The 54,656-nt window shown below is 67.5% G+C and carries 51 protein-coding genes; 24 read left to right on the top strand and 27 right to left on the bottom strand.

Features of this window, described 5'->3' with window-relative positions; all coding sequences use genetic code 11:
- Positions 1-1,889 (top strand): aminodeoxychorismate synthase component I (pabB, locus tag AC3WON_RS04220; protein ID WP_492351203.1); only part of this gene is annotated, 1,889 nt, incomplete at its 5' end.
- 9 nt (positions 1,890-1,898) lie between these two features.
- On the opposite strand, the gene AC3WON_RS04215 is transcribed toward pabB, so the two are convergent.
- The 9 genes from AC3WON_RS04215 to AC3WON_RS04175 form a co-directional block, all read right to left on the bottom strand.
- Positions 1,899-2,597 carry an ATP-binding cassette domain-containing protein gene (locus AC3WON_RS04215; RefSeq protein WP_010815031.1) on the bottom strand — a complete coding sequence of 233 codons (699 nt, stop codon included), beginning with the start codon at positions 2,595-2,597 and terminating at the stop codon, positions 1,899-1,901.
- Complete coding sequence (locus AC3WON_RS04210; protein ID WP_492351202.1) at positions 2,594-3,292, bottom strand: ABC transporter permease; 699 nt, start codon at positions 3,290-3,292, stop codon at positions 2,594-2,596. Before AC3WON_RS04210 ends, AC3WON_RS04215 begins: the two co-directional genes overlap by 4 nt.
- Positions 3,293-3,296: 4 nt before the next feature.
- A complete protein-coding gene (panB, locus tag AC3WON_RS04205) occupies positions 3,297-4,118 on the bottom strand; it encodes a 3-methyl-2-oxobutanoate hydroxymethyltransferase (RefSeq protein ID WP_492319634.1) in 822 nt (273 codons plus the stop codon).
- A gap of 99 nt (positions 4,119-4,217) precedes the next feature.
- On the bottom strand, positions 4,218-4,859 hold the full coding sequence (locus AC3WON_RS04200) for a deoxynucleoside kinase (protein WP_010815028.1): 642 nt from the start codon (positions 4,857-4,859) through the stop codon (positions 4,218-4,220).
- Positions 4,860-4,915: 56 nt separating this feature from the next.
- A complete protein-coding gene (gene folK, locus AC3WON_RS04195; protein WP_010815027.1) occupies positions 4,916-5,455 on the bottom strand; it encodes a 2-amino-4-hydroxy-6-hydroxymethyldihydropteridine diphosphokinase in 540 nt (179 codons plus the stop codon).
- Entirely contained in the window at positions 5,456-6,997 is a 1,542-nt protein-coding gene (gene pcnB, locus AC3WON_RS04190; protein ID WP_010815026.1) for a polynucleotide adenylyltransferase PcnB, read from the bottom strand.
- 1 nt (position 6,998) lies between these two features.
- Positions 6,999-7,673 (bottom strand): histidinol-phosphatase, encoded by a 675-nt coding sequence (locus AC3WON_RS04185; protein ID WP_058697802.1) that lies wholly within the window; start codon positions 7,671-7,673, stop codon positions 6,999-7,001.
- A 92-nt stretch (positions 7,674-7,765) separates the two neighbouring features.
- A complete protein-coding gene (gene hda, locus AC3WON_RS04180; RefSeq protein ID WP_492319635.1) occupies positions 7,766-8,473 on the bottom strand; it encodes a DnaA regulatory inactivator Hda in 708 nt (235 codons plus the stop codon).
- Positions 8,474-8,517: 44 nt separating this feature from the next.
- Positions 8,518-9,588 (bottom strand): AI-2E family transporter, encoded by a 1,071-nt coding sequence (locus AC3WON_RS04175; protein WP_492319636.1) that lies wholly within the window; start codon positions 9,586-9,588, stop codon positions 8,518-8,520.
- A 193-nt stretch (positions 9,589-9,781) separates the two neighbouring features.
- Between AC3WON_RS04175 and purM the strand changes: the two genes are divergently transcribed.
- From purM to AC3WON_RS04150, 5 genes are all read left to right on the top strand, one after another.
- Positions 9,782-10,834, top strand: coding sequence for a phosphoribosylformylglycinamidine cyclo-ligase (gene purM, locus AC3WON_RS04170; RefSeq protein WP_492319637.1), 1,053 nt, complete (start codon positions 9,782-9,784; stop codon positions 10,832-10,834).
- Positions 10,835-11,171: 337 nt separating this feature from the next.
- Positions 11,172-12,500, top strand: coding sequence for an MFS transporter (locus AC3WON_RS04165; protein WP_010815021.1), 1,329 nt, complete (start codon positions 11,172-11,174; stop codon positions 12,498-12,500).
- Between the two features lie 48 nt (positions 12,501-12,548).
- A complete protein-coding gene (hydA, locus tag AC3WON_RS04160; RefSeq protein WP_492351201.1) occupies positions 12,549-13,985 on the top strand; it encodes a dihydropyrimidinase in 1,437 nt (478 codons plus the stop codon).
- 37 nt (positions 13,986-14,022) lie between these two features.
- Positions 14,023-15,417, top strand: a complete 1,395-nt coding sequence (locus tag AC3WON_RS04155; RefSeq protein ID WP_492351200.1) for an amidase — start codon at positions 14,023-14,025, stop codon at positions 15,415-15,417.
- A 4-nt stretch (positions 15,418-15,421) separates the two neighbouring features.
- Positions 15,422-16,165: an aspartate/glutamate racemase family protein gene (locus AC3WON_RS04150; RefSeq protein WP_492319640.1), complete on the top strand. Its 744-nt coding sequence runs from the start codon at positions 15,422-15,424 to the stop codon at positions 16,163-16,165.
- Between the two features lie 28 nt (positions 16,166-16,193).
- Here AC3WON_RS04150 and AC3WON_RS04145 read toward each other — a convergent pair whose 3' ends face one another.
- The 4 genes from AC3WON_RS04145 to mutL all read right to left on the bottom strand — a co-directional run bounded on the left by AC3WON_RS04145 (position 16,194) and on the right by mutL (position 20,600).
- Positions 16,194-16,931, bottom strand: a complete 738-nt coding sequence (locus tag AC3WON_RS04145; protein ID WP_492319641.1) for a GntR family transcriptional regulator — start codon at positions 16,929-16,931, stop codon at positions 16,194-16,196.
- Positions 16,932-17,032: 101 nt separating this feature from the next.
- Complete coding sequence (locus tag AC3WON_RS04140) at positions 17,033-17,533, bottom strand: GNAT family N-acetyltransferase (RefSeq protein WP_492319642.1); 501 nt, start codon at positions 17,531-17,533, stop codon at positions 17,033-17,035.
- 81 nt (positions 17,534-17,614) lie between these two features.
- Positions 17,615-18,583: a tRNA (adenosine(37)-N6)-dimethylallyltransferase MiaA gene (gene miaA / locus AC3WON_RS04135; RefSeq protein WP_439668232.1), complete on the bottom strand. Its 969-nt coding sequence runs from the start codon at positions 18,581-18,583 to the stop codon at positions 17,615-17,617.
- A gap of 34 nt (positions 18,584-18,617) precedes the next feature.
- Positions 18,618-20,600 carry a DNA mismatch repair endonuclease MutL gene (mutL, locus tag AC3WON_RS04130; protein WP_492351199.1) on the bottom strand — a complete coding sequence of 661 codons (1,983 nt, stop codon included), beginning with the start codon at positions 20,598-20,600 and terminating at the stop codon, positions 18,618-18,620.
- A 165-nt stretch (positions 20,601-20,765) separates the two neighbouring features.
- Between mutL and AC3WON_RS04125 the strand changes: the two genes are divergently transcribed.
- Entirely contained in the window at positions 20,766-21,419 is a 654-nt protein-coding gene (locus AC3WON_RS04125; RefSeq protein WP_035821236.1) for a VTT domain-containing protein, read from the top strand.
- A 54-nt stretch (positions 21,420-21,473) separates the two neighbouring features.
- Here AC3WON_RS04125 and AC3WON_RS04120 read toward each other — a convergent pair whose 3' ends face one another.
- On the bottom strand, positions 21,474-22,322 hold the full coding sequence (locus tag AC3WON_RS04120; RefSeq protein WP_340524264.1) for a SirB1 family protein: 849 nt from the start codon (positions 22,320-22,322) through the stop codon (positions 21,474-21,476).
- A 96-nt stretch (positions 22,323-22,418) separates the two neighbouring features.
- Positions 22,419-23,969, bottom strand: coding sequence for a murein biosynthesis integral membrane protein MurJ (gene murJ, locus AC3WON_RS04115; protein ID WP_492340364.1), 1,551 nt, complete (start codon positions 23,967-23,969; stop codon positions 22,419-22,421).
- A 327-nt stretch (positions 23,970-24,296) separates the two neighbouring features.
- Between murJ and rpsT the strand changes: the two genes are divergently transcribed.
- Positions 24,297-24,563, top strand: coding sequence for a 30S ribosomal protein S20 (gene rpsT, locus AC3WON_RS04110; protein WP_010815010.1), 267 nt, complete (start codon positions 24,297-24,299; stop codon positions 24,561-24,563).
- Between the two features lie 113 nt (positions 24,564-24,676).
- Here the strand turns inward: rpsT and AC3WON_RS04105 are convergent, their stop codons facing one another.
- Positions 24,677-24,976 carry a DUF3579 domain-containing protein gene (locus AC3WON_RS04105; protein WP_010815009.1) on the bottom strand — a complete coding sequence of 100 codons (300 nt, stop codon included), beginning with the start codon at positions 24,974-24,976 and terminating at the stop codon, positions 24,677-24,679.
- A gap of 437 nt (positions 24,977-25,413) precedes the next feature.
- On the opposite strand from AC3WON_RS04105, the gene argF reads away from it, so the two are divergent.
- Both argF and ppnP read left to right on the top strand, forming a co-directional pair.
- Positions 25,414-26,337, top strand: coding sequence for an ornithine carbamoyltransferase (gene argF / locus AC3WON_RS04100; protein ID WP_035821233.1), 924 nt, complete (start codon positions 25,414-25,416; stop codon positions 26,335-26,337).
- A gap of 85 nt (positions 26,338-26,422) precedes the next feature.
- On the top strand, positions 26,423-26,734 hold the full coding sequence (gene ppnP / locus AC3WON_RS04095) for a pyrimidine/purine nucleoside phosphorylase (protein ID WP_010815007.1): 312 nt from the start codon (positions 26,423-26,425) through the stop codon (positions 26,732-26,734).
- 33 nt (positions 26,735-26,767) lie between these two features.
- Here the strand turns inward: ppnP and murB are convergent, their stop codons facing one another.
- The gene (gene murB, locus AC3WON_RS04090) at positions 26,768-27,778 is read right to left on the bottom strand and encodes a UDP-N-acetylmuramate dehydrogenase (RefSeq protein WP_492351198.1); all 1,011 of its coding nucleotides are present in this window, start codon (positions 27,776-27,778) and stop codon (positions 26,768-26,770) included.
- A 125-nt stretch (positions 27,779-27,903) separates the two neighbouring features.
- Between murB and AC3WON_RS04085 the strand changes: the two genes are divergently transcribed.
- Positions 27,904-28,389, top strand: coding sequence for a YajQ family cyclic di-GMP-binding protein (locus AC3WON_RS04085; protein ID WP_018311553.1), 486 nt, complete (start codon positions 27,904-27,906; stop codon positions 28,387-28,389).
- Positions 28,390-28,441: 52 nt separating this feature from the next.
- On the opposite strand, the gene AC3WON_RS04080 is transcribed toward AC3WON_RS04085, so the two are convergent.
- The 3 genes from AC3WON_RS04080 to AC3WON_RS04070 form a co-directional block, all read right to left on the bottom strand.
- Complete coding sequence (locus AC3WON_RS04080) at positions 28,442-28,900, bottom strand: DUF192 domain-containing protein (RefSeq protein ID WP_492319648.1); 459 nt, start codon at positions 28,898-28,900, stop codon at positions 28,442-28,444.
- 187 nt (positions 28,901-29,087) lie between these two features.
- Positions 29,088-29,291, bottom strand: coding sequence for a hypothetical protein (locus AC3WON_RS04075; protein WP_340524285.1), 204 nt, complete (start codon positions 29,289-29,291; stop codon positions 29,088-29,090).
- 105 nt (positions 29,292-29,396) lie between these two features.
- The gene (locus tag AC3WON_RS04070; RefSeq protein WP_492319649.1) at positions 29,397-30,059 is read right to left on the bottom strand and encodes a pseudouridine synthase; all 663 of its coding nucleotides are present in this window, start codon (positions 30,057-30,059) and stop codon (positions 29,397-29,399) included.
- A gap of 273 nt (positions 30,060-30,332) precedes the next feature.
- On the opposite strand from AC3WON_RS04070, the gene icd reads away from it, so the two are divergent.
- Both icd and AC3WON_RS04060 read left to right on the top strand, forming a co-directional pair.
- Positions 30,333-31,583 (top strand): NADP-dependent isocitrate dehydrogenase, encoded by a 1,251-nt coding sequence (gene icd, locus AC3WON_RS04065; RefSeq protein ID WP_492319650.1) that lies wholly within the window; start codon positions 30,333-30,335, stop codon positions 31,581-31,583.
- A 148-nt stretch (positions 31,584-31,731) separates the two neighbouring features.
- A complete protein-coding gene (locus AC3WON_RS04060) occupies positions 31,732-32,193 on the top strand; it encodes a VOC family protein (RefSeq protein WP_010815000.1) in 462 nt (153 codons plus the stop codon).
- A gap of 211 nt (positions 32,194-32,404) precedes the next feature.
- On the opposite strand, the gene AC3WON_RS04055 is transcribed toward AC3WON_RS04060, so the two are convergent.
- Entirely contained in the window at positions 32,405-32,611 is a 207-nt protein-coding gene (locus tag AC3WON_RS04055) for a cold-shock protein (protein WP_010814999.1), read from the bottom strand.
- 513 nt (positions 32,612-33,124) lie between these two features.
- On the opposite strand from AC3WON_RS04055, the gene clpS reads away from it, so the two are divergent.
- The 4 genes from clpS (at position 33,125) to AC3WON_RS04035 (ending at position 37,817) form a co-directional block, all read left to right on the top strand.
- Complete coding sequence (gene clpS, locus AC3WON_RS04050; RefSeq protein WP_010814998.1) at positions 33,125-33,451, top strand: ATP-dependent Clp protease adapter ClpS; 327 nt, start codon at positions 33,125-33,127, stop codon at positions 33,449-33,451.
- Positions 33,448-35,742 (top strand): ATP-dependent Clp protease ATP-binding subunit ClpA, encoded by a 2,295-nt coding sequence (gene clpA, locus AC3WON_RS04045; protein WP_010814997.1) that lies wholly within the window; start codon positions 33,448-33,450, stop codon positions 35,740-35,742. Before clpS ends, clpA begins: the two co-directional genes overlap by 4 nt.
- A gap of 176 nt (positions 35,743-35,918) precedes the next feature.
- Positions 35,919-36,926, top strand: a complete 1,008-nt coding sequence (locus AC3WON_RS04040) for a tripartite tricarboxylate transporter substrate binding protein (RefSeq protein WP_492319651.1) — start codon at positions 35,919-35,921, stop codon at positions 36,924-36,926.
- A gap of 42 nt (positions 36,927-36,968) precedes the next feature.
- On the top strand, positions 36,969-37,817 hold the full coding sequence (locus AC3WON_RS04035; RefSeq protein WP_492351197.1) for a VOC family protein: 849 nt from the start codon (positions 36,969-36,971) through the stop codon (positions 37,815-37,817).
- A 54-nt stretch (positions 37,818-37,871) separates the two neighbouring features.
- Here AC3WON_RS04035 and dut read toward each other — a convergent pair whose 3' ends face one another.
- The 5 genes from dut to AC3WON_RS04010 all read right to left on the bottom strand — a co-directional run bounded on the left by dut (position 37,872) and on the right by AC3WON_RS04010 (position 44,379).
- A complete protein-coding gene (gene dut / locus AC3WON_RS04030) occupies positions 37,872-38,372 on the bottom strand; it encodes a dUTP diphosphatase (protein WP_492351196.1) in 501 nt (166 codons plus the stop codon).
- A 71-nt stretch (positions 38,373-38,443) separates the two neighbouring features.
- Positions 38,444-39,646: a bifunctional phosphopantothenoylcysteine decarboxylase/phosphopantothenate--cysteine ligase CoaBC gene (gene coaBC, locus AC3WON_RS04025; protein ID WP_492319654.1), complete on the bottom strand. Its 1,203-nt coding sequence runs from the start codon at positions 39,644-39,646 to the stop codon at positions 38,444-38,446.
- A 191-nt stretch (positions 39,647-39,837) separates the two neighbouring features.
- Positions 39,838-40,365 carry a signal peptidase II gene (gene lspA, locus AC3WON_RS04020; protein ID WP_492319655.1) on the bottom strand — a complete coding sequence of 176 codons (528 nt, stop codon included), beginning with the start codon at positions 40,363-40,365 and terminating at the stop codon, positions 39,838-39,840.
- A complete protein-coding gene (ileS, locus tag AC3WON_RS04015) occupies positions 40,365-43,259 on the bottom strand; it encodes an isoleucine--tRNA ligase (RefSeq protein WP_492319656.1) in 2,895 nt (964 codons plus the stop codon). Before ileS ends, lspA begins: the two co-directional genes overlap by 1 nt.
- Positions 43,260-43,383: 124 nt before the next feature.
- Entirely contained in the window at positions 43,384-44,379 is a 996-nt protein-coding gene (locus tag AC3WON_RS04010) for a bifunctional riboflavin kinase/FAD synthetase (protein ID WP_035821206.1), read from the bottom strand.
- Between the two features lie 227 nt (positions 44,380-44,606).
- Here AC3WON_RS04010 and AC3WON_RS04005 point away from each other — a divergent pair, with 227 nt between their 5' ends.
- A complete protein-coding gene (locus tag AC3WON_RS04005; RefSeq protein WP_492351195.1) occupies positions 44,607-46,421 on the top strand; it encodes a hybrid sensor histidine kinase/response regulator in 1,815 nt (604 codons plus the stop codon).
- 19 nt (positions 46,422-46,440) lie between these two features.
- Here AC3WON_RS04005 and AC3WON_RS04000 read toward each other — a convergent pair whose 3' ends face one another.
- Positions 46,441-47,100: a response regulator gene (locus AC3WON_RS04000; protein WP_011615962.1), complete on the bottom strand. Its 660-nt coding sequence runs from the start codon at positions 47,098-47,100 to the stop codon at positions 46,441-46,443.
- A gap of 257 nt (positions 47,101-47,357) precedes the next feature.
- Here AC3WON_RS04000 and purN point away from each other — a divergent pair, with 257 nt between their 5' ends.
- The 6 genes from purN (at position 47,358) to nadC (ending at position 54,608) form a co-directional block, all read left to right on the top strand.
- Positions 47,358-48,026 (top strand): phosphoribosylglycinamide formyltransferase, encoded by a 669-nt coding sequence (gene purN / locus AC3WON_RS03995; protein WP_492319658.1) that lies wholly within the window; start codon positions 47,358-47,360, stop codon positions 48,024-48,026.
- Positions 48,023-49,417, top strand: a complete 1,395-nt coding sequence (locus tag AC3WON_RS03990; protein WP_492319659.1) for an RsmB/NOP family class I SAM-dependent RNA methyltransferase — start codon at positions 48,023-48,025, stop codon at positions 49,415-49,417. The genes purN and AC3WON_RS03990 overlap by 4 nt, the downstream gene beginning before the upstream one ends.
- 65 nt (positions 49,418-49,482) lie before the next feature.
- Positions 49,483-50,889 (top strand): mechanosensitive ion channel family protein, encoded by a 1,407-nt coding sequence (locus tag AC3WON_RS03985; protein WP_492351194.1) that lies wholly within the window; start codon positions 49,483-49,485, stop codon positions 50,887-50,889.
- 386 nt (positions 50,890-51,275) lie between these two features.
- The gene (locus AC3WON_RS03980; RefSeq protein ID WP_492319661.1) at positions 51,276-52,466 is read left to right on the top strand and encodes a DesA family fatty acid desaturase; all 1,191 of its coding nucleotides are present in this window, start codon (positions 51,276-51,278) and stop codon (positions 52,464-52,466) included.
- 127 nt (positions 52,467-52,593) lie between these two features.
- A complete protein-coding gene (gene nadA / locus AC3WON_RS03975; RefSeq protein WP_492319662.1) occupies positions 52,594-53,748 on the top strand; it encodes a quinolinate synthase NadA in 1,155 nt (384 codons plus the stop codon).
- On the top strand, positions 53,745-54,608 hold the full coding sequence (nadC, locus tag AC3WON_RS03970) for a carboxylating nicotinate-nucleotide diphosphorylase (protein WP_492319663.1): 864 nt from the start codon (positions 53,745-53,747) through the stop codon (positions 54,606-54,608). The genes nadA and nadC overlap by 4 nt, the downstream gene beginning before the upstream one ends.
- The last annotated feature ends 48 nt before the right edge of the window (positions 54,609-54,656 follow it).

The following is a 54,656-nucleotide window of genomic DNA, read 5'->3' as shown; positions in this document are numbered from 1 at the left end:
CTCTCCCGCAAGCGGGCGAGGGGAGCACACCGCCAGCAAGCGGAGAGGCCTTCGTCCTTCTCGACGACGCCACGGCCCCGGCGGCGCAAGCCGCATCACGCCTCTACACCGGCTTCATCCGTGAAGACGTCTTGCCCGCCGGCAGCGACATCGCGCAGCTCGACACCATGCTTGCCGACGGCTGGCGCCAGGGCTGGCATGCCACCCTGTTTGCCCCCTACGAATTCTCCGGCGCGCTGGTCGATGCCCCGGTGCACACTGGCAACGCGATGCCGTTCCACGACGGCGCGCTGCGCCTGCTGTGGTTCCGCAACCTGCGCCGGCTCGATGCCGCGGCGGTCACGGCGTGGCTGCAGGCGAAAGCCGACCCCAGGCCGGCGGGCCTGATGGGCGTGGCTTCCGATACCTCCCGCGAGGCCTTCGACGACGCCATCGCCCGCATCCACCAGTGGATCGAAGCCGGCGACACCTACCAGGTCAACTACACCCAGCGCCTGCACTTCGATGCCTTTGGCGACCCGGTGGCGCTGTACGCCGCGCTGCGCGCCGCGCAGCCGGTACCGTATGGCGTGCTGGCCAGCCTGCCGGATGGCGCCACGGTGCTGTCGCTGTCGCCCGAGCTGTTCGTGCGCCACGACGGCCAGGGCCACCTGCTGACCCGGCCGATGAAGGGCACCGCGCCGCGCTCGGGCGATGCCGTGCGCGATGCGCAGGCCGCCGCCGCGCTGGCCGCCGATGCCAAGAACCGCGCCGAGAACGTGATGATCGTCGACCTGCTGCGCAACGACCTGGGGCGCATCGCGCAGCCGGGCAGCGTGGCGGTGCCGGAGCGCTTTGCGGTGCAGCCGTTTGGCGCGGTGCTGCAGATGACCTCTACCGTCACCGCGACGGCGCGGCCCGGCACGCGCTTTGGCGCGCTGATGGCGGCGCTGTTCCCGTGCGGCTCCATCACCGGCGCGCCCAAGCGGCGCACCATGCAGATCATCGCCGAACTGGAAGGCACGCCGCGCGGGCTGTACACCGGGGCGATCGGCTGGATCGATGCGCCAACCGACGAAGGCACCGCGGGACCGTTCGCGCTGTCGGTGGCAATCCGCACGCTGGTACTGGCGCCTCTCGCGGATACTGGCCTGCGCGCGGGTGAAATGGGCGTGGGCGGAGGCATCGTCCATGACAGCGTCGCGGCGGAGGAATTCGATGAGTGCGGCTGGAAGGCGCGTTTCCTGACGCGGCACGATCCCGGCTTTACGCTGTTCGAGACCATGCGCGTGCAGGACGGCGAGTGCCTTTACCTGGCGCGGCACCTTGCGCGCATTGGCGCTTCGGCACATACGTTCGGCTTCGCTTTCGATGCCGATGCGGCACGCAACGCGGTGGCCGCGCAGGTAGCGCAGCTGGGCACGGGGACATGGCGCCTGCGTATGAGCGTGGACAAGCGCGGCGCGCTCGCATTTGCCAGCGGCGCGGTGGTACCGATGCCGGCCGGTCCGGTCAGGATCGATATCGCCCCCGAGCCACTACCCGCCGCCGATCCGCTGCGCCGCCACAAGACCAGCGCGCGCGCAGTGTTCGATGCGGGCTGGCAGGCCGCCGAGCGTGCCGGTGGCTTTGACCGGCTGTTCTTCAACACGCGCGGTGAACTGCTGGAAGGCGGGCGCAGCTCGGTCTTCGTCCGCATCGATGGCCGCTGGCTGACGCCGCCGCTGTCGGCCGACATCCTGCCCGGCGTGATGCGCGCGGTGGCGCTGGACGAGGGTGGGGCGGCGCTGGGCGCCCCCGGCGAAGCGGTGACGGAAGCGGTGATCACGCGCGCGATGCTCGCGCGCGCCGAGGCCATCGTCCTGGTCAACGCCTTGCGCGGCGCGATGCCGGCGACGCTGGGCCAGTAAGCCTGAAGACTAAGGGTGGTGCGTGTCCAGCACGCCGTCGCCCAGCTTCCAGCGCACCACGCCCGGCAGGTTGATCAGCTCGCGGTCGTGGCAGATCATCACCACGGTGCGGCCTTCCGCGGCCAGGTCGCCGACCAGCCCAATCACCTGCTCGCGCGCATGGCCGTCCAGGCTCGAGGTAGGCTCATCCAGCAGCAGCAACTCCGGCTCCAGCACCTTGGCGCGCGCCAGCGCCACGCGCTGGATCTCGCCGCCCGACAGGTATTCGGGCGCGGTGTCCTGCAGGTGCGACACGCCGGCCCAGCCCAGCGCCTCGCCCACGCGGCGGGCGATCTCGTCGCGCGGCATCCCGCGTGCGTGCAGGCCGTAGGCGATGTTCTCGCGCACCGAGGTGCGGAACAGGTACGGATGCTGGTGCAGGTAGGCAATGCGCTGGCGCAGCGCCGGCGGCAGCGGGGAGAGGGGGGCGTCGTGCGCCTGGCCGTGCGCGTCGGTCCACTGCGCGCTGGCGCCGGGTGCCGGCTCCAGCCCGGCCAGCATGCGCAGCAGCGTGGTCTTGCCGGCGCCGTTCATGCCGGTCAGCACGATCGCGGTGGCGCGCGGGATCACCAGCCTGTCGATGGCAAAGAGCTTGCGCAGGCCGATGGTGCGCGCCAGTCCGCGCACAGTCAGCAGCGGGCTGTGGTCATGGGCAACCGAGGGGGTCATCGGCGGAAGCCTCCGGCACCCTGCAGCCAGGCCATGCCGATATTGACCAGCAGCGCCAGCGCCACCAGCACGATGCCCAGCGCAATGCCCTGGGCGAACTCGCCCTTGCTGGTTTCCAGCGCAATGGCCGTGGTGATGGTGCGGGTGGAGCCTTCGATATTGCCGCCGATCATCAGCGCCGAGCCGACCTCGGCAATCACGCGCCCGAAGCCGGCGACCACCGCCGCCATCAGCCCGAAGCGCAGTTCGCGGATCACCGTCAGGAAGGTGCGCCAGCGCCCGGCGCCCAGCACCCAGGCGGTCTCGCGCAGGCGCACGTCGGCGCCCTGCAGGGTCGACAGCGCAAACGCCAGCACCACCGGGAAGCCGATCACTGCCTGCCCCAGCACCATGCCCGCCGGCGTGAACAGCAGGTGCAGGCTGCCCAGCGGGCCCTGGCGCGTCAGCAGCAGGTAGAGGACCAGCCCGACCAGCACGGTCGGGAACGACAGGAAGGCCTGCGCCACCACCACCACCGCACGCCGGCCCGGGAACTGCCGCGTGGTGATCAGCCAGGCCGCGGCGATCGCCGGCACCGTGGCCAGCGCCAGTCCCAGCACCGCCACCATCAGCGAGGTCCAGACGATGAACCACAGGCCGGCGTCGCCGCTGGCCAGCAGGCGGAAGGCGTCGGCGGTGGCGGTGCCGATCTCCACCGGCTCAGGCGGAGAAGGTGTGCTCGGCGGCGGGGAAGCTGCCGTCCTTGACGGCGGCCACGTAGGCGCGCACGGCCGCCTCGATCGAGGTCTGGCCGTCCATGAAGTTGCGCACGAACTTGGCCTTGCGGCCCGGGTAGATATTGAGCATGTCCTGCAGCACCAGCACCTGGCCGGAGCAGTCCGCGCCCGCGCCGATGCCGATGGTGGGGACCGTCAGCGATTGCGTGATCTCGCCGGCCAGCGCCGCGGGCACCGCCTCCATCAGCACCACCTGCGCGCCGGCGGCCTGCAGCGCCAGCGCGTCGCGCTTGAGCTGGGCCGCGCCGGCGTTGGTCTTGCCCTGCACCTTGAAGCCGCCCAGCGCGTGCACCGACTGCGGCGTCAGGCCGATATGCGCGCATACCGGGATGCTGCGCTCGACCAGGAACTTGACGATCGGCGCCAGCCAGTCGCCGCCTTCGAGCTTGACCATCTGCGCGCCGGCCTTCATCAGCGTGACCGCGCTGGCAAACGCGGCCTCAGGCGTGGGATAGGTGCCGAACGGCAGGTCCGTCAGCAGCAGCGAGGTCTGGTTGCCGCGCGCCGCGCATTCGGTGTGGTAGGCCATCTGTTCCAGCGTGACCGGCAGCGTGGTCTGCTGGCCCTGCATCACATTGCCCAGCGAATCGCCGACCAGGATCATTTCCACGCCGCAGTAGTCGAGCAGCGCGGCGAAGCTGGAGTCGTACGCGGTCAGCATGGCGATTTTCTCGCCGGCGTCACGCATCGCCTGCAGTTTGGGAATCGTGATGGTCTTGCGGGAGGGATCGAGGAGGTAGCTCATGGCAGTGCCCATATAGGACGGCTTTGCCGGTGCCGGGAGGGCCGCCCGCACGGCAACGACAGCCGTCGTTATTGTGTTGGGTCTGGCAGGCGGAGCCTGTCAGGGCGCAGCGAGATTGAGAAAGGCCTTGCGGCCGCGCATGTTTTCGATGCGCGACAGTAGTGTACGGAAATCGTCATCATTGTCCACCGGATTGAAGTGGGCGGTGTCGACCACCATCACCGGGGCGTCGTCGTACCGGTGGAACAATTCGCCGTAGGCGCCGGCCAGGCGCTGCAGGTAGTGTTCGTCGATGCCGGCCTCGCCGGGCTCGCCGCGGCGCACGATGCGCTCGCGCAAGAGCGACGGGGTGGCCTGCAGCACGATCACCAGGTCGGCGCGCTGCGGCGGCAGGTCAAGGCGTGCGGCGATGGCGTCGTAGAGCGCCAGTTCGTCGTCGGACAGCGTCAGCGCCGCGTGCAGCCGGTCCTTGGCCATCAGGAAATTGGTGACCATGCGCTGTCCGGCCAGCACCCCCGCCTGCCATTGCTGCAGCTGCACCGCGCGCTGGGTCAGGCACCACAGCTGCAGCGCCAGCGCATGGCGCGCGGGATCGCGGTAGAAGGGTTCGAGGAAGGGGCTGCGGCGTGCGCTGTCGGGCAGCTCCTGGGCCTGCAGCGTGCGCGCCAGGCGCTGGGCCAGCGAGGTCTTGCCGGATCCGACGGGGCCTTCGACGACGATGCGGCGCAGGTGATCGAGCATGGCGCTCCGGGCTTCAGTGGGGTGGAAGGCTGCGCCGCGGGCGCCGCCGGGCGGGGTCAGCCAGGGCTGCCGCCATCGCCGGTCTCGCCAGCGGCGGCCTGCATGCGCAGGCACTTGCAGGTAGAGACCTTCTCGATGCGCTGCGCGCCCACGCCGGCCAGGTAGTCGGCGGCGCGTCCGCGCCCGGGGATGGCCAGCGCGGCGTCCAGCTCCAGCAGCGGTACCAGCGTGAAGGCGCGCTCGGTCAGGCGCGGGTGCGGCACCGTCAGGTGCTCGTGGTCGTGCTGCTCGTCGCCGAACAGCAGCAGGTCCAGGTCCAGCGTGCGCGGCGCGTTGCGGAACGGACGCTCGCGGCCGAACTGGTCCTCGATGTGGTGGCAGATGCGCAGGAGCTGCGCCGCGGTGAACGAAGTCTGCACCTTGACCACCGCGTTGTAGTAGTCGTCGCCGCCGGCATCGACCGGGGCGGTGCGGTAGAGCGATGAGCGCGCCAGCACCGTGATGCCGACCTGCTGGGCCAGACACACGATGGCGTCCTTGATGGCCTGGCGGGCATCGCCAAGATTGGCCCCGATGCCGATGAAGGCAAGCGTCATTTAGGTTTCCTCCGGCTGGCCGGGGCCGGCATGTGCTGCCTCGCCCGCGTCCGTGTCGCTCCGGGAAGACACTTTATCCGATTTCCGCGGACCGCGCCGGCGGCGCTTCTTGCGTGCCGGGCCTTCGCCCTCGGCGCCCTGGCCACCCTGACTGCCATGACCACCTTGACCACCGGGGCCGCGCGCGCTGCGTACCGCGTCGATCAGGTCCTCGCGCTCGCCCGGGTCGGCGTCCTGGAAGTCCTGCCACCAGGCGGCCAGTTCCTCGGGCAGCTCGCCCGACTGGCAGCGCAGGTGCAGGAAGTCAAAGCCGGCACGGAAGCGCGGCGACTCCAGCAGGCGGAACGGCATGCGGCCCACGCGCTTTTCAAAGCGCGGCTGCATGCCCCAGATATCGCGCATGTCGGTGACGAAGCGGCGCTGGATCGCCAGCTGGCCGGTCTGCTTTTCCAGCACCATGTCCATGGCGGTGTTCAGCGCGGCAATGGCGTGCTCGCCCTCTTCGCGCAGCCTGGTCCAGCGCTGCAGCACGTGGTGCCACAGCAGCGCGGCGAACAGGAAGCCCGGCGAGACCGGCTTGCCGGCCTGCACGCGGCGGTCGGTGTTGTCCAGCGCCAGCTGCACGAAGCGCTGGCCCATGGGCTGCTCCAGCGCCACGTCCAGCAGCGGCAGCAGGCCCTGGTGCAGGCCTGCCTTGCGCAGCTCCTGCAGCGAGGCCCAGGCGTGGCCGGACATCAGCAGCTTGAGCATCTCGTCGAACAGGCGCGCGCTGGGCACGTTGTGGATCAGCGACGCCAGGCCGGCGATCGGGTGGCGCGTGGCCTCGTCGATGTCGAAGCCGGTCTTGGCGGCGAAGCGCACCACGCGCAGCATCCGGATCGGGTCTTCGCGGTAGCGCGTGACCGGGTCGCCGATCATGCGCAGCGTGCGCGCGCGGATGTCTTCCATGCCGTGATGGTAGTCATGCACGGTCTGCGCGGCCGGGTCGTAGTACATCGCGTTGATGGTGAAGTCGCGGCGTTCCGCGTCTTCGGCCTGCGAGCCCCACACGTTGTCGCGCAGCACCCGGCCCGAGGCATCGATCGCATGGGTCTTGCTGTCGAGCTCGGCGCGCTTGAGGCGGCGGCCTTCGGGCAGGGTCTCGCTGGCGATGGCGTCGACCAGCGCGCGGAAGGTCGAGACCTCGATGATTTCCTGCTCGCGCCCGCCGTAGAAGGTCACGTGCACGATCTGGAAGCGCCTGCCGATGATGCGCGAGCGCCGGAACAGCGCCTGCACCTGGTCGGGCGTGGCGTTGGTCGCGACGTCGAAATCCTTGGGCTTGATGCCGAGCAGCAGGTCGCGCACCGCGCCGCCCACGATGTAGGCCTGGTAGCCGGCCTGCTGCAGCGTGGAGGTGACCTTGACGGCATTGCGCGACAGCAGCGCGGGGTCGATCTGGTGTTCGTCGGCGCCGACGATGCGCGGCGTATGGGCGCGGCCGGTGCGGCGCAGCTTGGGGCTGGGTTTGCCCAGCAGCCGGGTAATGAGCTTCTTGATCACGTCAGAACAGATCCATGATGCGCCAGCCTGCCGCGGCGGCGTGGTGGCGCAGGCGATCGTCCGGGTTGGTGGCGATCGGCTCGGAGACTTTTTCCAGCAAGGGCAGGTCGTTGGCCGAGTCGCTGTAGAAGGTGGTCGTTTCGAAGTGGTCCCACTGCGCGCCCTGGCTCCTGAGCCAGGATTCGACGCGGGTGATCTTGCCTTCGCGGAAGCTGGGCACGCCGTGGACCTCGCCGGTGAACTGGCTTTCCGGCTTGCCGTCGATGGTGGCGGGCTCGGTGGCGATCAGGTGCTTGATGCCGAAGGCCGCGGCGATCGGCGCGGTGACAAAGCTGTTGGTGGCGGTCACCACGGCGCACAGGTCGCCGGCTTCCAGGTGCTTGTAGACCAGCGCGCGCGCCTGCGGCGTGATCACCGGGTCGATCACCTCGTGCATGAAGCGCACCCGCATGGCATCGAGCCGGTCGCGCGGGTTGGCCGCCAGCGGCGCCAGCGCAAAGCGCAGGAAGGCCTGGATATCGAGGGTGCCGGCCTTGTAGTGGCCGTAGAACTCGTCGTTCTTCTGCCGGTAGGTTTCCTCGTCGACGACGCCCAGGCGGACCAGGAAGCGGCCCCATTCATGGTCGCTGTCGGTCGGGATCAGGGTGTGGTCGAGGTCAAAGAGTGCCAGATTCATGGGCGGCGATTTTACCTTAAGGCGAGAGGTCGGGCGGGCAGGCAGGCAGGCGCCGGGGCCGCATTGGGTGCGGTATGGGCGCCGATCCGGCGCTAATCCCGGAATTCAGCAAACATTTCACGCAGCAGCGGCAGCGTCACAGGGCGCTTGCGTTCCAGCGAGTAGGTGTCGAGCGCGTCCAGCAGCGCCATCAGGCTGGGCATGTCGCGGTAATGCCGCGTCACCAGCCAGTGCGTGATCTCCGGCGACAGCTGCAGGCCGCGCTCGCGTGCCGCATGCAGCACAGCGGCCTTCTTGTCGTCGTCCGACAGCGGCGCGACCTGGTACACCAGGCCCCAGCCCAGGCGCGTGCGCAGGTCTTCGCGCACCGGCATCGCGCGCGGGGCCAGGCCGCCGGCCACCACCAGCGCGGTGCGCACGTGGGCGCGCACCTCGTTGTAGAGCGAAAACACCGCGATCTGGCGCGCTTCATCCAGCAGCTCGACGTCATCGACGGTGTAGAGGTGGCACCACGGGTCGAACAGGAAGTCCGACAGCGGGTGGTGCGGGCTCAGGTAGCGGCTGCGGATGCCGTGCTGCGGCCCGGCCTCGCATAGCGCGTGCAGCAGGTGGGTACGGCCGCAGCCGACCTCGCCCCACAGGTAGACCAGCCGGTCGCTGGCGTGCTCCTGGGCGAGCGCGGCGGGCAGTTCGCGCAGGCGCTGCACCGCCTCGCGGTTGGATGCCACCACGAAATTCTCGAAGGTCGAAGGCGGCGGGCTGCCCAGCTCGAGCGACAGTTGCTTGGGACGCGGGGACATGACGTATGGCTAACTTGCGGGTGTGGGCAGCAGTGAGGCAGCCGTTATTTTCGGTACAGGTCGCTGGCCAGGTAAACCCGCCGCAGCTGCCGCGCGCCGACCAGCAGCACGGCACAGGTCGGCAGCGCCAGCAGCACGCCGAAGAAGCCGAACAGCTGGCCGAAGGCGAGCAGCGCGAAGATCACCACCAGCGGGTGCAGGCCGATGCGCTCGCCCACCAGGCGCGGCGTCAGGTAGAAGCTCTCGATAAACTGGCCGAAGCCGTAGACCACCGCCACCGCGGCCAGCCCGTACCAGTTGCCGAACTGCAGCAGCGCGGCCAGGATCGCCATGACCAGCCCGACACCAAAGCCAATATACGGGATAAACACCGCCAGTCCCGTGAAGACCCCGACCGGCACGCCGATATCGAAGCCGGCGATGGTCAGGCCGATCGAGTAGATCGCCGCCAGGATCACCATCACCAGGATCTGGCCGCGCAGGTATTGCGACAGCAGCGCGTCGGTCTCGTTGGTCAGTTCGCGCACCTTGGGCACCCAGCGGCGCGGCACCACGCCCTCGATGCGGCGCATCACCATGTGCCAGTCCATCATCAGGTAGAACATGACGATGGGCACGATAAAGACGATGCCGGCCACCGTGATCAGCGCCGAGCCCGACATCTTGACGTAGTTCAGCAACACCACCAGCAGGTCTTCCGGGCTGGCGGAGAAGCGGTCCGACAGCATGTTGCGCAGGCCCGGGAAGTCAAAGCGGATGCGCACGCCGAACTCCGCCAGCCGGGGCGAGACCACGGAGTTGAGCTTCTTCAGCAGGATCGGCAACTGTTCGCGGATCTGCGGGATCTCGCGTTGCAGCACCGCGATCGCCAGCAGTACCAGCATCACGCAGATCACCGTCAGCAGCAGGATCATCAGCGTCACGCCGACCGCGCGCGGCACCCGGCGGCGCTGCAGCCAGTCCACGCCCGGGTTGAGGATATAGGCGAAGATGAACGCGAACAGGAACGGCGTCAGCACCGGCGCCAGCGCGATGATGGCGGCGAACAGCGCGACGGCCACGACGACCCAGAGCAGGATACGCTTGGCCTCTTGGTTCAACAGCGGGGCATTCATCAATAGTTGGGGGGACGGGCGACTGCGCCGTTTGCGGCGGAATCTCGCCGGAAACTGGAAGCGGGGGGCCTCTATCCGTTAAAATTGCAATTCTACTGGACTCGCGCCCGCCTTCCGATGCCAAGCAACGGAAGCCGCAGTGGCCCGAGCGCCGGATTCCTCACTTTATTTCCTCCAGGACAAGCAGGTTCCCATGAGCGCATCCCCGACCGCCGGCCAGGCAGGCCTTTCCTACCGCGACGCCGGTGTTGATATCGATGCCGGCGACGCACTGGTCGACCGCATCAAGCCGTTTGCCAAGCGCACCATGCGCGAAGGCGTGATGGCGGGCATCGGCGGGTTCGGTGCGCTGTTCGAACTGTCGAAGAAGTTCCAGGAGCCGGTGCTGGTGTCGGGCACCGACGGCGTCGGCACCAAGCTCAAGCTTGCGTTCCAGCTCAACCGCCATGACACCGTCGGCCAGGACCTGGTCGCCATGAGCGTCAACGACATCCTGGTGCAGGGTGCCGAGCCGCTGTTCTTCCTCGACTACTTCGCCTGCGGCAAGCTGGACGTGGACACCGCCGCCACCGTGATCCAGGGCATCGCCCGCGGTTGCGAACTGGCCGGCTGCGCCCTGATCGGCGGCGAAACCGCCGAAATGCCCAGCATGTACCCGGACGGCGAATACGACCTGGCCGGCTTTGCCGTCGGTGCGGTCGAAAAGAAGAAGATCATCGACGGCAGCACCATCACCCCGGGCGACGTGGTGCTGGGCCTGGCTTCGTCGGGCGCGCACTCCAACGGTTACTCGCTGGTGCGCAAGATCATCGAAGTGGCCAAGCCGGACCTGAACGCCGACTTCCACGGCCAGCGCCTGCAGGACGCGATCATGGCGCCGACGCGCATCTACGTGAAGCCGCTGCTGTCGCTGATCGAAACCCTGCCGGTCAAGGGCATGGCCCATATCACCGGCGGCGGCCTGACCGAGAATGTGCCGCGCGTGCTGGCGCAGGACGTCACCGCCGTGCTCAAGCGCGATGCCTGGACGCTGCCGCCGCTGTTCCAGTGGCTGCAAGCGCAGGGCCGCGTGGCCGACGACGAAATGCACCGCGTGTTCAACTGCGGCATCGGCATGGTCGTGATCGTGGCCAAGGAAGATGCTGAGCGCGCTATTCGCCACCTGCAAGCGGCCGGCGAGGCCGTGTGGCAGATCGGTGAGATCCGCGAACGCGCCGAGGGCGAGGCGCAGACCATCGTGGTCTGACGACACCGAAGCCTTCCGGCAAGAACGGCGCATGCCTTAGGGCATGCGCTTTTTTTTTTCGTCCAGCGTACGGCTCATCAGGGTTTACCCAAAGCCTCACACCCGCTTTGTGCCCTGCGCTGCCCGAGTCCCGTTTTCGTGCATCGCACCAAAATCCAGCATGCATCTGCACCAAGTCTGACAAACAATATTTTGCTTGATTGTATGGCGGTTTATCGCCTAATGTACTGAGCAAAGACGCGGCACACGTATGCCGCGTCCGGAGACAACGCCTCCGCGCGATGCCGGCAACCACCGGCGGCGCAGGGCGCAGGCCAGGACCATTGGAGGATCCACCATGCAAGCAGTCAGCATCGACGCAGCGGCAAAAGGCGCGTCGGCCCAGAAGCAGTCCGTCGCGCGCGTCGCCGGGGCCAGCCTCGCCGGCACCACGCTCGAGTTCTACGACCACTTCATCTACGGATCGGCCGCCGCGCTGGTCTTCCCCAAGCTGTTCTTCCCGCAGAGCGACCCGCTGACCGCGACGCTGCTGTCCTTTGCCAGCTACGGCGTGGCCTTCGTGGCGCGGCCGCTGGGCGCGGCGATCTTCGGCCATTTCGGCGACAAGATGGGCCGCAAGTCCATCCTGATCATTACGCTGCTGATGATGGGCCTGGCCACCTTCGGTATCGGCCTGCTGCCGACCTATGCCGCCGCGGGCGCGCTGGCACCGGTGCTGCTGGTGCTGCTGCGCGTGGTGCAGGGCCTGGCGCTGGGCGGCGAATGGGGCGGGGCGGCGATCATGGTCAACGAGCTCGACCCTGAAGGGAAACGGCGCGGCATCCTCGGCAGCCTGGTGCAGCTCGCCGCGCCGATCGGCCTGCTGCTCGCCAACGGCGTATTCGCGCTGGTGACCTGGCAGGTCTCGGAAGAAGCCTTCCTGAGCTGGGGCTGGCGCGTACCGTTCCTGCTGTCGGCGCTGCTGGTGGGCGTCGGGCTCTACATCCGCTCCAACGTGCGTGAATCCGGCATGTTTGAGAAGCTGGAGGAATCCCACGCCGAAGCGCGCGCGCCGATCATGGAAGTGCTGCGCAACTACAAGAAGCAGCTGCTGATCGCCTTCGGCGCGCGGCTGGGCGGCGACATCGCCTTCTATGTGTTCACCCTGTTCCTGCTGTACTTCGTGCCGACCAAGCTGGGCCTGCCCAAGAGCATCGCGCTCAATGCCGTGCTGCTGGGTGCGGTGGCGCAGATCCTGTTCATCCCGGTGGCCGGTTACCTGGCCGACCGCATCGGGCGCCGCCCGGTGCTGATGATCGGCGGCATCGGCGGTGCGGTGTGGGCCTTTGTCTTCTTCACGCTGGTCAAGACCGGCAGCCCGGCTTTGATCATGCTGGCCTCGTTCGTCGGCATGGTGCTGGTGTCGTTCATGTTCTCGCCGCTGGCGTCGTTCCTGCCGGAGCTGTTTGCCACCCGGGTGCGCGTGACCGGTGCCTCGCTCGGCTTCCAGTTCGCTGGTGTGTTCGGCGGCGCGCTGGCCCCGCTGATCGCGGTGGGCCTGCTCGACCGCTTCGGCAGCACCGCGCCCGTTGCGCTGTACCTGGCGGCGGTGTGCGCGCTGATCGCAATCGCCGCGGCGGCCGCGCGGGAAACCAATCGCATGCACCTGTCCGACGCGGACCGCTGAATGCGGACCAAGGCGAGCGGCAGCAACAATCTTCTCGTGAGCAGTATCGTGAAACAGTTCGACCTGATCATCCGCAACGGCACCGTGGTGACCGCCAGCGACACCATGCAGTGCGATATCGGCATCGCCGGCGGCCGCATCGTGCAACTCGGCCACGACCTGGGCGAGGCCGCGCAGACCATCGACGCCAGCGGCAAGCTGGTCTTGCCGGGCGGCGTCGATGCGCACTGCCACCTGGACCAGCCGATGCCGGACGGCCTCAGGATGGCTGATGACTTCCGCACCGGCTCGGTGTCGGCGGCCTGCGGCGGAACCACTACCGTGATCCCGTTCGCCGCGCAGGAGAAGGGCCATTCGCTGCGCGCGGCGGTGAACGACTACCACCAGCGCGCCGATGGCAAGGCTGTGGTCGACTACGCCTTCCACCTGATCGTGGCCGATCCTACCGAAGCGGTGCTGCAGGACGAACTGCCGGGGCTGATCCGCGAGGGCTATTCGTCGTTCAAGGTCTACATGACCTACGACGACCTCAAGCTGAACGACCGCGAGATCCTTGAGGTGCTGTCGGTGGCGCGCCAGGAGGGCGCGCTGGTGATGGTGCACGCCGAGAATTCGGACTGCATCGCCTGGCTGACCGAGAAGCTGGAAGCGGCGGGCAACACCGCGCCGAAGTTTCACGCGCTGGCCCGGCCGATGGCGATCGAGCGCGAGGCCACGCACCGCGCCATCACCTTCTCCGAACTGGTCGACGTGCCGATCCTGATCGTCCATGTATCGGGCAAGGAAGCGGTCGAGCAGATCCGCTGGGCGCGCAACCGCGGCATGAAGATCTTTGCCGAGACCTGCCCGCAATACCTGTTCCTGACCGCCGACGACCTCGATCAGCCCGGCTACCACGGCGCCAAGTGCGTGTGCAGCCCGCCGCCGCGCGACCGCAGCAACCAGGAAGTGATCTGGGACGGCCTGGCCGACGGCCTCTTCACCATCTTCTCGTCCGACCATGCACCGTTCCGCTACGAAGACGCGCAGGGCAAGAAGCCTGGCGGCAAGGAAGTCCCGTTCCAGTACATCCCCAACGGCATTCCCGGCCTGGAAACGCGGCTGCCGCTGCTGTTCTCGGCTGGCGTGGTGGGCGGCCGCATCTCGGTCAACCAGTTCGTCGCGCTGACCTCGACCAACCCCGCCAAGCTCTACGGCCTGCATCCGCGCAAGGGCACCATCGCCATCGGCGCCGATGCCGACCTGGCGATCTGGGATCCGCAGCGTGAGGTGACGATCCGCAACGCCGACCTGCATCATGCTGTCGACTACACCCCGTATGAAGGCCTGCGCGTGACCGGCTGGCCGGTGACCACGCTGGTGCGCGGCAAGGTCGTGGCGCATGAGGGCGAGGTGCTGGCCGAGGCCGGCCACGGCCAGTTCCTGCCGTGCGGCCTGCCGGAGATGGCCAGGCCGCGCTATCGCACCTCGGGTGGCAGCCTGTGACGGCAGCCTTGCCTATGCTTTGACTGAAACGACTGACATGGAACTGACCAACCGCCTGGACGCCACCGCTATCGCGGCCCGCGTCGCCGCCGGCCGCCTCGATCCCGCCGAGGTGGTCGCCGCCTTCCAGGCCCGCATCGCGGCGCGCAATGACCAGCTCAACGCCGTGTTCGAGCAGCGCCAGGAACTGGTCGATGCCGACCTGGCGCAGCTGCGCGCGCGCCTGGCGCAGGGCGAGCGCCCGTTGCTGGCGGGCGTGCCGGTGATCGTCAAGGACGTGATCTGGAGCCAGGGCCGCCGCGTCACGCAGGGCTCGCAGCTGTACCGCGACTTCATTGCGCCCGCCGACGCGATTGCGGTCGAGCGCCTGCGCCAGGCCGGCGCGATCGTGCTCGGCATGGGCAATACCTCGGAGTTCGCCTGCAAGGGCCTGACCACCAACAAGGTCTACGGGCTGACGCGCCATCCGCTCGATGCCACGCTGACCGCGGGCGGCTCGTCTGGCGGCTGCGCGGTGGCGGTGGCGGCCGGCATGGCGCCGCTGGCGCTGGGCACCGACGGCGGCGGTTCCAGCCGGCGCCCGCCCGCGCATGCCGGCGTGGTCGGCTTCAAGCCTTCCTACGGCGCGATTCCCGATTCGGTCGGCTTTCCCCATGCCTTCAATGGCATCCAGGTGATTGCGCCGATCACGCGCACGGTGGCTGACGCCGAGCTGATGTTCGAGGCGCTGGCCGGCGCCGATCCGCGCGATCCCGATACGCTGGGCTTCTCGCTTGGCGCCGCGCGCCCGCTGCATACGCTGAAGATCGCGGTCAGCCCGCGCCTGGGCCTGGACACCCCGGTCGACGACGATGTCGCGCAGGCCTTCGAACAGGCCGTGGCCCGGCTGCAGGCCGCGGGCCTGACCATCGAGCGTGCCGACCCGGCCTGGCCGAAGGGCGCCGACGAGGCCGCGCTGATGCCGCTGCAGCATGTCGGCCTGGCCAATCTCTACGGCGAGGCCTGGCGCCGCGACCCGGAGCTGTTCGATCCCGACGTGGCGCGCCAGATCGAGCGCGGGCTGGCCTGGAGCGGCGCCGACGTGGCCCGCGCGCGCGAAGCCAGCCACCAGATCGCGCTGGCCATGGCCGGGTTCTTTACCGGCTATGACCTGCTGCTGTGCCCGACCACCCCGTGCGTGGCGTGGCGCAACGACCGGCTCGGGCCGGAGCGGATCGGCGGCGTGGCGGTGGAGCCGCGCGCCCATGCGGTGTTCACGCCCTTCTTCAACCATGCGCTGGCGCCGGCCATTTCGGTGCCCTGCGGCCATGGCCGCGACGGGCTGCCGGCGGGCCTGCAGATCGCCGGCCCGCGCGGTGCCGACCGCAACGTGCTGGCCGCGGCCAGGCTGGCCGAAAGCGTGCTGGCGCCGTTGCTCAACCCTGCCGGATAACGTCATGCGAATCCTTGTCCTGAATCCGAACACCAGCGCAGGCATCACCGCGCGGCTGATGGCCGCTGCCACCGAGGCCGCGGCCGCCGGCACCGAGCTGGTGCCGCTGACCGCCAGCCGCGGCGTGCCCTATATCGCCACGCGCGCCGAGGCGCAGATCGGCGGTGCCATCGCGCTCGAGATGCTGGCCGAGCACCATGGCCAGTTCGACGCGGCCATCATCGCGGCCTTCGGCGACCCCGGCCTGATGGGCGCGCGCGAACTGTTCGACCTGCCGGTGGTGGGCATGGCCGAGGCGGCGATGCTGTCGGCCTGCATGCTGGGCCGGCGCTTTGCCATCGTGACCTTTGCGCGGGCGCTGGGGCCCTGGTATGAGGAGTGCGTGGACATGCATGGCCTGCGCGGCCGGCTGGCCGGCATCCGCATGCTCGATGGCAGCTTTGCCTCGGTGTCGGACGTGCAGGAAGAGAAGGAAGCCGTGCTGGTGGAACTGGCCAACCGCGCCGTGGCGGAGGATGAAGCCGATGTGGTGATCCTGGCCGGCGCGCCGCTGGCCGGCCTGGCCGCGCGCGTGCGCGACCGCATTCCGGTGCCGGTGGTCGACCAGATGGCCGCCGCCGTCAAGCAGGCCGAGGCGCTGGTCGCGCTGCAGCCGCGCAAGGCCACAGCGGGCACGTTCCGCCGCCCGGATGCCAAGCCCACGCTGGGTTTGCCTGCGGCGCTGGCGGCGCGCATCGAGCACCGCTAAGCCGCCTCGCCGCCGATGACGCCGCGGCTCAGACCGCGGCGAACACCGCTTCCAGATCGACCTTTTCCTCGGCCGGCAGCTCCAGCCGCAGCGTGCTTTCGACATGGCCGAGGTGCTCCGCCATCAGCCGCGCGGCGCGCTCGCCGTCGCCGGCTTCCAGTGCATCGACGATGTCGTCGTGTTCATGGTGCGGGCACGACGGCACGCCCGGCGCGTCATAGAGCGCGATGATCAGGCAGGTCAGCGAGCACAGCTCGCGCATGTACTTGCCCAGGTACTGGTTGCCGGTCATTTCCGCCAGCTTGCAGTGGAACTCGCCCGACAGCCGGATGATGGCGCGGCGGTCGTTGCTGTCGCGCGCCTGTGCTTCCTGGCGCGTGGTTTCGCGCAGCGCGCGCACACCCGGCGCGCCGATGGCGCCGGCCAGGTCGCGCACCAGCGCGGGTTCCAGCAGGTGGCGTGAATGCAGCACCTGGCGCGCTTCGGCCACGCTCGGGCTGGAGACGAAGGTGCCGCGGTTGGGATGCACCGTCAGCACGCCTTCATGCGCCAGCTTGGCAAAGGCCAGCCGCACCTTGGTGCGGCTCACGCCGAACACGCCGCCCAGCTTTTCCTCGACCAGCTTGGTGCCCGGCGGCAGCCGGTGCTCCCAGATCGCGGTCAGGATGCGGTCGGCGATGGCCTCGACCGACGCGCCGCGCGCACTGTCCGCGTCGGTCTCATTGATACCGTCGGTGGCGGGCAGGTCGGCTTTGGTTCGTGGCATGGTGGTTGGCGTTGGCGGCCGGAAAAAAGACAGTCGATGTCGTTATTGTATGGCGGCTCGCCATCAAGTGTATAACAGCGGCGTCGGGCCGGTTGCCGTTCTTACTGCGCGCCGAGCTTGTCCAGCGCCTCGCCGGTCACGCGGCAGATGCGCCAGTCAGGAAGCACGTCGGCGCCCATGGCCTGGTAGAAGTCGATCGACGGCTGGTTCCAGTCCAGCACCGACCATTCGAAGCGGCCACAGCCGCGCTCGACCGCCAGCGCCGCGAGGTGCTTGAGCAGCGCCTTGCCCAGGCCGTGGCCGCGCCAGGCCGGATCGACATAGAGGTCTTCCAGGTACAGGCCGGGCCTGGCCAGGAAGGTCGAGAAATTGTGGAAGAAGAGGGCAAAGCCGACGGCTTGCCGGCCGCCATCGGTGCCGACTTCGACCAGCACCGCTTCGGCATGCGGCGTGGCGCGGAACAGTGCATCCTGGATCTTCTGCGGCGTGGCTTCGACGATATGCGTCAGCTTTTCGTATTCGGCCAGCGCCAGGATCAGGTTGAACAGCGTCTCGCTGTCGGCGGCGGTGGCGGGGCGGAGCGTGAAGGCGGGCTTGGACATGCTGGGTCGGCTCTCCGGAAAACAGGGATTCGGAATTATCGCCTGTGCGTCACTTGCCGCGCCAGCTTGCATGCAATCGGGTCAGTGCCCGAAGTCCGCCAGCTTGCGCACCTGGTCGACATACCCGGGCGCCAGGCAATCCACCACCAGCCGCTCGGGCGTGCTGCGCAGCCAGGTCAGCTGGCGCTTGCACAGCTGGCGCGTGGCGGCGATGCCGCGCTCGCGCATGGTGGCAAAGTCTGCGTCGCCGTCGAGGTACTCCCATACCTGCCGGTAGCCGACGCAGCGGATCGACGGCAAGCCCGGATGCAGGTCGCCGCGCCGGCGCAGCCGCTCGACTTCCTCGATAAAGCCGTTGGCCAGCATCGCGTCATAACGCTGCGCGATGCGCGCGTGCAGCGCCAGGCGGTCCGATGGCTCCAGCGCAATCACGCGGAAGCGCTGGTCCGCCGCGCCGGCAAAGGTGCGCCCCTCGGCCTGGCGCGCCAGCAGCGCCGACATCGGCTGGCCGGACAGGCGATGGATCTCCAGCGCGCGCTGGATGCGCTGCGCGTCATTGGGCGCGAGCCGCGCCGCGGTGACCGGGTCGACCTCGGCCAGCATCGCATGCAGCGCCGGCCAGCCGCGCTCGGCGGCAAGCTGGTCGAGCTCCGCGCGCAGCGCGGCATCGGCCTGGGGCAGGTCATTGAGCCCCTGCGTCAGGGCCTTGTAGTAGAGCATGGTGCCGCCGACGATCAGCGGCACATGGCCGCGCGCGCGGATCTGTGCGATCAGCCGTTCGGCATCGGTGACGAACTGCGCCGCGGAGTAGCTGTCGGCCGGGTCGATGATGTCGATCAGGTGGTGCGGCGCGGCTGCAAGTTCTTCGCGCGTGGGCTTGGCGGTGCCAATATCCATCTCGCGGTACACCAGCGCCGAATCCAGGCTGATGATCTCCACCGGCGCGTCGGCCGCCAGTGCCAGCGCAGCCGCGGTCTTGCCCGAGGCGGTGGGGCCGAGCAGGCAGACCACGGGCGGATGCGTGGCGGAATCGTGGGGTACGGCGGACATCGGAAACCTTGGATGAGTCGTGCGGGCGAGCGGCTTACTGCCCGCGCAGGAACAGCCGGTCCAGCTCGGTCACGGTCAGTTGCACCCAGGTCGGGCGGCCGTGGTTGCACTGGTCGGCGCGCTCGGTCTGCTCCATCTGGCGCAAGAGCGCGTTCATTTCCTCGAGCGTGAGCTTGCGGTTGGCGCGCACCGCGCTGTGGCAGGCGAGGGTGGCCAGCAGTTCGTTGCGGCGCTCGGCCAGCACGCGCGAGCCGCCATAGGCATGCAGGTCGCGCAGCACGTCGCGCGCCAGCGCTTCGGCATCGGCCTGCTGCAGCAGCGCCGGCACCGCGCGCACCGCGAGAGTGGTGGGCGACACCGGGGCGATATCGAAGCCCAGCAGCGTCAGCGTCTCCTGGTGTTCTTCGGCCACGCCGATCTCGACCGGGCTGCCGGGCAGCGTGACCGGGATCAGCAGCGGCTGCACCGCCAGGTCGCGCGCGTCCAGGCCGGCCTTGATCTGCTCGTACAGGATGCGTTCGTGCGCGGCATGCATGTCCACCAGCACCAGCCCGCGCGCGTTCTGTGCCAGCACATAGATGCCATGCAGCTGGGCGATGGCGTAGCCGAGCGGGTGGTCGTCGGGGGCGTCGGCAGGATCGGCAAAGCCGGCGCGCGCCGCCGGCGGCAGCCGGTCCAGCAGGCCGGGCGGGTCGTCGGCGCGTGCCGCCTGGGCGTCGGCCAGCCAGGCCGGCGGCTGCGCCGGGGTGCCGGGCATGGCGCCATAGGGCCGCGCCGCCGGTGCGGCGGCATCGCGCACCATGCCCAGGTAGGCCTGGCGTGGCTGGGCGATGCCGAGTTCGGTCTGGCGTGCCGCGGAATAATTGATCCACTGGCCGCCGCCACCACTGCCGCCGCCATAGCCTGGCCGTGCGCCGGCCGCCGGGGTCGCGCCGCCAGGCGGCAGGGTGATCTCGCCGTCGGCGTCGGTATGCAGGCTGTCGCCGTTCCCGCCGGCCTGCCGCGCCAGGCAGCGCTGCACCGCGTGGTAGACGAACTGGTGCACGGCGCGCGATTCACGGAAGCGCACTTCGATCTTCGACGGATGCACGTTGACGTCGACCATCTCCGGCGGCAGGTCCAGGCACAGCACATAGGACGGGAAGCGGTCGCCGTGCAGCACGTCCTGGTAGGCGCTGCGCACCGCGTGGTTGAGCAGCTTGTCGCGCACGAAGCGGCCGTTGACAAAGAAGTACTGCTGGTCCGGCCGCCCGCGCGAGGCGGTGGGCAGCCCGGCAAAGCCATACAGGTGCAGCGTGTCGGCCTCTTCGTCCAGTGGCAGGCGGGCGCGGGCAAAGTCATTGCCCAGCACCTGCGCGGTGCGGGTGGCGACGTCGCCGGCATTCCAGTGCTCCAGCGGCTTGCCGTTGTGGTGGACCGAGATGGTCACGTCGGGCCGCGCCAGCGCCACGCGCCGCACCATCTCCAGGCAGTGCCCCAGCTCGGTTTGCTCCGATTTGAGGAACTTTCGGCGCGCTGGCGTGTTGAAGTAGAGGTGCTGCACGTCGACGGTGGTGCCGACCCCGCCCGAGGCAGGCTGCACCGTGCCGGTATCGGCGCTGACCTGGGTGGCATGGGCATCGGCCGCGGTGCGGCTGGTCAGGGCCAGCTGGGACACCGAGGCGATCGAGGCCAGGGCCTCGCCGCGGAAGCCCAGCGTCAGCACCGATTCCAGTTCGTCGAGCGACGCAATCTTGCTGGTGGCGTGGCGCATCAGCGCGACCGGCAACTCTGCCGCAGGGATGCCGCAGCCGTTGTCCGTGATGACGATGCGCCGCACGCCGCCTTCTTCCAACCGGATGCCGAGCTGCGTGGCGCCGGCGTCGAGCGCGTTTTCCAGCAACTCCTTGACCACCGAGGCCGGTCGTTCCACCACTTCGCCGGCGGCGATCTGGCTGATGAGCTGGTCCGGCAGCGGCCGGATCGGGCGCGGCTGCTGGGTGGTGCGCAGGGCGGTGCTGGAGGCGGAGGCAGGCATCCGGCGATTATACGTGGACGCCCGCACGGAGTCGGACGCGCAAAGGCGCCGCAGGTGACGGATTGGCGCGGCGGCTCTTGTATGATTCAGGCCAAGGCGGCCCAGGCCGCATCGGACAGAACGCAGTCAACCAAACCATCAACGGGGAACGACTTGGATCTCGCTTTGCAGCTCATCGACATGCTGGTGCATGTCGACAAATACCTCGGCACGGTCATCGACCAGTACGGCCACTGGGTCTATGCCATCCTGTTCCTGATCGTCTTTGCCGAAACCGGTCTGGTGGTCCTTCCATTCCTGCCGGGCGACTCGCTGCTGTTTATCGCGGGCGCCTTCTGCGCAACCGGCGCCATGAACGAGTGGGCACTGATCGGCCTGCTGCTGGTGGCGGCGATTTCCGGCAATACCGTCAACTACCTGGTGGGCAGCTGGATCGGGCCCAAGGTGTTCGACCACCAGTGGCGCTTCCTGGACCAGGATGCGCTGCGCCGCACCCATGACTTCTATGAGCGGCACGGCGGCAAGACGCTGGTGATGGCGCGCTTCGTGCCGATCGTGCGCACCTTCGCCCCGTTCGTGGCGGGCGTGTCGCAGATGACCTTTGCGCGCTTCCAGATGTTCAACGTGGTCGGCGCCGTGGCCTGGGTGGTCGGCCTGGTCTTTGCCGGCTACTTCTTCGGCAACCTGCCGTTCATCCGCCAGTACCTGAACCTGATCGTGCTGGCCGGCATCGGCGCGGCCGTGGTGCCGCTGGTGCTGGGCGGGCTGTGGAAGCTGGTGCGCGGCAACCGCCGCCGGCCCACGCGCGTGGAGCGCTGAGCCAGTGAGGGGCCGCGCAGCCTTCGCGCCCCTTTTTCACTATGAAGCGGGTTCTTAGTTGAGGCTGCGGCTCATCATCCGCAGCGCCGGCATGCGCTCGCGGATCTGGCCGATATCGGCCGCATCGGGCCGGGCCAGCACATAGGCTTCCAGGTCGGCCAGCGCGGGTCGGAAGCACTCCAGGTTGGCGTACGCCAGCCCCCGGTCGCGCACTTCCTCGATCGAACCCGGCAGCAGGATCACCAGCCGGTTCTGCACCGCCAGTAGCCGCTGCCAGCGCGACTCCTGCAGGTAGATTGCCTTCAGGTTGCGCAGCATGCGCGCGACGATCTCGCGGTGGCTGGCCGCGCGCAGGAACAGGCCCAGCGGCACCTGGCTGGCATCGCTGATGCCTTCGCGCTCCAGGTACGGATCCAGCATTTCCTGCAGCCGTTCCTTCGACAGGGTCTCGCCGGTGAGCGGGTCCAGGATCACCTCGCCGGCAGGAATCGTCATGCGCAGCAGGAAATGGTTGGGGAACGACACGCCCTTGAGCGGCAGGCCGATCTGCTGGCCCAGCTCCATGAACAGCACCGCAAGCGAGATCGGGATGCCGCGCCGCTGGCGCAGCACCACGTTCAGGTAGGAGTTGTCGGGGTCGTAGTAGTCGTTCGCGTTCGGGCCGAAACCCAGGTCGCGATAAAAGAAATGGTTCAGCAGGCGCAGCCGCTGGATCGCGGGGGTGCCTTCGGCGATCCGGCGCTTCAGGCGCAGCGCCAGCACGTCCAGCGCCGCAAGCTCGGCCTGCAGGTCCAGGTCGGGGTAGGCGTCCTGCGCGATGGACAGCGCGGTTTCGGTCAGCGGGATGCCGTTTTCGTCAGCCACGAGGCTGGCGAAATAATCCAGGACTTTGGTGGATGTCATGTCGGTTTCCCGGTGCAGCCGCCGGCACCGCGCGCAGCGTGGGTCACCATTGCCGGCTCGTTAGGTGGCCCATGCGTTGGCAGATTCGCTGGCCCATCAGCCGGCGCGGCGCCTGAAGGCAGAGTAGCGCAGTCCCATGAGCCACAGTGTACCGAAGTAGACCACCGCTGCAAGTACCAGGCACGAAGCCAGCAGCGCGATGCGCAGCAGCGGCGTCGCGCCCAGTCCGATCCAGTCGAAGTTGCGCGCGAACCAGAGCAGCATGCCGGACAGCAGCAGCACCGAGGCGCACAACTGCGCCAGGAACAGCCACCAGCCCGGCGCCGGCCGGTACAGGCCGCGCCGGCGCAGGCCGAAGAACAGCAGCAGCGCGTTGATGGTGGCGCCGGCGCTGATCGACAGCGCCAGCCCGGCATGGCCGATCCACGGCACGAACGCATAGTTGCAGGCCTGCGTGATCACCAGCACCAGCAGTGCGATCTTCACCGGCGTGCGGATATCCTGGCGCGCATAGAAGCCGGGCGCCAGGATCTTGATCGAAATCAGCCCCATCAGGCCGACGCCGTACGAGACCAGCGCCTGGCGCGTCATCTCGACCGCGTGGGCGTCGAACTTGCCATAGTTGAACAGCACGGCGGTCAGCGGCGCGCCGAACACGAACAGCCCCACCGCGCAGGGCACCGCCAGCAGGAAGGTCAGGCGCAGGCCCCAGTCGAGCAGGCTCGAGTACTCGGCATGGTCGCCCGAGGCGTTGGCCTTGGACAGGCTCGGCAGCAGGATCGTCCCCAGCGCCACGCCCAGCAGCGCGGTCGGGAATTCCATCAGCCGGTCGGCATAGGTCAGGTAAGAGACGCTGCCCGCGGCCAGCCGCGAGGCGATATTGGTATTGATGATCTGGCTGATCTGCGCCACCGACACGGCCAGCAGCGCCGGCCCCATCTGCCGCAGGATGCGGCGCACGCCGGGATCGGACCACGCCGCGCGCAGGTTGAAGCTCAGCCGCGGCATCACGCCCAGGCGCCGCAGCGCCGGCACCTGGATCGCCAGCTGCAGCACGCCGCCGACCAGCACGCCCCACGCCTGCGCGTAGATCGGCTGGTCCATGTGCGGGCCGACGAACAGGGCCGCGATGATCAGGCACAGGTTGAGCAGCACCGGCGTGAAGGCCGGCACCGCGAACTTGCGCCAGGTATTGAGGATGCCGGACGCCAGCGCCACCAGCGAGATCAGGCCGATATACGGGAACATCACCCGCGTCATGAACACGGCCGCGGTATACGTTTCGCTTTGCCCGCGGAAGCCGGTGGCGACCGCGGTCATCACCAGCGGTGCCCCGATCACGCCAAGCAGGGACACGCCCATCAGCACCCAGGTCATGACCGTGGCGACGGCGTCGATCAGTGCCTTGGTCGGCTCGTTGCCGCGCTTGGTGTGGTATTCGCCGAGGATCGGCACGAAGGCCTGCGAGAACGCGCCTTCGCCGAAAATGCGGCGCAGCAGGTTGGGAATGCGGAAGGCCACGTTGAACGCGTCGGTCATCTCCGACGCGCCGAAGGCGCGGGCGATCAGGATCTCGCGCACGAGGCCGGTGACGCGCGAGAGCATCGTCAGGCTGCTGATGGTGGCGAGCGCTTTGAGCAGGTTCAAGGTGCGGGTCGGTGCGGGACGGTGGATCGGTGCGGGCGCACCGCATGTCGGGGACGCCACTGAGACGCGGTCCGGGCGATAAAGTTGCCGGCGCGCCACGTGCCCCGGCACAATGTGGCGCTTATTATACGGATCGGCCCGGCGCCCGCCCGGCCTGAGCTGGCAAAGTGTCCGCCGTGTTGCTTTGTGCGCCGGCATCTGTGTATAATTGCCGATTCACAAGGACAGTTGCGTTCCGGATTCGTGTGTCAGTGCATCCCGGGTCGCTCGATATGACTTAATTGTTGTGTCCCCCGCGGCACGCATCTGAATTCAGGATATTTTTACATGGCAAATTCCGCACAAGCTCGCAAGCGCGCCCGCCAGGCCGTTGCCCAGAACGCTCACAACTCCAGCCTGCGTTCGCGTCTGCGCACCGCCGTCAAGGCCGTCCGCAAGGCCATCGACGCTGGCGACAAGGCCGCTGCCGCCGAGATCTTCAAGAACTCGCAAGCCGTGATCGACAGCATTGCCGACAAGAAGATCGTGCACAAGAACAAGGCTGCACGTCACAAGTCGCGCCTGTCGGCCGCCATCAAGTCGATGGCTGCCTGATCGCTGCCCGGGCCGCCCCGGCGGTCCAGCAGAGGCGGGTGCCCAGGCATCCGCCAACAAAAAAGCTCGTCATCCGACGAGCTTTTTTGCTTTCCGGCGCCAGGCCGGCAGGCTTATTCCAGCGAACAGGCTTCAACCAGCTGCAGGTTGTTGTCGCGCGCAAAATTGAGCACGAAATCCAGCGCCTTGGGTTCAATGTCGCGCAGCCGCACGTCCACCACCACGCATTTGACATTGCCGGCGAAGATCGGCCGCACGTAAGGGGAGTAGGTCAGGCGCGGGTCGCCGCTGTCGCCCTCGGGGCGGAACTGCGCCATCACGCCGCACAGCCGTTCGGCCCAGTCGCTCGGGCGGAAGGTCTTGCCTTCCTTGGTAATGCCTTGGATAAAGAATTCGCGAACGTTGGGGTTCATGAGGCTGGACACTGCGGGTGAGGCGGACGACTCGACGGTAAACCCGCTGGACGGGCGCCCGTTTGACGCGGCCGGGGCGCGTTTGGTTCGCGCTGGTTCCAGCCGGAAGGCGGGGCGTCGGTGTCTTGCGGGGGCACTTTTGATGCCGGCGGCGGGCAGCGGCATGGGTATGCCGGGCCCCGCGTGAATCAGCGGGTATTATATCTTATATAAGAGTTGCGCATAAGGGCGAATCCTGTCGGGAACCTGTCAGCGGGCCCGGGCAAGTGCAGGGCGCAAGTCCGTGCCGGGTTGTCCCGGACTCGCCAAAGCAGAAATAATCCCTTATGATTCTTGCAGTTAAATTGCGTATGCGACGCGAAAGGCGGCTCCGCGGCGCGCTTGAGTCATGAACACTTCGTGACGGCGCGTCCCCACCGAGCCGCCTTCTTTGTTTTATGAGCTCAACCCCGATCAAGCATTACCTCCAGTTCAGCGACTTCACTCCCGACGAGTATGAGTACCTGCTGGATCGCGCGCGGATCCTGAAGGCCAAGTTCAAGAACTACGAGACCTGGCACCCGCTGCACGACCGCACGCTGGCCATGATCTTCGAGAAGAATTCCACGCGTACGCGCCTGTCGTTCGAAGCCGGCATCCACCAGCTCGGCGGCCACGCGGTGTTCCTGAACACGCGCGACTCGCAACTGGGCCGCGGCGAGCCGATCGAGGATGCGGCGCAGGTGATCTCGCGCATGGTCGACATCATCATGATCCGCACTTTCGGCCAGGACATCATCGAGCGCTTTGCCGCGCATTCGCGCGTGCCGGTGATCAACGGCCTGACCAACGAATACCACCCGTGCCAGGTGCTGGCCGACGTCTTCACCTACATCGAGCAGCGCGGCAGCATCCGCGGCAAGACCGTGGCGTGGATCGGCGATGCCAACAACATGGCCTACACCTGGATCCAGGCCGCCGAGCGGCTGGGCTTCACCTTCCATTTCTCGGCGCCGCCGGGCTACCAGCTCGATCCGGCCATGGTGCCGGCGTCGGCAGCCGGCCTGGTCAAGGTCTTCGACGATCCGCTCACGGCCTGCCAGGGCGCCAGCCTGGTCACCACCGATGTCTGGACCAGCATGGGCTTCGAGGCCGAGAACGACGCCCGCAAGCGCGCCTTCAAGGATTGGATGGTCACCACCCCGATGATGGACCGCGCCGAGCCCGACGCGCTCTTCATGCACTGCCTGCCGGCGCACCGCGGCGAGGAAGTCGAGGCCGCCGTGATCGACGGTCCCAAGAGCGTGGTCTGGGAAGAGGCCGAGAACCGCCTGCACGTGCAGAAGGCGCTGATGGAATACCTGCTCTGCGGCCGCTACTGAACCAGCGCGGCGCGGGGGTGAACAGGGAGGGGCCGCGATGGCCCCTCTTTTTACGTCTTTCGTACAGAAACCCAAGGAGATGGAAGTGAGCCAGTTCGACAACGTGTCGGTCGTCAAGAAAGCCAACCTGTACTTTGACGGCAAGTGCGTCAGCCACACCGTGCTGTTCCCGGACGGCACCCGCAAGACGCTGGGCGTGATCTTCCCGGCCGCGCTGACCTTCAACACCGGCGCGCCCGAGATCATGGAAATCAACGCCGGCACCTGCCGCGTGCGCCTGGCCGGTTCGGAAGACTGGCAGACCTATGGCGCAGGCCAGCAGTTCAGCGTGCCGGGCAACAGCAGCTTCGATATCGAGGTGCAGGAAACGCTGGACTACGTCTGCCACTTCGCGTGACAGGCGCGGCGGGCCGGTCCTGGCCCGCCTGCTTTACAGCACTACCGGCTCCGGTTCGATGCGCACGCCAAAGCGCGCCTGCACCGCATCGGCGATACGGTTGGCCAGTGCCAGCAGCATCGCGCCGGTGCCGCCGCCGTGGTGCACCAGCACCAGCGCCTGCTTGCCGTAGACGCCCACCGGCCCATCGGTTACGCCCTTGAAGCCGCAGCGGTCGATCAGCCAGCCGGCGGCCAGCTTGTACGAGCCGTCCGGCTGCGCATAGCTGACCAGGTCCGGGTTGGCCTGCAGCAGCGCGTCGCGCTGCGCGGCGCTGACCAGCGGATTCTTGAAGAAGCTGCCCGCATTGCCCAGCTGCGCCGGGTCGGGCAGCTTGCGCGAACGGATCGCGACCACGGTGTCGCGAATCGTGCCCGCATCGGGCGCGGCCCGGCCATCGAGTTCGCGCGCCAGCTCCCCGTACGACAGCACCGGTTGCCACGCCTTGGGCAGGCTCAGCGTCACCGCCGTGATGATGTAGCGGCTGGCGCCGGCGCGCTTGAACAGGCTGTCGCGGTAGCCGAAGCCGCAGGCCCGCAGGTCCAGCCACACGAATGCGCCGGTGTGGCGGTCATAGGCGCGCACGCCTTCGAAGCGCTCGCGCAGTTCCACCCCGTAGGCGCCGATGTTCTGGATCGGCGCGGCGCCCGCGGTACCGGGGATCAGCGCCAGGTTTTCCAGGCCGGGCATGCCGTCGGCGATGGTGCGGTTGACCAGCGCGTTCCAGTTCTCGCCGGCGCCGGCGGTGACCAGCCAGGCATCGCCAGTCTCCTCCGGGTGGTAGCCGGGGATTTCCATCAGCAGCACCAGCGCGTCCAGGTCGCCGGTCAGCACCACATTGCTGCCGCCGCCCAGGACCACCAGCGGCAGGCCGTCGGCACGCGGGTCGGCCAGGGCCGCGGTCAGGTCGCCTTCGCTGCGCACATGCACCGCAAAGCGCGCGCGCGCGTCGAATCCGAATGTATTGTGGCGACGCAGGGGATAGAATTCGTGGAAATCTGCCATGCAAGGGAAAGGTGACGCGGCCGCCGCTGGAGGGCAAGCGACCCGGAACTGCGAGGTAGGCTGGATTATACGGAAAGCGCCGTGCGCGGCCGGCTTCCGGGCATACGGATCACAAGGAGAATGCAATGCCGTCGTTTGATGTAGTGTGCGAAGCGAACATGGTCGAGGTGAAGAACGCCGTCGAGCAGGCCAACAAGGAAATCTCGACGCGCTTCGATTTCAAGGGCTCGGACGCCCGGGTCGAGCACAAGGAAAATGAACTGACTGCCTTTGCCGACGATGATTTCAAGCTGAGCCAGGTCAAGGATGTGCTGATCAACAAGATGGCCAAGCGCAACGTGGACGTGCGCTTCCTGGACTACGGCAAGATCGACAAGATCAGCGGCGACAAGGTCAAGCAGGTGATCACGATCAAGAAGGGCGTGACCGGCGACCTGTCCAAGAAGATCGTGCGCATCATCAAGGACAGCAAGATCAAGGTGCAGGCCAGCATCCAGGGCGATGCGGTGCGCGTGTCGGGCGCCAAGCGCGACGACCTGCAAAGCGTGATGGCGATGCTGCGCAAGGACGTGTCCGAGGCGCCGCTGGACTTCAACAACTTCCGCGACTGATTCTTGCCCTCCGCGCCGGCGCTCCTGCCGGCGCCGCCTGGCGCTGCCGCACTCAGCGAGGCTGCGGCAGTCCGCCGATTTTCGCGCCGGCCTTGATGCCTTTCTGCGCGAACCATCCCTTGTTCATTTCCAGCGCATAGCGGATCGCCGCCTTCGGGCAATGGTTGCTCTCCGTGCGCGGCGCCATGTCCTCGATATTGACGATGGTGCCGTCATCGGCCAGGAAGGCGATCGACAGCGGCAGCTCGGTGTTGCGCATCCAGAAGCAGTGGCCCGCCTTCTGCTCGAACACGAACAGCATGCCGGCGTTGGGGGCCATGGTCGTGCGGTACATCAGCCCCTGTTCGCGCGCTGCCGGCGTGGCGGCAACCTCGGCCTGGATCGCAAACATGCCCGCGGTGAGCGGCACCACCGGCAGCGCGGCCTGCGCGTGCGCGATCCCGGCGCTCAGCGCGAGCAGGCCGGCAATCGAGGAGCATCGTGACAACAGCGTGTTGGACAGGAAGGGCATGGTGTTCAGTCTGAAATGGCGCGGGCAGCAGCCGCAAGCATAGCGCACGCGCGCCGTGCCGATGTGCGGCGGGCGGTACGTCGCGCATCACGAGCAATCGCGGCAACAAAAAAGGCAGGCGCCTGGCGGCAGCCTGCCTTCTCTTTCCTGCCTCGCGAGCGCACGGGGCAGGGAGGGGCGCCAGCGATTACTGGGCAGCCGGGGCCGAAGCGGCGGGGGCAGCCTTCTTCTTGCTGTGCTTCTTGTGGGTGGTCTTCTTCTTGGTCGTGGTCTTCGGGGCTTCCTTGGTGGCCGCGGGCGCTGCAGCGTCGGCGGCAGCAGGTGCCGAAGCCTGGGCGAAGGCGCCGGTGGCGAACAGGCCAACAACCAGAGCAGCGATCAGTTTTTTCATGACGTATTACCTCGAAGGATGAGAACAGTCGGAAAGATTGACGCGTGATAGGACGTGTCCCCGACAAGAACGAGGCGGCGGTCGCCAGCGTTGACCCGCGACTTGTTAGTTTTTGTAACGAGAACGCCGCTTGGTGTCGTTCGCCTGTCTGGTCTTCGAGACATGGGATCGCGGTGCCGGCTCCTGGCGCATGTGCGGTGCTGCCGGTGCCAGTCCCAGTTGCGCGGGCAACACCTCGCAGCAGGCCCCGGGCGCGAGGCCGAGCGCCCGCAGGTCGAGCGGGCCGATCCCGACGCGCACCAGCCGCAATGTGGGAAAGCCGACCGCGGCGGTCATGCGGCGCACCTGCCGGTTCTTGCCCTCGCGGATCTTCAGCTCCAGCCACGCGGTCGGGATCGCCGCGCGAAAGCGCACTGGCGGCTGGCGCGGCCACAGCCAGTCTGGTGCCTCGATCGCGCGTACCCTGGCCGGCTGCGTGACGAAGTCGCCCAGGTCTACCCCGGCGCGCAGCCGGGCCAGCGCGGCGGCATCCGGAATGCCTTCGACCTGTGCCAGGTAGGTCTTCTCCAGCTTGTGGCGCGGGTCGGCGATGCGGGCCTGCAGCGCGCCGTCGTCGGTCAGCAGCAGCAGGCCCTCGCTGTCGGCATCGAGCCGCCCGGCCGGGTAGACGCCGGGCACGCTCACGCACGCGGCCAGCGTCGGGCGCGTCGGGTGTTCCGAGAACTGGCTCATGGTGCCAAACGGCTTGTTCAGGGCAATCAGGGTCATGGGGCGCAAGTATGCCCCAGCGGCGCGCCGGGCCGGGAGATCGAAGGATCTGGGGTCCGGCCCGATTGGCGGATGATGAAAAATTGCTGCATAATACGAAATTAGTCTTGTGTCTTATATAAGACTGAAGGCAGCCCAGGGTGGCGCAAGGGTGATGCAATGCAGCACGGGCGCGCGGTAAGGCCCGCTACAATGCCACAGCGCCATCTCCCCGAATCTCGCCGACCGGCCACGAACCGGCGGCAGTCACAACCGTTCCGTACTGGAGACGTCATGTACCAACATATCAAGGTTCCGGCCGGCGAAAAGATCACGGTCAACCAGGACTTTTCGCTGAATGTCCCGGACAATCCGATCATTCCTTACATCGAAGGCGACGGTACGGGCCTCGATATCACCCCGGTGATGATCAAGGTGGTCGATGCGGCCGTGGCCAAGGCCTATGGCGGCAAGCGCAAGATCGCCTGGATGGAGATCTACGCCGGCGAGAAGTCGACCAAGGTCTACGGCCCGGACGTGTGGCTGCCGGACGAAACCCTGGAGGTGCTCAAGGACTATGTGGTCTCGATCAAGGGCCCGCTGACCACGCCGGTGGGCGGCGGCATCCGCTCGCTGAACGTGGCGCTGCGCCAGCAGCTGGACCTGTACGTCTGCCTGCGCCCGGTGCGCTACTTTAAGGGCGTGCCCTCGCCGGTGCGTGAACCGGAAAAGACCGACATGGTGATCTTCCGCGAGAACTCGGAGGACATCTACGCCGGCATCGAATGGGCGGCCGAGAGCGAGCAGGCGAAGAAGCTCATTAAGTTCCTGCAGGACGAGATGGGCGTCAAGAAGATCCGCTTCCCGGCGACCTCGGGCATCGGCATCAAGCCGGTCTCGCGCGAGGGCACCGAGCGCCTGGTGCGCAAGGCGATCCAGTACGCCATCGACAACGACAAGCCGTCGGTGACGCTGGTGCACAAGGGCAACATCATGAAGTTCACCGAAGGTGGCTTCCGTGACTGGGGCTACGAACTGGCGCAAAAGGAATTCGGCGCCGAGCTGGTCGACGGCGGCCCGTGGTGCAAGTTCAAGAACCCGAAGACCGGCAAGGACATCGTGGTCAAGGACGCCATTGCCGACGCCTTCCTGCAGCAGATCCTGCTGCGTCCGGCCGAATACTCGGTGATCGCCACGCTGAACCTGAACGGCGACTATGTCTCCGACGCGCTGGCCGCGCAAGTCGGCGGCATCGGCATCGCCCCGGGTGCCAACATGTCTGACTCGGTCGCCATGTTCGAGGCCACCCATGGCACCGCGCCGAAGTACGCCGGCAAGGACTACGTCAACCCGGGCTCCGAAATCCTGTCGGCCGAAATGATGCTGCGTCACATGGGCTGGACCGAAGCCGCGGACCTGATCATCTCGTCGATGGAGAAGTCGATCCTGTCCAAGAAGGTGACGTATGACTTCGCCCGCCTGCTGGAAGGCGCGACGCAGGTGTCGTGCTCGGGCTTTGGCCAGGTGATGATCGACAATATGTAAGCACGGACTCCCGCTGCGGCGGGCGACCTGCCAAGGAAAACCCCGGTGCTGTCTGGTCGGCGCCGGGGTTTTTTCTTGCCCCGGGCGCCAGTGTTGCCTAGAACGTCAGGGGTTGGACTGACGGGCCTGGCGGCCCGAGGAGACAGGCATGGACGATCCCTTCCGCCGCACCGCGTTCGGTGCGGCCCTCTTCTACAAGGACCCGCTGGCGGCCCTGGACTGGCTGGAGCGCGCCTTCGGCTTTGAGCGGGTCATGGTGATCCGCGACCAGCAGGACCAACTGGTGCATTCTGAAATGCGTTTCGGCGACAGCTACCTGATGGTGGGCAGCGAGTGGGCAGACTTTACCGCCAGCCCGGCCTCGATCGGGGGCAAGAATACCCAGACCCTGCACGTGCACCTGCAGGAAGGGCTGGACCAGCATTGCGAGCGCGCCCGCGCCGCCGGGGCCGTGATCCTGCGCGAGCCGCAGGACGAGTTCTACGGCGACCGGACCTATACGGCCCGGGACGCGGAGGGCCATGTCTGGACCTTCGGCCAGACTGTGCGCAAGGTCACCAGGGAAGAAGCCGAGCAGGCCAGCGGGCTCAAGATCGACGGCTGGGCCTGATGGCCCGGACCCCGGGGCCCAAGCAGAAAGCCCGGCGCAAGGCCGGGCTTTCGGTCGGATGTGGAGCGTGCAGCTGATCCGAGCCGGCACCCGCCGCGCCGCCGTGGCGGCAACGCGGGGCGCCGGCCTCGATCCCGTCCCGGGGGAGCTCCCCCCACATCCTGGTTGACCGCTCCGCGGCTCTGCGGCCGGGATGCGGTCGCGGCGCGCTTTAGCTGGCGTCCTGGATATTGGTGGCTTGCTTGCCCTTGGGGCCCTGGACCACCTCGAACGAGACGCGTTGACCTTCCTTCAGCGTCTTGAAGCCGGACATCTGGATAGCCGAAAAGTGCGCAAACAGTTCTTCTTCGCCCTCGTCCGGCTTGATGAACCCGAAGCCCTTGGCGTCATTGAACCATTTGACGATACCGCTTGCCATATACTCCCCCACGAAATAGCAGATTTCAAAGCGGGGAAGCCTTGCCAGCCAGACGGCACGGACTGCGGCGCCATGACCTGCCGCGTCCTGAGGTGCGGCCGGCGATGACGCGCGGCGAGGTGCAATCGCGTGGCGGCCAGTCTCGATGCTGACTCGCCGCCGCGGCGGCCGTGGCCTCCCTGCTCACGGATCACCTGCCTCGGCTGTTGCTTTGGCTCGTTGGCCGTCGACAGGTGTGCGAACGATTCTTCTGGCAAAGCAGGATACTGTCAAGTTGGCGGATTCCCCACTGCCAGCAGGGTGTGGCGGGAATGGGACGGCACCTGGTGGTACCTTGGCGGCATGCGCCAGGGCCGCCGTGTTTGCTGTCCCGCCCGCGCCGGCCACGTGCCTTGCAATGCCTCCCGCGTGAAATCCCGCGTCCTTCCACCACCGGAAACAGGTGGCCCGGCTCTTGAATCCGGCGCCTTTTCCCCAAATTGCAGAGTTGCGAGTAAGGGTTAGAATAAAGCCATGGCTACACGGCTTGCGAATGTCCCACAACGCGAAGCAGGCACCATCCTGGAGCGGAAAGAGCAGGCGCTTAAACCGCCCGCCATGTTCAAGGTGGTGCTGCTTAATGACGACTACACTCCGATGGAGTTTGTAGTGATGATCCTGCAGCAGTATTTCAGCAGGGACCGGGAAACGGCGACGCAGATCATGCTCACCGTGCACCGGGAAGGAAAGGGCGTCTGCGGTATCTACACCAGGGATATTGCAGCGACCAAGGTCGAGCTGGTGTCAACGCACGCGCGGCAGGCGGGGCATCCCCTGCAGTGCGTGATGGAGGAAGCATGATTGCGCAAGAATTGGAAGTGAGCCTGCATATGGCGTTTGTCGAAGCCAGGCAGGCACGCCACGAGTTCATTACCGTGGAGCACCTGCTGCTGGCATTGCTCGACAATCCCACGGCAGCGGAAGTCTTGCGCGCCTGCGCGGCCAATATAGAAGACCTGCGCACCAGCCTTAAGAACTTCATCGCGGATAACACGCCGGTAGTGCCGGGTACCGACGAGGTCGATACCCAGCCCACGCTCGGTTTCCAGCGCGTGATCCAGCGCGCGATCATGCACGTCCAGTCCACTTCCAACGGCAAGAAGGAAGTGACGGGTGCCAACGTGCTGGTCGCGATTTTCGGCGAGAAGGATTCGCACGCCGTCTATTACCTGCAGCAGCAGGGCGTGACGCGGCTGGACGTGGTCAATTTCATCAGCCACGGCATCCGCAAGGACCAGTCCGAGCCCGCCAAGCATGGCGATGCCGCCGGCGAAGGCGAGGGCGGCGACGGCAAGGAAAGCCCGCTCGAGCAATACACCCAGAACCTGAACACGCTGGCCAAGGCCGGCAAGATCGACCCGCTGATCGGCCGCGAGAGCGAAGTCGAGCGGGTGGTCCAGGTGCTGTGCCGCCGGCGCAAGAACAACCCGCTGCTGGTGGGCGAGGCCGGCGTCGGCAAGACCGCGATCGCCGAGGGCCTGGCCTGGCGCATCACCAAGAACGAGGTGCCGGACATCCTGGAAAAGGCGACCGTCTACTCGCTCGACATGGGCGCGCTGCTGGCCGGCACCAAGTACCGCGGCGACTTCGAGCAGCGCCTGAAGGGCGTGCTGAAGTCGCTCAAGGACAATCCGAACGCGATCCTGTTCATCGACGAGATCCACACGCTGATCGGCGCGGGCGCTGCCTCGGGCGGGACGCTGGACGCCAGCAACCTGCTCAAGCCGGCGCTGTCGTCGGGCCAGCTCAAGTGCATCGGCGCGACCACCTTCACGGAATATCGCGGCATCTTCGAGAAGGACGCGGCGCTGTCGCGGCGCTTCCAGAAGATCGACGTGGTCGAGCCTTCGGTCGACCAGACCGTGCAGATCCTGCGCGGCCTGAAGTCGCGCTTCGAGGAGCACCACGGCGTCAAGTACGCGGCCTCGGCACTGACCGCGGCGGCGGAGCTGTCGGCCCGCTTCATTACTGACCGCCACCTGCCCGACAAGGCGATCGACGTGATCGACGAAGCCGGCGCGGCGCAGCGCATCCTGCCGAAGTCCAAGCAGAAGAAGACCATCGGCAAGGGCGAGATCGAGGACATCGTCTCGCGCATCGCGCGCATCCCGCCGCAGAGCGTGAACCAGGACGACCGCAGCAAGCTGCAGACGCTGGACCGCGACCTGAAGTCGGTGGTGTTCGGCCAGGATCCGGCGATCGAGGCACTGGCCTCGGCGATCAAGATGTCGCGCGCCGGCCTGGGCAAGACCGACAAGCCGATTGGCTCGTTCCTGTTCTCCGGCCCCACGGGCGTGGGCAAGACCGAGGTCGCCAAGCAACTCGCCTTCATCATGGGCATCGAGCTGCTGCGCTTCGACATGTCCGAGTACATGGAACGGCACGCGGTGAGCCGCCTGATCGGCGCGCCGCCGGGATACGTCGGCTTTGACCAGGGCGGCCTGCTGACCGAGGCCGTCACCAAGAAGCCGCACTGCGTGCTGCTGCTGGATGAAATCGAGAAGGCGCATCCGGATATCTTCAATATCCTGCTGCAGGTGATGGACCATGGTTCGCTGACCGACAACAACGGCCGGCGCGCCGACTTCCGCAACGTGATCATCATCATGACTACCAACGCGGGGGCGGAGACCATGAACCGCGCCACCATCGGCTTCACCAGTTCGCGCGAGCAGGGCGACGAGATGGCTGACATCAAGCGCATGTTCACGCCGGAGTTCCGCAACCGGCTGGATGCCATGATCAGCTTCCGCTCGCTGGACGAGGAAATCATCCTGCGCGTGGTCGACAAGTTCCTGATGCAGCTGGAAGAGCAGCTGCACGAGAAGAAGGTGGAAGCCAGCTTTACCGAGAAGCTGCGCAAGTTCCTGGCGCACAAGGGGTTCGATCCGCTGATGGGCGCGCGCCCGATGCAGCGCCTGATCCAGGACATGATCCGCAAGGCCCTGGCCGACGAACTGCTGTTCGGCAGGCTGGTTTCGGGCGGCAAGGTGGTGGTGGACCTGGACGAGCAGGACCAGATCAAGCTCGATTTCTCCGAGATCGAGCCGGAACCGCCCGAGGCGCCCGAGGAACAGCGCGCAGAAGCCTGAGCGGTTATCGGCCGCGTTGCCAGCAACGTGGCCGGTCATCGGGCAAAATACGGGGGCGGCAGTCATGCCGCCCCTTTTCTTTTTGTCCCGGCGGTCGCCGGCCATGCCCGTCGGGGCACGGGTTTGCGGCCGCAGCTGGCCGCGCAACCGGCCAGGAATCCAGCCTGAAAACCCTGATGTCCTCTGCCGAACGCACGCGGCGCCGCCGCCTGCTGCTCAAGATCCTGCCGCTGGGCGCCATGCCCGTCCCGATGCTCCACGCCGCTGCCGCCACCGGCGCCGAACCGCTGGCGGGCAACCGCCCGATCGCGCTGGTGCTGCCGTTCCCGCCAGGCGGGAGCGTCGACATCGTGGCCCGGCAGCTGCAGCCCGGGCTGAAGGCGGCGCTGGGGCAGACCGTGGTGGTCGACAACAAGCCGGGCGCGGGCGGCCTGATCGCATCGAGCACCGTGGCGCGCGCGAAGCCGGACGGCACCACCCTGTTGATGGCCTTCGACACCCACGCCATCAACCCTTTCGCCTACAAGCAGCTGCCCTACGACACCTTCCGCGATTTCTCGCCAATCTCGCAGCTGGTGCGCTTTCCGCTGGTGATTGCCGCCAATCCCGCGCTGCCCGTGGCCAATGTGCGCGAGCTGGTGGCGCTGGCCAAGGCCAGGCCCGAAGGCGTGCGCTATGCCTCGTCCGGCATCGGCAGCCTGAACCAGCTGGCGGCCGAGGCGCTGGCGACCGAAGCTGGCGTGCGTATGCTGCATGTGCCCTACAAGGGCGGCGGGCCGGCCGTGCAGGCGGTGCTGTCGAACGAGGTCGATATTTTCTTCAGCAGCTATGCCGCGGTGCAGGCGCACGTGGCCGCACGCACCATCAAGGTGCTGGGCGTGACCGGCACCAGCCGGCTGCGCCAGCTGCCCCAGGTGCCGACGGTGGCCGAGCAGGGGCTCAAGGGCTTCGAGGCCTACTCCTGGATCGGCGTGTTCGGCCCGGCCGGCCTGCCGGCATCCACGGTCACGCGCATTCACGACGCGCTGGTCGAATCGCTGCGCCAGCCGCGCGTGGTCGATGCGCTGGCCGCGCAGGGCTTCGAGATCGTGGGCGGCAGCCCGGCCGACCTCGGCAACCTGGTGCGCCGCGAGCATGACAAATGGCAGGCCGTGGCGCACAAGGCCAATATCCAGTTCGAATGACGATGTCCGGCGCCGGTGCGCCGTGAAACCGAGAGGATGCCGATGGCAACGCAAGCGGAAATGTTCGACCACGCCGTGGTGGTGTGCCCAGACCTCGATGCCGGGGCCCAGGCCTGGCGCCGGCTCGGCTTTACGCTGACGCCGCGCGGCTACCACACGCTCGGCTCGCAGAACCACTGCATCATGCTGCGGCGGGACTACCTTGAGCTGCTGCACGTGACCGCGCCCAGCCCCAACCGCCAGTACTACTGGGATGCGCAGGCGCATGGCGGCGGCTGCGCGGCGATGTCGTGCAAGAGCGCCGACGCCTTTGCCACCGCGGCACGGCTGCGTGCGGCGGGCTGGCACACCTCGGACCCGATCGAGTTCTCGCGTCCGGTGCGGCTGGATGACGGCAGCGAGCACCCGGCCACCTTCCGCGTGACCGCGCTCGACGATGCGCCGGGCGCGCGCTACTTCGTCTGCGAGCACCGTACGCCCGAACTGCTGTGGCGGCCCGAATGGACCCGCCATGCCAACGGCGCGCACAGCATCGCCACCATGTTCCTGGTGGTGGCGCCCGCGCTGGTGGACGCCGCCGCGCGCGCCTACGCGGAGCTGACCGGCGGCGAGCTGACGCAGCTGAGCGAACATGTCTGCAGCCTGGCGCTGGACGATGCCACGCTGGTGGTCAGCACGCCGCAGGCGCTGGCTTCGGCCACCGGCACCGCGCATATCCGGCGCGAGGGGCCGGGCTACGCGGCGATCCGCCTGCGCACCAATGACCTGGCGGCCGCGCGTGCCGGCTGGCGCGAACAGGCTGTGCCGACCCACGACCTGGGCCCGCGCGAGACCCTGGTGCTGGCGGATGCCGCCAGCGGCGTGGCGCTGCTGTTCGAGCAGCAGGGCTGAAATGCAAACTGGCGCCCCGCGGGGCGCCAGTGTCTTGTGCGGCCAGAGGCTGCGTCAGGCGCTGGCCTTGGCGTGATGCACGCCGGTCGAGCCAAAGCCGCCCGCGCCGCGTTCGCTGTCTTCGCTGAATTCTGCCACCGTCGAAAACAGCGGCCGCAGCACCGGCACGAACATCATCTGCGCGATGCGCTCGCCCGGCTGGATCACGATCGGCTCGGTGCCGGGCGCGTTGCGGTTCCACACGCTGACCATGATCTGGCCCTGGTAGTCGGCATCGATCACGCCGATCGAATTGCCCAGCACCAGGCCCTTCTTGTGGCCCAGGCCCGAGCGCGGGACGATGGTCGCGGCCATGTACGGGTTGCCCATGTGCACGGCGATGCCGGCCGGCACCAGTTGCGCGGGCGTGCCCGGTGCGATCGATACCGGGGCGTCGACGCAGGCATGGAGGTCGATGGCTGCGGCCATTTCGCTCTGGTAGGCGGGCAGGCCCCATTCATTCAGGCGCGCATCGAGCACCTTGATTTCGACGGTCGGGTTCAGTGGCTGGGTCATGGGAATCCTGGGGGAAATCGGTTCAACGGAATAGGTGGCAGCCGCGCATGATACCGGACGCGCGCCCGCCATCAGGGCCGTGCGCGCCCCGGCAGGCGCTGGCCGATCGCCGCCACCAGCTGGCGCGCCAGCGACAGCTTGTCGGCGCGCGGCAGCCGCGTCATGCCGGCGGCGTCGAACAGCACGATCTCGTTGTCGTCCAGGCCGAAGGTATGGTGGCCGATATTGCCGACCAGCAGCGGCACGCCCTTGCGCTGGCGTTTCTGCTCGCCGTACTGCTCCAGGTTCTCGCTCTCGGCGGCAAAGCCGACGCAGTAGGGGGCGTCGGCCCGCGCCGCGACCGTGGCCAGGATGTCGGGGTTCTGCACGAACTGCAGCGTGGGGGTGTCGGTATCGTTGGCCTTCTTCAGCTTCTGCTGCGCGACTTCAGCCGGGCGCCAGTCCGCCACCGCGGCCACGGCGACAAAGACATCCACGCCGTGCAGCTGCGCGATCGCCGCGTCATGCATCTGCTGCGCGCTGCGCACGTCGGTGCGGACCACGCCACGCGGGGTGGGCAGGCCGGTGGGGCCGGCCACCAGCAGCACCTCGGCGCCGGCCTCGCGCGCCGCGCGTGCGATCGAGAAGCCCATCTTGCCGGACGACAGGTTGGTGATGCCGCGCACCGGGTCGATCGCCTCGAAGGTCGGGCCGGCGGTGATCAGCACGCGCTTGCCTTGCAGCGGCTTGGGCTGGAAGAAGGCGATGATGTCGTCGAGCAGTTCTTCGGGCTCCAGCATGCGGCCGTCGCCGACCTCGCCGCAGGCCTGGTCGCCGCTGCCGGGGCCCAGGATCATCACGCCGTCGGCGCGCAGTTGCGCGGCGTTGCGCTGGGTGGCGGGGGCGGCCCACATCTGGCGGTTCATCGCCGGTGCCACCAGCAGCGGGCAGTCGCGCGCGATGCACAGGGTGCTGAGCAGGTCGTCGCACAGCCCGTTGGCCAGGCGCGCCATGAAATCGGTCGAGGCCGGGGCGATGACGATGGCATCGGCCTCGCGCGACAGGTCGATGTGCGCCATGTTGTTGTCGATGCGGGCATCCCACTGCGACAGGAAGACCGGCCGGCCGGACAGGGCCTGCATCGTCACCGGCGTGATGAAATGCGTCGCCGCCTCGGTCATGGCCACCTGCACGGTGGCGCCGGCCTTGGTCAGCAGGCGGACCAGTTCGGCCGACTTGTAGCAGGCGATGCCGCCGGTCAGGCCGAGAACGATGTGCTTGCCGCGCAAATCCATGGTGGGGAACCTGGCTGGGGAGAAAGGGAAATGATACCGGGGAAGCCGGCTGAGGGTTGGCTCCCCATTCCCGCACGGCGGGAGTGGGGCCGGGGGTGAGGGCGGGCGGTTCTGGTGGCGTGGTGCCTTGCTGAACCGCCCCTCACCCTAGCCTCTCCCCGCGAGGGGAGAGGGGAACACAATCAGGGCGCTCAGTGGCGCCGCACCCTGCGCAGCTCGTCCACGATCAGCAGCACCGCGCCGACCGTGATCGCGCAGTCGGCCACGTTGAAGGCCGGCCAGTGGTAGTTGCGCACATAGAAGTCCAGGAAATCGACCACGTGCCCGTAGGCCACGCGGTCGATCACATTGCCGACCGCGCCGCCCAGGATCAGCGACACCGCGAAGCAGAACAGCCGCTGGCCGGTGTGGCGATACAGCAGCCACACGATGAACGCGCCCACCACGATGCCCAGCCCGGTAAAGAACCAGCGCTGCCAGCCGCCGGCATCGGCCAGGAAGCTGAACGCCGCGCCCTTGTTGTAGACCAGCACCAGGTTGAAGAAGCCGGTCACCGGGCGCGATTCACCATAGGTGAAGGTGCGCACGATGACGATCTTGAAGAACTGGTCGAGCACCACCACCAGCAGTGCGAAGGCCATCCACAGCAGCGGGGTGGTGCTGGCGGCCTTGTTGTTGCGGCGTGCCGGGCGCGCGGAACGGGACGTGGTCGATGCCATCAGGCATGGCTCCTGTGTTCACCGGCGCCGAACAGGTTGCTGTCGCAGCGCCCGCAGAGGGTCGGATGGTCCGGGTTGTGGCCGACATCGGCGCGGTAGTGCCAGCAGCGCTCGCACTTGGCATGGGCCGACGGGGTCACCGTGACCAGCAGGTCGCCGGCCTCGGGCGCGTGCGTTACCTTGGCCGACGAGGTCAGCAGCACGAAGCGCAGGTCGTCGCCCAGGCTCTGCAGCGCTTCCAGCACCGGGCCGCCGGCCTGGATGGTCAGCTCGGCCTGCAGCGACGAGCCGATCTCGCCTTCCACGCGCACCGCTTCGAGCTGCTTGGTGACTTCGGCGCGCACTTCGCGCAGCGTGTGCCACTTCTGCAGCAGGTCGTCGGCGCCGTCGTCGACTTCCGGCACCGCGTAGTAGGTGCTGGTGAAGATGGTGTCGGTGTGCTCGGTGCCGTGGGCGAAGATCTGCCACGCTTCCTCGGCGGTGAACGACAGGAACGGCGCCATCCAGTGCAGCATCGCCTGGGTGATGTGGTACAGCGCGTTCTGCGCCGCGCGGCGGGCCTTGGAGTCCGGCGCGGTGGTGTACAGGCGGTCCTTCAGCACGTCGAGGTAGAAGCCGCCCAGGTCCTCGGAGCAGAAGGTCTGCAGCTTGGACACCACCGGGTGGAATTCATACGACTCGTAGTGCGACAGCACTTCCTTTTGCAGCTGCGCGGTCAGCGCCACGGCGTAGCGGTCGATCTCCAGCCATTCCGACGCCGGCAGGGCATGCCTGGCGTGGTCGTAGTCGGACAGGTTGGACAGCAGGAAGCGCAGCGTATTGCGGATGCGGCGGTAGCCTTCCACCACGCGCTTGAGGATCTCGTCCGAGATCGACAGCTCGCCGGAGTAGTCGGTCGAGGCCACCCACAAACGGATGATCTCGGCGCCCATCTTGTTCGAGATGTCCTGCGGCGACACGGTGTTGCCAATCGACTTGGACATCTTGCGGCCTTCGCCGTCGACGGTGAAGCCGTGCGTCAGCAGCGCCTTGTAGGGCGGCTTGCCGTACAGCATCGACGCGGTCAGCAGCGACGAGTGGAACCAGCCGCGGTGCTGGTCCGAGCCTTCCAGGTACAGGTCGGCGAGGCGGCCATCGGCTTCATCGGCGGACGGATCGTACAGGTCGTCGCGGTGCGAGCCGCGGATCACGGACCAGTGCGTGGTGCCGGAGTCGAACCACACGTCCAGCGTGTCGCGGTTCTTCTCGTACTGGCTGGCCTCATCGCCCAGCAGCTCGGCCGGGTCCAGCGTCTGCCAGGCCTCGATGCCGTGCTGCTCCACGCGCCTGGCCACTTCTTCCAGCAGCTGCGGCGTGCGCGGGTGCAGCGCGCCGGTTTCCTTGTGCAGGAAGAAGGCCATCGGCACGCCCCACTGGCGCTGGCGCGACAGCGTCCAGTCCGGCCGGTTGGCGATCATGTTGTGCAGGCGCTGCTTGCCCCAGGCCGGGAAGAACTCGGTGGCGTCGATGCCGGCCAGCGCGGTCTCGCGCAGGGTGGGGCCGGTCTTGCCGTTCTCGTCGGCCGGGTCCACGTCCATGCCCGCGAACCACTGCGAGGTGGCGCGGTAGATGATCGGCGTCTTGTGGCGCCAGCAATGCATGTAGCTGTGGGTGTACTTGTGCGAATTGAACAGGTTGCCCGAGGCCTGCAGCACCTCGACGATCTTCGGGTTGGCGTCCCAGATCGACAGCCCGCCAAAGAGCGGCAGCGTGCCGGCATAGACGCCGTTGCCCATCACCGGGCTGATGATGTCCGAATCGGCCATGCCGTGCGCCTTGCACGACTGGAAGTCTTCCACGCCGTAGGCCGGCGCCGAGTGCACGATGCCCGAGCCGGTATCGGTGGTGACGTAGTCGCCCAGGTAGACCGGCGACAGGCGGTCATAGCCCGCGTCCATCTTGGCCAGCGGGTGGTGGAAGCGGATTTCCGACAGTGCCGCGCCGGTGGTGGTGGCCACGACCTTGCCTTCCAGGCCGTAGACCTTGAGCTGCTCCTCGACGCGCTCGGTGGCCAGGATCAGGTAGCCGCGCGGGGTCTCGACCAGCGCGTATTCCACTTCCGGGTGCACGTTCAGCGCCTGGTTGCTCGGGATGGTCCACGGCGTGGTGGTCCAGATCACGATCCAGCCGGGCTTGCCGTCGAGCTGCTCGAAGGGCACCTTGAAGGCGTGCGCCAGCTTGTCGGCTTGCGCGAACGGGAAGCCCACGTCGATCGACAGGTCGACCTTGTCCTTGTATTCGACCTCGGCCTCGGCCAGCGCCGAGCCGCAGTCGAAGCACCAGTTCACCGGCTTCAGGCCGCGGAACACATAGCCCTTCTCCATGATCTTGCCGAGCGCGCGCAGTTCATCCGCCTCGTTGCTGTAGTTCATGGTCAGGTAGGGGTGGTCCCAGTCGCCGAGCACGCCCAGGCGTTCGAAATCCACCATCTGGCGCTTGATCTGCTCGGTGGCGTAGGCGCGCGCCTTGGCCTGGACCTCCTGCACCGGCAGGCCCTTGCCGAATTTCTTCTCGATCTGGATCTCGATCGGCATGCCGTGGCAGTCCCAGCCCGGCACGTAGACGGCGTCGAGCCCGGTCAGGCCGCGCGCCTTGATGATCATGTCCTTGAGCACCTTGTTGACGGCGTGGCCGATATGGATGTCGCCGTTGGCATACGGCGGGCCGTCATGCAGCACGAACTTCTTCGCGCCCTTGCGTGCCGCGCGGATCTTCTTGTAGAGCTGCTTGTCCTGCCACTGCTTGACCCACTGCGGCTCGCGCTTGGGCAGGTCGCCACGCATCGGGAAGGGCGTGTCGAGCAGGTTGACCGGATACTTGCTTTTCTCGGGCTTGGCGCGTTTGTCGTCAGACATTTCGATTCTCAGGGCAATTCGGGTTGGCGCGCGGGCGGCGGCAGGCCGGCGGGCGCGCGGAAAGACTGGGGCGGCGGCGTGCGTGCCGGGCCCGCGCCACTGGCGTGCGGGCGGGCGCCGGCCGCTACCTAATTCGGTCGGTGGCGGAGGTGGCGAAGTCGCGCCCGCCGCTGCCTTCGGCCGCGCCCGGGGCGGTCAGACCGAAGAAGGCGCGCGCATCGGCGCTGTCCTTGGCGATGGCGGCGGTGAGCTCGTCCAGGTTGTCAAAGCGCGCTTCGTCGCGCAGCTTCTTCATGAATTCAACCCGCACCAGCTTGCCGTACAGGTTCTCTTTGAAATCGAACAGGTGGACTTCCAGCAGCACCCGGCCGGCGTCCTCGATGGTGGGGCGCACGCCGATGCTGGCCACGCCCGGCAGGGGCTGGTCGGCGATGCCGTGCACCTGCACCACGAAGATGCCGCTGACTGCCGGCCGCTTGTGCGAGATGCGCAGGTTCAACGTCGGGAAGCCCAGGTCGCGGCCCAGCTTGCGGCCGTGGATCACGTGGCCGCTGATGGCATAGCCGTGGCCGAGCAGGCGCCGGGCATGCTCCAGGTCGCCGTCGGCCAGCGCCTGGCGCACCGCGGAGCTGGAGATGCGGATGCCGCCTTCGGACACCGATCCCATCTGCTCGACATCGAAGCCGTAGCGGCGCCCGGCTTCCTGCAGGTAGGTAAAGTCGCCGGCGCGCTTGGCGCCGAAGCGGAAGTCGTCGCCGACCAGCACCCAGCGCGCGTGCAGGCCATGCCAGAGCACGTTCTCGACGAACGCCTGCGGCGACTGGGCGGCAAAGTGGGCGTTGAAGTGTTCCACCACCACCCGGTCCACGCCGTTGCGGCGCAGGCTTTCCAGCTTGTCGCGCAGCAGCGCGATGCGGGTGGGGGCCTTGTCCGGGGTGAAGAACTCGCGCGGATGCGGCTCGAAGGTCATCACGCACAGCGGCAGGCCGCGTGCGTCGGCGGCTGCGCGCGCACGCGCGAGCAGCGACTGGTGGCCGCGATGCACACCGTCGAAATTGCCGATGGTGAGCGCGCAGGGCGCCCGGCTTTCGGCGTTGGGCAGGCCGCGGAAGACTTTCACGGGGACGGCGGGAAACGTTTCAGGTAAAGCGAGCATTATAAGGCGAATGGGTCCGCTTGCCGCTCCCGCCGCCCGCGGCCGGTGCCGCGCTGCTGTTTTTGTGCCGCAACCGGCCCTCGCGGCATGGCGCGATGCCGCAAAAGGCGGCATGATATGCCCCACTTCGGCTTCACTTCGGCGCTGGTACCTGCTGCCACCGACATCCGCCCATTCCAAGCCAGCCACACTTGAAAGCGCTGCCCAACCGGTTCTTTTCCCGGCTCCTGCCCCGAGTCCTGCCTCAGGCGACTGCCCAGCTCGACGTCGAGACGCGCGCCAAGCTGATGGCCATCGTGCACAAGAACTCGCCCACGGCGATCGTGGCCTCGGTGCTGCTGCCCGCGCTGACCACACTGGGATTCTGGAACGACGTGAGCCACTCGGCCTTGCTCGGCTGGTGCGCGGTGATGCTGCTGCTGACGGCCGGCGGCCTGTGGTTCTATGTCGGCTACCAGCGCGACCATGCCTCGATGAGCCGTTCCGCGCACACGCGCAAGTGGTGGAACAATATGCGCGCGGTTGCCTTCCTGACCGGTGTGACCTGGGGCAGCTCGGCGCTGCTGCATTTGTATACAGGCTCGTCGGTGTTCTCCAGCGTGCTGTACCTGCTGACCCTTGGGGTGCTGGCAGGCGGCGCGGTGTCGCAGGCGCCGGTGCCGTCGAACCTGGTCTATGCCGGCGTGCCGATCCTCGTGCCCAATATCCTGATGGCGGAATTCGCCTTCCCCGGCCATGGCGTCTATGTGCAGGTGCTGCTGGTGATCTATGGTCTGATGCTGTCGCGCCATGCCTTGCACCTGCAGGTCACGCTGGTGCGCGCCATCCAGCTCGAGGGCGACAGCCGCCGCCTGGCCAAGCAGTTCCAGGAGGAAAAGGAGCGCGCGCTGCATGCCAGCGAGGAGAAGTCGCGCTTCCTGGCTGCCGCGAGCCACGACCTGCGCCAGCCGGTGCATGCGCTGGTGATGCTGGTGGAGGCGCTGCGCGCGCGCAACCAGTCGTCGGCGCTGCATCCGCTGGTGGAGCAGGTGGCGGCGGGTACCCAGACCATCGACCTCTTGTTCCGTTCGCTGCTGGACCTGTCCAAGCTGGAAGGGCGCAAGGTGTTGCCGACGCTGGAGCCATGCGAGCTGGGTGCGCTGATCCGCGACGTGATGAGCCAGTTTGCCGCCGATGCGCGCGAAAGCGGCCTGACCCTGACCCCGCGCGTGCCCGACGAGCTGTACGCCATGGCCGAGCCGGTGCTGTTGCGCCGGGCCCTGTTCAACCTGGTGCAGAACGCGCTGCGCTACACCCCGCGCGGCGGCGTGCTGGTGACCGCGCGCCAGCGCCGCAAGCATGTGCGGCTGGAAGTCTGGGATACCGGCGCCGGCGTGACACCCGAGCACCTGCCCGACATCTTTTCGCCGTACTACCAGGTCCATAACCCGCAGCGCGACCCGTCGCAGGGCCTGGGCCTGGGGCTGGCCATCTTCAAGGAATGCGTGCGCCTGATGCGCGGCACCTATGGCGTGCGCTCGGTGCCGGGCAAGGGTTCGGTGTTCTGGTTCGCGCTGGCGACGGTGCCGGCCGAGACCGTGGCCAGCGTGCGCGAGATGCGCGCGATGGCGCAGGCGGAAGAGGCCAAGCCCGACCGCCTGCAGGGCACGGTGCTGGTGGTCGACGACGACAGCCAGATCCGCAAGGCCTGGATCGCGCTGATGGAGGCCTGGGGCATCCGCGTGGCCTGCGCCGCGCACGGCGCCGAGGCCGACAAGCTGTTTGCCAAGGGCCTGCGCCCCGACATCATCTTCTGCGACCTGCGCCTGCCCGGCAGCGAGAACGGACTGGATTTGCTCGAGCGCTGGCAGAACACGCAGCCGCAGGCGCGCAGCGCGCTGCTGACCGGCGACCTGAAATCCGCCGCGCTGGCGGCGGCGGAAGAGGCGGGATATTTCGTGCTGCCCAAGCCGGTGGACCCGGCTTCGCTGCGGCTGCTGCTGCGACGCTGGCTGCGGCCGGCCTAGGGCGGGGTGCCGGCCTGCGTTACTGGCGCAGGCGGAACCGCTCCATGCGCGACATCACCTGCATGCGCGTGCGCACGCCCAGGCGCTGCAGGATGGCCGACACGTGCTCCTTGACGGTGTTCTCGGTCAGCCCCAGGCGGCGCGCGATCACCTTGTTCGGCAGGCCTTCCAGCACCAGCGCCAGCACCGAGCCCTGGCGCGGCGTCAGGCCGAGCTCGGCCGGCGTGACCGGAATGCCGTGGGCGGGCCCGAACGACTGCGCGCGGCCGTTCAGGGCCTCATCGGTGGGGAAGGAGGTGTCGCCTGCCAGCACCTTGCGCACCGCGGCGGTGAAGGCATTGGCATCAAGGTGCTTGCCGACGAAGCCGCAGGCCGACAGCGCGCGGGCGCGGCCGACGATCTCGGGGGTGGCCTCGGCGGACATGAAGATGAAGCGTGCGCCGGGGATGACGGTCTTGAACGACTGCATGGCATCGAAACCGGTGCCATCGTTCAGCCAGATATCGAGCAGCACGATATCGGGGCGCAACCCCTGCTGCAGGCTTGTCAGGGCTTCGCGGGCACTGCCGGCGGCATGGACTGCCACATCCGGCATGACTTCGGCGAGGAAAGCCGTAGTGCCTGACAAAGCCATAGGATGATCATCGACCACCAACAACGTCGGTGCAGCGTTCGACATGCGAATTCCCGTTCAAATTCCCGTTTCGTCCTTGTTGTCACCAGCTCTTGGCGAGCACTGTGTCATGCACAGGGTTGGCGCGTGGACGTAGCGCCCACTCTAGCAGAGGGGGCGAAGCGTCACAATCCATCAATCGGGGGTATACGGGCATGCCGTCACATGTTAGACACATCGCGCCCTGTCCGAATCTCGTGAATTAAGCACGTAATGCGTTGGCTTTACCAGAGTTTAGCGCCTTGCCTTGGTAGAATTGCGCGATGAAAAAAATTGTCATCTTGATTTCCGGGCGAGGCTCCAATATGGAAGCCATCGTCCGTGCCTGCGCGGGTGGCGGCTGGCCCGCCCGGGTGGCGGCAGTACTGTCGAACCGGCCGGACGCCGCCGGGCTGCAATTCGCGCAGCAGCATGGCATCGAAACCGGCGTGGTCGACCATCGCCAGCACCCTGACCGTGCCGCTTTTGATGCGGCTTTGGCCGAGGCCATCGATGCCCACGCGCCCGACCTGGTGGTATTGGCCGGTTTCATGCGTATACTCACGCCCGGCTTCGTCGACCGCTATGCGGGCCGGCTGCTGAATATCCATCCGTCGCTGCTGCCATGCTTCCCGGGCCTGAACACCCACAAGCAGGCGCTGGACGCCGGCGTCAAACTGCATGGCGCCACCGTGCACTTTGTCACCCCAGAACTCGACCATGGCCCGATCGTGATCCAGGCTGCACTTGATGTGCAACCCGCGGACACGCCCGAGAGCCTGGCCGCGCGCCTGCTCGAATGCGAGCACGTGATCTACCCCCGCGCCGTGCAATGGTTCGTCGAGGACCGCCTGCAACTGCAGGACGGCGTAGTCAACGTTATCAACCCGGCCGAATCGCAATTGCTGATGGCCATCTCCGCCGATACCCCGGCGGGAGGAGTCAAGGCATGAGTCGCACCCAGGCAGGAACCCGATCCCCGCGCAGCGAAGGACATGCCCCCGCGCGCAGCAAGGGCAAGGGCAGCCCCATCCGCAAGTCGCCCAATGCCAACGGTGCCCCGGTCCGCTCGCATGGCGGCCTGCATGCCACCCATATCCAGCATATCGACCGCCTGCTGGGCAAGGTGATGCTGTTTGCGCGCCCGGCCGATGCCGTGGTGAGCTATTACTTCCGCGAGAACAGCAAGCTTGGCCACCGCGAGCGCGGCATCATCGCCGAGGCCATCTACGCGGTGCTGCGCCGGCGCGTCGAGTTTGCCCAGTTTGCCGAAAGCGGCACGGGCGCGACCTCGCGCCGGCTGGCGCTGCTGGGCCTGGCCGCGACCCTGGGCCGCGACACGCTGACGCCGTTCCTGCATCCCGAAGAAGCCGAGTGGCTGGACCGCCTGACCACGATCGAGCGCTCCAGCCTGGCGCCGCGCGTGCGCGCCAACCTGCCCGAGTGGCTGTACGACGAACTGGTGCGCGGCCACGGCGAGGCCTTCGCCGCGGCCCTGGGCGACGCGCTGCTGCGCCCGGCGCCGCTGGACCTGCGCGTCAACCTGGCCAAGACCAGCCGCGAGGCCGCGCTGGCCGAGCTGCACGCCGCCGGCCTGGGCGCCGAGCCCACGCCGATGGCGCCGGCCGGCATCCGCATGGCCGGCAAGCCGGCACTGAACCAGTTGCCGATCTTCGTCAACGGCCTGGTCGAGGTGCAGGACGAGGGCAGCCAGCTGCTGTGCAACCTGGTCGCACCCAAGCGCGGCGAGATGGTTGTCGACTTCTGTGCCGGCGCGGGCGGCAAGACCCTGGCGCTGGGCGCGGCGATGCGCTCGACCGGCCGGCTCTATGCCTTTGACGTATCGGAAAAGCGCCTGGCCAACCTGAAGCCGCGGCTGGCGCGCAGCGGGCTGTCCAACGTCCATCCGGTGCTGATCGACTCCGAGCGCGACGCCAAGATCAAGCGCCTGGCCGGCAAGGCCGACCGCGTGCTGGTCGACGCGCCCTGCAGCGGCCTGGGCACGTTGCGCCGCAACCCCGACCTGAAATGGCGGCAATCGCCGGAGTCGGTGCTGGAACTGACTGCCAAGCAGAGCGCGATCCTGGACTCGGCCGCGCGGCTGGTGAAGGGCGGCGGCCGCGTGGTCTACGCGACCTGCAGCGTGCTGGAAGCCGAAAACGAGCAGATCGTGCGCGACTTCCTGGCTGCGCACCCCAACTTCCGCCTGGTGCCGGCCGCCGAAGTGCTGGCCGAGCAGAAGATCGAAGTGACCGGGCTGCCGGACAACGGCATGTTTGCCCTGTATCCGCACCTGCACCAGACCGACGGGTTCTTTGCCGCGGTGCTGGAACGCACCAGCTGAACGCCGGTGCCTGCCGGGCCGCCCGCCGATCGCGGGGGCGGCCGCGCCAACCCTGAGTTTCCTCGATGAACGGTGAGACCCTGTCCGACCTGGGTGGCCTGAAAGACCTGAAGGCCTCCCCTTCCATGTTCGGCAAGATGCTGGACGACCTGATCCGCGACGCAGGCGGGCCGGGCTTCTTCTGGCAGTTGCTGGTGCTGGCCGGCTGCCTGCTGGTGGCATGGCCGCTGGCGCGCTTCGTGGTGCGGCGCCTGGAAGCGCGCTACCAAGGCTCAAGCTTTTCCGTGCGCTTTGCCGCCGCCAGCCTCGAGCGCGCCATGTTCCCGCTGGCCGGCTGGGTGCTGGTGCTGATGGCCCGCTTTGCGCTGGAGCCGCTGATCCCGATCAGCGTGCTGCGCCTGGCGCTGGTGCCGCTGTTCGGCATCACCTTCCTGAATTTCACCTTCTATGTGCTGCGCCGGGTGATGTCGGGCAGCGGCCAGCTGCATGGCATGCTGCTGCTGGTGGAGAAGGTGCTGACCACGCTGGTGTGGGCCGGCATGGCGTTGTACGTGCTGGGCGTGCTGGCGGACGTGGTGGCGTGGATGCAGGGCGTGCGCTTCGCGATCGGCGGCAAGCAGAAGATCAGCCTGGCCGAGACCCTGATGGCAGTGGTCTGGATCCTGCTGACGGTGCTGGTGGCGCTGTGGTTCGGTTCCTGGCTGGAAGAGCGGCTGATGCGCTCGGCCAACCTCGACGGCAACCTGAAGGTGGTGCTGACGCGCATCTCCAAGGCCTTGCTGCTGCTGGTGTCGCTGCTGCTGAGCCTGTCGCTGGTGGGGATCGACCTGACCGTGCTGTCGGTGTTCGGCGGCGCGCTGGGCGTGGGCCTGGGGCTGGGTTTGCAGAAGATCGCCAGCAACTACATCTCCGGCTTCATCATCCTGCTGGACCGCTCGGTCAAGCTGGGCGACCAGATCACGGTGGACAAGTACACCGGCATCGTGTCGCAGATCCGCACCCGCTATACGGTGGTGCGCAACGGCGATGGCGAAACCCTGGTGCCGAACGAGCAACTGGTGGCGCAGCCGGTGCAGAACCATTCGTTTTCCAATACCAATGTGCGCGTGGCTACCCGGGTGCAGGCAGACTACAACGCCGATCCGGAAACGGTGATCACGCTGCTGACCGCATGCGTGCGCGACCTGCCGCGCGTGCTGCCCGACCCGGAGCCCGCCGCTTTCCTGGTGCTGTTTGCCGACAGCGGCATCGAGTACGAGGTTGCGGTCTTCGTGGCCGATCCGCAGAACGGCAAGCTGGGCGTGCAGTCGGCGATGAACCGCGCGATCTGGCGCACGCTGCGCGAGCATGGGATTTCCATCCCCTATCCGCAGCGTGAACTTCGCGTGCTGGGCGAGGCACCCTTGCCCGGCAACGATCTGCCCCCATCTAAGGCGGTAGCGGATGCAGCGAATGCGGCGAGTGCCGCATAGACCGCAAGATGGGCGCAGCATGCGCCACTCACGGAACGAAAACTGTGGCGCCCCGTCCAAATCCGGGAAATAGCGTATGCTTGCGCGTCGCGCGATCCGGTAGAATGCCGGGTTGTCGCGGGTTGCAGCCTCAGGTTGCAGCGCACGCTCCCACATCAGACAGCCGCCAGATTGCAGCGGCTCGTACCTTGTCCCGCCAGCGCAGGGCCATCCCGGCGCCGGCGCGAGACTCGTGTGCCTGGGAGCCCGGAATGACTTCGGGTCCCGTGGCAGGCGCCAGAAAGCTATCGCAATCACTTGGATTCGCAGCCTTTTTTCTGCGCGTTGCGTGCACCGGCCCCGCCGGGCTGCACGGGAAAGTCCCTGTTTAACCGACGGAGAACAGTTTGTTCGACACTATTCTTGACTGGGCCGCCAACGGCCTTGCCAACTGGACCTGGTGGGAGATCGTCATCTACACGCTCGTGATGACGCATATCACGATCGCCAGTGTCACCATCTTCCTGCACCGCTGCATGGCGCACCGGTCGCTGGATCTGCACCCGATCGCCCAGCATTTCTTCCGCTTCTGGCTCTGGCTGACCACGGGCATGGTCACGCGCGAGTGGACCGCCATCCACCGCAAGCACCACGCCAAGTGCGAAACCGAAGAAGATCCGCACAGCCCGCAGACCCGCGGCATCCGCAAGGTGCTGCTGGAGGGAGCGGAGCTGTATCGTGCCGAATCCAAGAACAAGGAAACCATCGCCAAGTTTGGCCATGGCTGCCCCAATGACTGGGTCGAGCGCAATGTGTACTCGCGCTTCGGCTGGCAGGGTGTCGGCCTGATGCTGATCATCGACCTGGCGCTGTTCGGCGTGATCGGCATGACCGTTTGGGCCGTGCAGATGCTGTGGATCCCGATCCATGCCGCCGGCATCATCAATGGCCTGGGCCACTGGTGGGGCTATCGCAACTACGATTGCGAGGACGCCTCGACCAACGTGTCGCCGTGGGGCCTGATCATTGGCGGCGAAGAGCTGCACAACAACCACCACACCTACCCGACCTCGGCCAAGTTCTCGATCAAGTGGTATGAGTTCGATGTGGGCTGGGGCTATATCCGCGCGATGCAGGCAGTCGGCCTGGCCAAGGTCAAGAAGACCCCGCCCAAGGCGCGCCTGGTGGAGGCCCGCCCGGTTGACCACAACACGCTGGAAGCGATCATCGCCAACCGCTATGACGTGATGGCGCGCTACGCCAAGGCCGTCAAGGGCGCGTTCCGCCAGGAACTGGAAAAGCTCAAGGAAGGCCGCGTGGCCGAGTACCGCAGCTTCAAGCCCGCCAGCAAGTGGTTCCACCGCGAGGAAACCAAGCTGGCCGCGCCGCAGCGCGAACAGCTGGCCAGCATCGTCGAACAGAACAAGGCGCTGCAGACCTTCGTCGAAATGCGCCGTGAACTGGCCGCCATCTGGGGCCGTTCCAACCTGACGCGCGAGCAGCTGCTGCAGCAGCTGCAGGCCTGGTGCCATCGTGCCGAGGCCAGTGGCATCCAGGCGCTGCAAGATTTCTCGCTGCGCCTGCGCCGCTACGCCTGATACAATCCGGCCGCGCCGTATGGTTTGACAAAGCCCCGCCCATGGCGGGGCTTTTGTTTTAGATAAACTCCCCAATATTCTGGCCGGGCCGCATCCTTGCTGGCGAAGGTCTAGAGGAGTACCGGAGATGACCCCACAATCGATCAAGACCGTCGAGTTCGAAAAGCCGAACCTGGCGGATGCCGAAAACGCCACTGGCAGCAGCTGCGTGGCCCATGCCTGGGCCAAGGTGCCGCCGGTGCTGACGCCCGACGAGCGCCAGTCCCTGAAGATGCGTATTCGCCGCCTGCTCAAGGAGCGCAATGCGGTGCTGGTGGCGCACTATTACGTCGACGCCGACCTGCAGGACCTGGCCGAGGAAACCGGCGGCTGCGTCTCCGACTCCCTGGAAATGGCCCGCTTCGGCCGCGACCACGAGGCCCGGACCCTGGTGGTGGCGGGCGTGCGCTTCATGGGCGAGACCGCCAAGATCCTGAGCCCCGAGAAGACCGTGCTGATGCCGGACCTGGACGCGACCTGCTCGCTCGACCTGGGTTGCCCGGCCGATGAGTTCGCCGCCTTCTGCGATGCGCACCCGGACCGCACCGTGGTGGTCTACGCCAACACCAGCGCCGCCGTGAAGGCGCGCGCGGACTGGATGGTGACCTCCAGCATCGGCCTGAAGATCGTCGAGCACCTGCATGCGCAGGGCAAGAAGATCCTGTGGGCGCCGGACAAGCACCTGGGCAGCTATATCCAGAAGCAGACCGGTGCCGACATGCTGCTGTGGCAGGGCTCGTGCCTGGTGCACGACGAGTTCAAGGGCATCGAGCTGGACCTGCTGCGCCGCGAATTCCCCAACGCCAAGATCCTGGTGCACCCGGAATCGCCGGAAAACGTGGTGGCACAGGCCGACGTGGTCGGCTCGACCTCGCAGCTGATCGAGGCCGCACAGAAGCTGGACGCGACCGAGTTCATCGTCGCCACCGACAACGGCATCCTGCACAAGATGCGCATGGCGGCGCCCGGCAAGCACTTCATTGAAGCGCCCACGGCCGGCAACAGCGCGACCTGCAAGAGCTGCGCGCACTGCCCGTGGATGGCCATGAACGCGCTCACCAACCTGGCCGAGGTGCTGGAAACCGGCCGCAACGAGATCCATGTCGACCCGGTGATCGGGCGCCAGGCGGTGACCTGCATCAACCGCATGCTGGACTTCGCCGCCGCGCAGAAGCGCAATGTGCGTCCGTCGGCAGACCTGGCCAAGGAACAGGCGCTGTTCCAGGGGATTGGCCCGGCATGAGCGTGAATTCGATTTTCGACAGCTACGGCCCGGCGCTGCAGGCAGCGCTGCAAGCCAATGTGCAGGCCGCCATTGACGAGGATGTCGGCAGCGGCGACCTGACCGGCCTGCTGGTGCCTGCGGCCAAGGCGGCACGCGCGCGCGTGATCGTGCGCGAGTCCGCAGTGCTGTGCGGCCAGCCGTGGTTCGATGCCTGCATGCGTGCGGTCGACCCGGCGCTGGAAGTGCACTGGCTGCAGCAGGAAGGTGCCCGCATGGCGCCCGATTCGGTGGTCTGCGAGATCACCGGCCCGGCGCGCTCGCTGCTGACGGCGGAGCGCCCGTCCCTGAATTTCCTGCAACTGCTGTCGGGCGTGGCCACCGCCACGCGCCGCTATGCCGACCTCATCGCCGGCACCCGCGCGCGCGTGCTGGACACGCGCAAGACGTTGCCGGGCCTGCGCCTGGCGCAGAAGTACGCGGTCCGCATCGGCGGCGGCGAGAACCAGCGGCTGGCGCTGTACGACGGCATCCTGATCAAGGAAAACCATATCGCGGCGGCTGGCAGCATCAGCGCGGCCATGCAGGCGGCGCTGGCGCTCGATACCAGGGCGTCGGTGCAGATCGAGGTGGAAACGCTGGCCGAACTGGAAGAAGCGCTTGCGGCCGGTGCGAAGTCGGTGCTGATCGATAACTTCACCGTGCCGATGATGCAGGATGCGGTCAGGATCAACCGGGGCAGGGCGCTGCTGGAGGTGTCGGGCGGCGTCAATGCCGATACTATCCGCACCTTTGCCGAAACCGGCGTGGACCGGATCTCGGTTGGTGCGCTGACCAAGGACGTGCGGGCGACGGACTATTCGCTGCGGATCATCGGCTGACGCTTCGCGCGATACCAGCAAAACGGGGTGGGGGGGGGGGGGGGGGGG

Source organism: Cupriavidus sp. FW305-46 (genome assembly GCF_058787075.1).
The sequence above is the reverse complement of the archived record's forward strand: the minus strand, read 5'-3'. Positions and strand labels throughout refer to the sequence as shown.

Excerpts from the sequence above, each read along its gene's own strand:
- AC3WON_RS04215 (WP_010815031.1), bottom strand. The coding sequence starts at position 2,597 with ATGACCCCCTCGGTTGCCCATGACCACAGCCCGCTGCTGACTGTGCGC.
- panB (WP_492319634.1), bottom strand. The coding sequence starts at position 4,118 with ATGAGCTACCTCCTCGATCCCTCCCGCAAGACCATCACGATTCCCAAA.
- AC3WON_RS04200 (WP_010815028.1), bottom strand. The coding sequence starts at position 4,859 with ATGCTCGATCACCTGCGCCGCATCGTCGTCGAAGGCCCCGTCGGATCC.
- folK (WP_010815027.1), bottom strand. The coding sequence starts at position 5,455 with ATGACGCTTGCCTTCATCGGCATCGGGGCCAATCTTGGCGATGCCCGC.
- AC3WON_RS04185 (WP_058697802.1), bottom strand. The coding sequence starts at position 7,673 with ATGAATCTGGCACTCTTTGACCTCGACCACACCCTGATCCCGACCGAC.
- hda (WP_492319635.1), bottom strand. The coding sequence starts at position 8,473 with ATGTCCCCGCGTCCCAAGCAACTGTCGCTCGAGCTGGGCAGCCCGCCG.
- AC3WON_RS04175 (WP_492319636.1), bottom strand. The coding sequence starts at position 9,588 with ATGAATGCCCCGCTGTTGAACCAAGAGGCCAAGCGTATCCTGCTCTGG.
- purM (WP_492319637.1), top strand. The coding sequence starts at position 9,782 with ATGAGCGCATCCCCGACCGCCGGCCAGGCAGGCCTTTCCTACCGCGAC.
- AC3WON_RS04165 (WP_010815021.1), top strand. The coding sequence starts at position 11,172 with ATGCAAGCAGTCAGCATCGACGCAGCGGCAAAAGGCGCGTCGGCCCAG.
- AC3WON_RS04155 (WP_492351200.1), top strand. The coding sequence starts at position 14,023 with ATGGAACTGACCAACCGCCTGGACGCCACCGCTATCGCGGCCCGCGTC.
- AC3WON_RS04150 (WP_492319640.1), top strand. The coding sequence starts at position 15,422 with ATGCGAATCCTTGTCCTGAATCCGAACACCAGCGCAGGCATCACCGCG.
- AC3WON_RS04145 (WP_492319641.1), bottom strand. The coding sequence starts at position 16,931 with ATGCCACGAACCAAAGCCGACCTGCCCGCCACCGACGGTATCAATGAG.
- AC3WON_RS04140 (WP_492319642.1), bottom strand. The coding sequence starts at position 17,533 with ATGTCCAAGCCCGCCTTCACGCTCCGCCCCGCCACCGCCGCCGACAGC.
- miaA (WP_439668232.1), bottom strand. The coding sequence starts at position 18,583 with ATGTCCGCCGTACCCCACGATTCCGCCACGCATCCGCCCGTGGTCTGC.
- mutL (WP_492351199.1), bottom strand. The coding sequence starts at position 20,600 with ATGCCTGCCTCCGCCTCCAGCACCGCCCTGCGCACCACCCAGCAGCCG.
- AC3WON_RS04120 (WP_340524264.1), bottom strand. The coding sequence starts at position 22,322 with ATGACATCCACCAAAGTCCTGGATTATTTCGCCAGCCTCGTGGCTGAC.
- rpsT (WP_010815010.1), top strand. The coding sequence starts at position 24,297 with ATGGCAAATTCCGCACAAGCTCGCAAGCGCGCCCGCCAGGCCGTTGCC.
- AC3WON_RS04105 (WP_010815009.1), bottom strand. The coding sequence starts at position 24,976 with ATGAACCCCAACGTTCGCGAATTCTTTATCCAAGGCATTACCAAGGAA.
- argF (WP_035821233.1), top strand. The coding sequence starts at position 25,414 with ATGAGCTCAACCCCGATCAAGCATTACCTCCAGTTCAGCGACTTCACT.
- murB (WP_492351198.1), bottom strand. The coding sequence starts at position 27,778 with ATGGCAGATTTCCACGAATTCTATCCCCTGCGTCGCCACAATACATTC.
- AC3WON_RS04085 (WP_018311553.1), top strand. The coding sequence starts at position 27,904 with ATGCCGTCGTTTGATGTAGTGTGCGAAGCGAACATGGTCGAGGTGAAG.
- AC3WON_RS04080 (WP_492319648.1), bottom strand. The coding sequence starts at position 28,900 with ATGCCCTTCCTGTCCAACACGCTGTTGTCACGATGCTCCTCGATTGCC.
- AC3WON_RS04075 (WP_340524285.1), bottom strand. The coding sequence starts at position 29,291 with ATGAAAAAACTGATCGCTGCTCTGGTTGTTGGCCTGTTCGCCACCGGC.
- AC3WON_RS04070 (WP_492319649.1), bottom strand. The coding sequence starts at position 30,059 with ATGACCCTGATTGCCCTGAACAAGCCGTTTGGCACCATGAGCCAGTTC.
- icd (WP_492319650.1), top strand. The coding sequence starts at position 30,333 with ATGTACCAACATATCAAGGTTCCGGCCGGCGAAAAGATCACGGTCAAC.
- AC3WON_RS04060 (WP_010815000.1), top strand. The coding sequence starts at position 31,732 with ATGGACGATCCCTTCCGCCGCACCGCGTTCGGTGCGGCCCTCTTCTAC.
- AC3WON_RS04055 (WP_010814999.1), bottom strand. The coding sequence starts at position 32,611 with ATGGCAAGCGGTATCGTCAAATGGTTCAATGACGCCAAGGGCTTCGGG.
- clpS (WP_010814998.1), top strand. The coding sequence starts at position 33,125 with ATGGCTACACGGCTTGCGAATGTCCCACAACGCGAAGCAGGCACCATC.
- clpA (WP_010814997.1), top strand. The coding sequence starts at position 33,448 with ATGATTGCGCAAGAATTGGAAGTGAGCCTGCATATGGCGTTTGTCGAA.
- AC3WON_RS04040 (WP_492319651.1), top strand. The coding sequence starts at position 35,919 with ATGTCCTCTGCCGAACGCACGCGGCGCCGCCGCCTGCTGCTCAAGATC.
- AC3WON_RS04035 (WP_492351197.1), top strand. The coding sequence starts at position 36,969 with ATGGCAACGCAAGCGGAAATGTTCGACCACGCCGTGGTGGTGTGCCCA.
- dut (WP_492351196.1), bottom strand. The coding sequence starts at position 38,372 with ATGACCCAGCCACTGAACCCGACCGTCGAAATCAAGGTGCTCGATGCG.
- coaBC (WP_492319654.1), bottom strand. The coding sequence starts at position 39,646 with ATGGATTTGCGCGGCAAGCACATCGTTCTCGGCCTGACCGGCGGCATC.
- lspA (WP_492319655.1), bottom strand. The coding sequence starts at position 40,365 with ATGGCATCGACCACGTCCCGTTCCGCGCGCCCGGCACGCCGCAACAAC.
- ileS (WP_492319656.1), bottom strand. The coding sequence starts at position 43,259 with ATGTCTGACGACAAACGCGCCAAGCCCGAGAAAAGCAAGTATCCGGTC.
- AC3WON_RS04000 (WP_011615962.1), bottom strand. The coding sequence starts at position 47,100 with ATGTCGAACGCTGCACCGACGTTGTTGGTGGTCGATGATCATCCTATG.
- purN (WP_492319658.1), top strand. The coding sequence starts at position 47,358 with ATGAAAAAAATTGTCATCTTGATTTCCGGGCGAGGCTCCAATATGGAA.
- AC3WON_RS03990 (WP_492319659.1), top strand. The coding sequence starts at position 48,023 with ATGAGTCGCACCCAGGCAGGAACCCGATCCCCGCGCAGCGAAGGACAT.
- AC3WON_RS03985 (WP_492351194.1), top strand. The coding sequence starts at position 49,483 with ATGAACGGTGAGACCCTGTCCGACCTGGGTGGCCTGAAAGACCTGAAG.
- nadA (WP_492319662.1), top strand. The coding sequence starts at position 52,594 with ATGACCCCACAATCGATCAAGACCGTCGAGTTCGAAAAGCCGAACCTG.
- nadC (WP_492319663.1), top strand. The coding sequence starts at position 53,745 with ATGAGCGTGAATTCGATTTTCGACAGCTACGGCCCGGCGCTGCAGGCA.